The 57671-nt window shown below is 44.8% G+C and carries 50 protein-coding genes and 4 pseudogenes (1 of these 54 running past the window's edge); 45 read left to right on the top strand and 9 right to left on the bottom strand.

The window, feature by feature from the left end; translation table 11 throughout:
* The 10 genes from A8990_RS26060 to A8990_RS26015 form a co-directional block, all read left to right on the top strand.
* Nucleotides 1-236 carry part of the coding region annotated (locus tag A8990_RS26060; protein ID WP_181909787.1) for an S-layer homology domain-containing protein on the top strand (this coding region is incomplete at its 5' end). Its footprint begins 1240 nt before the window's first position, so 236 of the 1476 annotated nt are shown.
* A 447-nt stretch (nt 237-683) separates the two neighbouring features.
* A complete protein-coding gene (locus tag A8990_RS26055) occupies nt 684-1070 on the top strand; it encodes a MerR family transcriptional regulator (RefSeq protein WP_116191962.1) in 387 nt (128 codons plus the stop codon).
* 14 nt (nt 1071-1084) lie between these two features.
* A complete protein-coding gene (locus A8990_RS26050) occupies nt 1085-1462 on the top strand; it encodes a carboxymuconolactone decarboxylase family protein (RefSeq protein WP_116191961.1) in 378 nt (125 codons plus the stop codon).
* Between the two features lie 26 nt (nt 1463-1488).
* A complete protein-coding gene (locus A8990_RS26045) occupies nt 1489-2202 on the top strand; it encodes a metal-dependent hydrolase (RefSeq protein ID WP_116191960.1) in 714 nt (237 codons plus the stop codon).
* A gap of 139 nt (nt 2203-2341) precedes the next feature.
* Entirely contained in the window at nt 2342-2644 is a 303-nt protein-coding gene (locus A8990_RS26040) for a YciI family protein (RefSeq protein ID WP_116191959.1), read from the top strand.
* Between the two features lie 43 nt (nt 2645-2687).
* Nucleotides 2688-3428, top strand: coding sequence for an SDR family NAD(P)-dependent oxidoreductase (locus A8990_RS26035; RefSeq protein WP_245996227.1), 741 nt, complete (start codon nt 2688-2690; stop codon nt 3426-3428).
* A 143-nt stretch (nt 3429-3571) separates the two neighbouring features.
* Nucleotides 3572-3886 carry a DJ-1/PfpI family protein gene (locus A8990_RS32340; protein ID WP_342772947.1) on the top strand — a complete coding sequence of 105 codons (315 nt, stop codon included), beginning with the start codon at nt 3572-3574 and terminating at the stop codon, nt 3884-3886.
* 756 nt (nt 3887-4642) lie between these two features.
* The gene (locus tag A8990_RS26025) at nt 4643-5098 is read left to right on the top strand and encodes a DUF6790 family protein (protein WP_116191957.1); all 456 of its coding nucleotides are present in this window, start codon (nt 4643-4645) and stop codon (nt 5096-5098) included.
* A 281-nt stretch (nt 5099-5379) separates the two neighbouring features.
* Nucleotides 5380-5784, top strand: a complete 405-nt coding sequence (locus A8990_RS26020) for a RidA family protein (RefSeq protein WP_116191956.1) — start codon at nt 5380-5382, stop codon at nt 5782-5784.
* Nucleotides 5785-6324: 540 nt separating this feature from the next.
* Nucleotides 6325-6801 carry a DinB family protein gene (locus A8990_RS26015; protein WP_116191955.1) on the top strand — a complete coding sequence of 159 codons (477 nt, stop codon included), beginning with the start codon at nt 6325-6327 and terminating at the stop codon, nt 6799-6801.
* A gap of 602 nt (nt 6802-7403) precedes the next feature.
* Here A8990_RS26015 and A8990_RS26010 read toward each other — a convergent pair.
* Nucleotides 7404-8564 (bottom strand): MDR family MFS transporter, encoded by a 1161-nt coding sequence (locus A8990_RS26010; RefSeq protein ID WP_116191954.1) that lies wholly within the window; start codon nt 8562-8564, stop codon nt 7404-7406.
* A 116-nt stretch (nt 8565-8680) separates the two neighbouring features.
* Here A8990_RS26010 and A8990_RS26005 point away from each other — a divergent pair, with 116 nt between their 5' ends.
* From A8990_RS26005 to A8990_RS25925, 17 genes are all read left to right on the top strand, one after another.
* Nucleotides 8681-9235 carry a CGNR zinc finger domain-containing protein gene (locus A8990_RS26005; protein WP_116191953.1) on the top strand — a complete coding sequence of 185 codons (555 nt, stop codon included), beginning with the start codon at nt 8681-8683 and terminating at the stop codon, nt 9233-9235.
* 258 nt (nt 9236-9493) lie between these two features.
* The gene (locus A8990_RS26000; protein WP_116191952.1) at nt 9494-10024 is read left to right on the top strand and encodes a CcdC protein domain-containing protein; all 531 of its coding nucleotides are present in this window, start codon (nt 9494-9496) and stop codon (nt 10022-10024) included.
* A gap of 251 nt (nt 10025-10275) precedes the next feature.
* Entirely contained in the window at nt 10276-11250 is a 975-nt protein-coding gene (locus tag A8990_RS25995) for an alpha/beta hydrolase (protein ID WP_116191951.1), read from the top strand.
* A 620-nt stretch (nt 11251-11870) separates the two neighbouring features.
* Nucleotides 11871-13286: an NAD(P)/FAD-dependent oxidoreductase gene (locus A8990_RS25990; protein WP_116191950.1), complete on the top strand. Its 1416-nt coding sequence runs from the start codon at nt 11871-11873 to the stop codon at nt 13284-13286.
* On the top strand, nt 13273-14130 hold the full coding sequence (locus A8990_RS25985) for an FAD-dependent oxidoreductase (RefSeq protein ID WP_116191949.1): 858 nt from the start codon (nt 13273-13275) through the stop codon (nt 14128-14130). Before A8990_RS25990 ends, A8990_RS25985 begins: the two co-directional genes overlap by 14 nt.
* A gap of 15 nt (nt 14131-14145) precedes the next feature.
* Nucleotides 14146-14601, top strand: a complete 456-nt coding sequence (locus tag A8990_RS25980) for an SRPBCC family protein (protein ID WP_116191948.1) — start codon at nt 14146-14148, stop codon at nt 14599-14601.
* Between the two features lie 113 nt (nt 14602-14714).
* Nucleotides 14715-15581, top strand: a complete 867-nt coding sequence (locus A8990_RS25975) for a MurR/RpiR family transcriptional regulator (protein WP_245996229.1) — start codon at nt 14715-14717, stop codon at nt 15579-15581.
* Nucleotides 15582-15747: 166 nt separating this feature from the next.
* Nucleotides 15748-16446: an N-acetylmannosamine-6-phosphate 2-epimerase gene (locus A8990_RS25970; RefSeq protein ID WP_116191947.1), complete on the top strand. Its 699-nt coding sequence runs from the start codon at nt 15748-15750 to the stop codon at nt 16444-16446.
* A 131-nt stretch (nt 16447-16577) separates the two neighbouring features.
* On the top strand, nt 16578-17936 hold the full coding sequence (locus A8990_RS25965) for an FAD-dependent oxidoreductase (protein ID WP_181909786.1): 1359 nt from the start codon (nt 16578-16580) through the stop codon (nt 17934-17936).
* A 218-nt stretch (nt 17937-18154) separates the two neighbouring features.
* Nucleotides 18155-19996 (top strand): peptide ABC transporter substrate-binding protein, encoded by a 1842-nt coding sequence (locus A8990_RS25960; protein ID WP_116191945.1) that lies wholly within the window; start codon nt 18155-18157, stop codon nt 19994-19996.
* A 72-nt stretch (nt 19997-20068) separates the two neighbouring features.
* Entirely contained in the window at nt 20069-21031 is a 963-nt protein-coding gene (locus A8990_RS25955; RefSeq protein WP_116191944.1) for an ABC transporter permease, read from the top strand.
* Nucleotides 21032-21069: 38 nt separating this feature from the next.
* Nucleotides 21070-21969: an ABC transporter permease gene (locus tag A8990_RS25950; RefSeq protein ID WP_220376844.1), complete on the top strand. Its 900-nt coding sequence runs from the start codon at nt 21070-21072 to the stop codon at nt 21967-21969.
* A 50-nt stretch (nt 21970-22019) separates the two neighbouring features.
* On the top strand, nt 22020-23003 hold the full coding sequence (locus A8990_RS25945) for an ABC transporter ATP-binding protein (protein ID WP_116191943.1): 984 nt from the start codon (nt 22020-22022) through the stop codon (nt 23001-23003).
* A complete protein-coding gene (locus tag A8990_RS25940; protein ID WP_181909785.1) occupies nt 23000-23980 on the top strand; it encodes an ABC transporter ATP-binding protein in 981 nt (326 codons plus the stop codon). Before A8990_RS25945 ends, A8990_RS25940 begins: the two co-directional genes overlap by 4 nt.
* A gap of 29 nt (nt 23981-24009) precedes the next feature.
* On the top strand, nt 24010-25008 hold the full coding sequence (locus A8990_RS25935; protein ID WP_181909784.1) for an ROK family protein: 999 nt from the start codon (nt 24010-24012) through the stop codon (nt 25006-25008).
* 140 nt (nt 25009-25148) lie between these two features.
* Nucleotides 25149-25544 carry an MgtC/SapB family protein gene (locus A8990_RS32835; RefSeq protein ID WP_425463931.1) on the top strand — a complete coding sequence of 132 codons (396 nt, stop codon included), beginning with the start codon at nt 25149-25151 and terminating at the stop codon, nt 25542-25544.
* Between the two features lie 52 nt (nt 25545-25596).
* On the top strand, nt 25597-28470 hold the full coding sequence (locus A8990_RS25925; RefSeq protein WP_116191940.1) for a DUF4855 domain-containing protein: 2874 nt from the start codon (nt 25597-25599) through the stop codon (nt 28468-28470).
* 235 nt (nt 28471-28705) lie between these two features.
* Here A8990_RS25925 and A8990_RS25920 read toward each other — a convergent pair whose 3' ends face one another.
* Together A8990_RS25920 and A8990_RS25915 are read right to left on the bottom strand one after the other, a co-directional pair.
* Nucleotides 28706-29509, bottom strand: a complete 804-nt coding sequence (locus A8990_RS25920) for a metallophosphoesterase family protein (protein ID WP_116191939.1) — start codon at nt 29507-29509, stop codon at nt 28706-28708.
* Between the two features lie 21 nt (nt 29510-29530).
* Nucleotides 29531-29647 (bottom strand): annotated as a pseudogene (locus A8990_RS25915) (metallophosphoesterase family protein); the annotation flags it as partial.
* A 373-nt stretch (nt 29648-30020) separates the two neighbouring features.
* Here A8990_RS25915 and A8990_RS25910 point away from each other — a divergent pair.
* The 3 genes from A8990_RS25910 (at nt 30021) to A8990_RS25900 (ending at nt 32927) form a co-directional block, all read left to right on the top strand.
* Nucleotides 30021-30779, top strand: coding sequence for a DeoR/GlpR family DNA-binding transcription regulator (locus A8990_RS25910; RefSeq protein ID WP_116191938.1), 759 nt, complete (start codon nt 30021-30023; stop codon nt 30777-30779).
* Between the two features lie 210 nt (nt 30780-30989).
* Complete coding sequence (locus A8990_RS25905) at nt 30990-32063, top strand: Gfo/Idh/MocA family protein (protein ID WP_425463930.1); 1074 nt, start codon at nt 30990-30992, stop codon at nt 32061-32063.
* A gap of 24 nt (nt 32064-32087) precedes the next feature.
* A complete protein-coding gene (locus A8990_RS25900) occupies nt 32088-32927 on the top strand; it encodes a Gfo/Idh/MocA family oxidoreductase (protein WP_116191936.1) in 840 nt (279 codons plus the stop codon).
* Nucleotides 32928-33453: 526 nt separating this feature from the next.
* On the opposite strand, the gene A8990_RS25895 is transcribed toward A8990_RS25900, so the two are convergent.
* Together A8990_RS25895 and A8990_RS25885 are read right to left on the bottom strand one after the other, a co-directional pair.
* Entirely contained in the window at nt 33454-33882 is a 429-nt protein-coding gene (locus tag A8990_RS25895; RefSeq protein ID WP_116191935.1) for a hypothetical protein, read from the bottom strand.
* 714 nt (nt 33883-34596) lie between these two features.
* On the bottom strand, nt 34597-37293 hold the full coding sequence (locus tag A8990_RS25885) for an AfsR/SARP family transcriptional regulator (protein ID WP_116191933.1): 2697 nt from the start codon (nt 37291-37293) through the stop codon (nt 34597-34599).
* 225 nt (nt 37294-37518) lie between these two features.
* Here A8990_RS25885 and A8990_RS25880 point away from each other — a divergent pair, with 225 nt between their 5' ends.
* The 10 genes and pseudogenes from A8990_RS25880 to A8990_RS25830 all read left to right on the top strand — a co-directional run bounded on the left by A8990_RS25880 (nt 37519) and on the right by A8990_RS25830 (nt 51284).
* Complete coding sequence (locus A8990_RS25880) at nt 37519-38823, top strand: methyl-accepting chemotaxis protein (protein WP_116191932.1); 1305 nt, start codon at nt 37519-37521, stop codon at nt 38821-38823.
* Between the two features lie 200 nt (nt 38824-39023).
* A pseudogene (locus tag A8990_RS32830) lies at nt 39024-39756 on the top strand (transposase); the annotation flags it as partial.
* Between the two features lie 79 nt (nt 39757-39835).
* Entirely contained in the window at nt 39836-41422 is a 1587-nt protein-coding gene (locus tag A8990_RS25870) for a methyl-accepting chemotaxis protein (RefSeq protein ID WP_116191931.1), read from the top strand.
* Between the two features lie 265 nt (nt 41423-41687).
* Nucleotides 41688-43556: a methyl-accepting chemotaxis protein gene (locus tag A8990_RS25865; protein WP_116191930.1), complete on the top strand. Its 1869-nt coding sequence runs from the start codon at nt 41688-41690 to the stop codon at nt 43554-43556.
* An 894-nt stretch (nt 43557-44450) separates the two neighbouring features.
* On the top strand, nt 44451-45740 hold the full coding sequence (locus tag A8990_RS25860; protein ID WP_116191929.1) for an HD-GYP domain-containing protein: 1290 nt from the start codon (nt 44451-44453) through the stop codon (nt 45738-45740).
* Between the two features lie 775 nt (nt 45741-46515).
* Nucleotides 46516-46959 carry a hypothetical protein gene (locus tag A8990_RS25855; protein ID WP_116191928.1) on the top strand — a complete coding sequence of 148 codons (444 nt, stop codon included), beginning with the start codon at nt 46516-46518 and terminating at the stop codon, nt 46957-46959.
* Between the two features lie 59 nt (nt 46960-47018).
* Nucleotides 47019-48758: a methyl-accepting chemotaxis protein gene (locus A8990_RS25850; protein WP_147306870.1), complete on the top strand. Its 1740-nt coding sequence runs from the start codon at nt 47019-47021 to the stop codon at nt 48756-48758.
* A 117-nt stretch (nt 48759-48875) separates the two neighbouring features.
* Complete coding sequence (locus tag A8990_RS25845) at nt 48876-49328, top strand: hypothetical protein (RefSeq protein WP_116191926.1); 453 nt, start codon at nt 48876-48878, stop codon at nt 49326-49328.
* A gap of 1017 nt (nt 49329-50345) precedes the next feature.
* A pseudogene (locus A8990_RS25835) lies at nt 50346-50602 on the top strand (IS1595 family transposase); the annotation flags it as partial.
* 145 nt (nt 50603-50747) lie between these two features.
* Entirely contained in the window at nt 50748-51284 is a 537-nt protein-coding gene (locus tag A8990_RS25830; RefSeq protein ID WP_116191924.1) for an HXXEE domain-containing protein, read from the top strand.
* Nucleotides 51285-51444: 160 nt separating this feature from the next.
* Here A8990_RS25830 and A8990_RS25825 read toward each other — a convergent pair whose 3' ends face one another.
* Both A8990_RS25825 and A8990_RS32325 read right to left on the bottom strand, forming a co-directional pair.
* Complete coding sequence (locus tag A8990_RS25825) at nt 51445-51918, bottom strand: DinB family protein (protein ID WP_116191963.1); 474 nt, start codon at nt 51916-51918, stop codon at nt 51445-51447.
* Between the two features lie 20 nt (nt 51919-51938).
* Nucleotides 51939-52183: pseudogene (locus A8990_RS32325) on the bottom strand (IS1595 family transposase); the annotation flags it as partial.
* Between the two features lie 331 nt (nt 52184-52514).
* Between A8990_RS32325 and A8990_RS31715 the strand changes: the two are divergent.
* A complete protein-coding gene (locus A8990_RS31715) occupies nt 52515-52667 on the top strand; it encodes a hypothetical protein (RefSeq protein ID WP_181909783.1) in 153 nt (50 codons plus the stop codon).
* 968 nt (nt 52668-53635) lie between these two features.
* Here the strand turns inward: A8990_RS31715 and A8990_RS25815 are convergent.
* Nucleotides 53636-53935, bottom strand: coding sequence for a hypothetical protein (locus A8990_RS25815; RefSeq protein WP_116191922.1), 300 nt, complete (start codon nt 53933-53935; stop codon nt 53636-53638).
* A 118-nt stretch (nt 53936-54053) separates the two neighbouring features.
* The gene (locus A8990_RS25810; protein ID WP_116191921.1) at nt 54054-54254 is read right to left on the bottom strand and encodes a CopG family ribbon-helix-helix protein; all 201 of its coding nucleotides are present in this window, start codon (nt 54252-54254) and stop codon (nt 54054-54056) included.
* Between the two features lie 141 nt (nt 54255-54395).
* On the opposite strand from A8990_RS25810, the gene A8990_RS25805 reads away from it, so the two are divergent.
* From A8990_RS25805 to A8990_RS25790, 4 genes are all read left to right on the top strand, one after another.
* Nucleotides 54396-55001 carry a TetR/AcrR family transcriptional regulator gene (locus A8990_RS25805; RefSeq protein ID WP_116191920.1) on the top strand — a complete coding sequence of 202 codons (606 nt, stop codon included), beginning with the start codon at nt 54396-54398 and terminating at the stop codon, nt 54999-55001.
* A gap of 19 nt (nt 55002-55020) precedes the next feature.
* Nucleotides 55021-55284, top strand: coding sequence for a hypothetical protein (locus tag A8990_RS25800; RefSeq protein WP_116191919.1), 264 nt, complete (start codon nt 55021-55023; stop codon nt 55282-55284).
* A 129-nt stretch (nt 55285-55413) separates the two neighbouring features.
* Complete coding sequence (locus A8990_RS25795) at nt 55414-56226, top strand: hypothetical protein (RefSeq protein WP_116191918.1); 813 nt, start codon at nt 55414-55416, stop codon at nt 56224-56226.
* 109 nt (nt 56227-56335) lie between these two features.
* The gene (locus tag A8990_RS25790; protein WP_116191917.1) at nt 56336-57280 is read left to right on the top strand and encodes a TniB family NTP-binding protein; all 945 of its coding nucleotides are present in this window, start codon (nt 56336-56338) and stop codon (nt 57278-57280) included.
* Nucleotides 57281-57671 lie beyond the last annotated feature (391 nt).

Here is a 57671-nt window from a genome sequence, read left to right as displayed (position 1 = left end):
CGATGGCATATACCGGAAGAAAAGTGAAAGTCGTTGAAACGAGCGAGTCGCTTTCGGTATTTAGAGATAGTTCTGCCATTTCACCTTGGGCAGCAAATGGCGTCATCGACTGTTTGAACCAGGGAATCGTTAAGGGCAGAAGTGTACAGGAACTTGCACCACAGGGATATATTACGCGGGCAGAGGCAGCCACAATGATACAGCGGCTTTTGCAGCAAGCCGATTTAATCGATTGATGCGGTGAGGGCAGGGAAATATGGCTTATCCTACCGAGCAATGTTTCTTTAAGGGGATCGTGGTTACGAAACGACGTTATTGATGGGTATTTGGATATTTGAAAGATGAGAGCTAAGAATTAAAGCATGGATAACCAGCATGCAATAAAGCCCGTTGTGGTACAACGGGTTTTATTGTTAGTCGGGCTTGAGGGCTTTATGTGGGAATTCCAGGGTATCCATAGGCTGTTTGTTGTTCTAACTAAATATGCATACTTCTGGCTTATCTACTTCTCATGACAATCTAATGGATCTATAAGTGTGCATTGTTTAAAGGGGATGTGAGAATAATAAAACAGTCCCTTGTGGATTTATGATAATGATTTGAACTTGACTTAGAGTCAGCTCTAAATGATATATTGCAGGTATCAAGTCTGGACTTAATTTAGTGTAAGGAGGATGGGATTCTTGAAGATAAGTGATGTTGCGGAAAGAACCGGACTTTCCGTGCATACGATTCGTTTTTATGAGAAAAGCGGTTTATTTCCCAAGGTGAAACGATCCGAGAACGGCATCAGGGAGTTCGTGGAAGCAGACATTGAATTTCTCCAATTTATGGCGGTATTAAAGAAAACCGGCATGTCACTGGAGGATATAAGTGAGTTCATGAAGGAAGGATGCATTCTCGAAAGACTCGAATCTGGGGAAATGCCCAATGTGCCTGTCGAGAACCGACTGTCAATTCTCCTCCGCCATTTGGAGAATATTGAAGCCAAGAAGAGAGAACTCGAACTGGTTGAGGATTCGGTCAGACGAAAAATTTCATATTACGAAAAATATCTAACGAATTCGTAACGGAGGTCATATTTATGGTAAGTGAAAGATATGCAACAGGATTGCAAACGATGGACAAGGTCGTCGCTGAAGCAGGCGCTCATACACGAGAATATTTGAAACAAACAGTTCCTGACTTGGAGCGCTTACTGGTGGAATACCCTTTCGGAGATGTGTACAGTCGTCCTGGACTTGATTTGAAGTCTAGAGAAATTGCCACAGTGGCGGCGTTAACCGCTCTCGGCTACGCACTTCCGCAGCTGAAGGTTCACGTTTACGGTGCCCTGAATGTAGGATGTACCAAAGAGGAAATTATTGAAATCATGATTCAGATGAGTGTTTATGCTGGATTCCCAGCTGCTCTTAACGGATTGAAAGTAGCCATGGAAGTTTTCGAGGAAAAGTGCATTTAACGTATATTTCAGGAGGAGAGCTTTTTATGAAGAAGTATGGAACAACATTTACTTGGCTTGGATTTGGTGGGTTTCACATCGTAACCCCCGGTGGCAAAAACATTTTAATCGATCCGTTTATTCGGAATAATCCCGCATGTCCGAGCGAGTATAAAAGCATCGATCATGCCGATTATATTTTTCTGACACATGCACATCGAGATCATGCAGAGGACGCGGTATGGCTGGCGGAAAAAACAGGTGCAGTCATCTTGGCAGGCTGGGAATTGGCGCAAATTTTGATGAAAAAAGGGGTGAAGAACGTCGTAGCTACCAATAAGGGAGGCACACGACGATTCGGTGAAATCTCCGTAACTGCCGTACATGCCGATCATTCATCGGCTTATGTTGACGGGGATTTACTCTTGTACGGTGGAGAACCGATGGGATATGTCATCCAATTTGAAAATGGGTTTAAGGCTTATCATGCTGGAGATACGAATGTATTCGGCGATATGGCGCTGATTGCAGAACTTTATGAGCCGGAAGTAGCGCTGTTACCGATTGGAGATGCCTACACGATGTCACCGCGTGAAGCTGCAAAAGCGGTGAGGCTATTGCAGGTTAAACAGGTCATTCCGACACATTTTGGAATTCTCGATTTTTTGACGGGGCGCCCAGAGGAGCTTGACGCATTGCTTTCGGACATCGAGAAAATGACTGTATATGACATTAAGCCGGGAGATACTCTTCATTTATAATAGAAATTTCATGCTTATTGTGCTGCGCTTCAAAAAGGAGCAAGCAATCTGCTAAGCAATTCATATATTCAAAAGCGAAGCGACTAGGTAAGGGCAAGTGACATTATTATAAAAACACTAATTCAAGGAGGAGATAAAGGTGTTTGTTGTCTTACTTCGATATACAGGGGAACTTGAGCGCATTGATACTTTTGTTGAGGAACATCGCACTTTTCTACGAAAGTATTACGATGCAGGCAGATTCATTGCATCTGGACCGATGAATCCGCGTGAGGGAGGCGTCATCCTGGCACATGCGGAAAGTAAAGAACAACTGTCGGTAATTATAAGCGAAGATCCATTTTATCGTGAGCAAATCGCTACTTACGAAATAATTGCATTCGAACCGACGATGCATCGGCATGAATTTGAGCCGATAAAATGGTTTTTGCAGGAGAAATAAGGGCATCGAAAGTACACACATGTTGAAAGCGAGGAATATTGATATGGAACTTAAAAATAAAGTGGCTCTTGTTACTGGTGGCGGTACAGGAATAGGAAAAGCTACAAGTCTTATGCTGGCAGAACGAGGGGCTATTGTTATTGTGAATTACTCACGGTCTCAAAGCGATGCAGAACAAACCGCAGAACTGATTACTAAGGCTGGAGGGGAAGCTTTAGCAATTAAGGCTAATGTAGGCAATGATATTGAAGTCAGAGATATGGTTAGTACAATTGTTCAGAAATATGGAACAATAGATTTACTAGTTAATAATGCAAGCATTACCAAGCATATTCCTATGAATGATTTGGAGTCAGTAGAGGGACAAACATGGGATGAACTTTTTGAAGTGAATGTCAAAGGAATGTTCCATTGTGCAAGGGCCGTAGCCCCACATATGCAGGAAGCAGGTCAAGGTGCAATCGTCAATTTAGGCAGTATTGCGGGTCAAACCGGTTTGGGTTCATCATTGCCCTATGCAGTGTCCAAAGCTGCTGTTCACGGGCTTACAAAATCTTTAGCTCGTGCGCTTGCACCAAATATCAGAGTTAATTGTATTGTTCCAGGAGCCGTTGCGACAAGATGGTGGGCTGGCAAAGAAGAACAGATGAACCGTCTAGCTCCTAACTTATTGCTACAGAGGATCTCAACTCCAGAGGATATCGCAAGCATGATCTGTAGTGCTTTGGAACAAGAAGCGATGACAGGGCAAATAATAACTGTTGATAGTGGACAAACCTTGTAGGTGATCTTCATCCCAGGCGTTAAAATGAAATAATGTGGTGTTCTTACTAAAATGGGATATTCAGGGATCTTGTTGTAACGACTGTTCAGCGAATATGAACTTTCGGTTGCACTCTCAGTGTTGAAGCAAGGAGGGCAACCTCCATTGAAACAATCGGGATTTGGGATTGCCCTATAAAAGGGGAATCAGACTTTGTCTATTTACCCGACATAACCATAAAGAATGCTGACCCATCTCGCTACACTAGTCTTCTCTTACCCGGCTGTATGAATATTAAAACCTTGTACAACAATGAGGATATCATAGAATTTATTCGAAAATGTGCTGAAAATCCTGAATTGAAGATTGCTTCGATTTCCAGTTCACCTTATTTGTTGGCTAAGGCTGGTCTTCTTCCACAACAAAATGTACACGATCGGCATGGATTTGGAAACAAGGAAACAAACGGGGTTGTTTGATGAAGAGCGATACTCGGATGAGCTTGTCGTACAGGATGGTCTCATCTTGACGGCACGCGGGAGAGGATTCATAGAATTTGGCATCCGCTTTAGTCATATGCTTGATGCAAGCCCACTAATATCAACCCAATTCTCGACATACCAGAGTTACACTGAACGAGATTCTGTTTGTCGACCCAAATGAAATTCATATCAACGCCGTTCCGGCATGCCGGATTTGGATGTAGTTACCTTCGGACATGGTGGTAATCGGCATTCGGCAGAGTTGGTGTTGACGATATGGGCTGGTCGTAGTAGGCGATGAAGACGACCGCTTCCCCCCGATATGCCGATTTCCCGCGCAGAATTCACGTCGATCCTCGTGCGCGCGTTAGGTTTGCGGCTTGATTGCAATGATTCACCATTCAATGATGTTTCGGCAATGGCTTGGCTTAATGATATGATCTTTACCGCCAATCGTTATTATTGGCACAAGGATATTTGAGGGCACGTTCCGGCCTGAACAAGCTGCGAGCGAGTAGGTGATGATGCTCTGTTCAACACCTTTGCATATAGGGGAGAAGCGGCAACTTCGACGATCGCACAACCGGCGTTATTGCAAAGTTCCACGACAAGGGAGTTGATCTCTGGGCTTGCGATTGTAGGTGGAGCGAATAGCCGGCGTAACGAGGGGATAGCATGCCTTCGGATGTCGAGAGGAAACGACGCATTATTTATAAACCACAACAAATATGAAAATGAAAGGCAGATGGAAACATGAGGGCTTTAATCGGAAATGCGATTGTTATTATTGTGGCACTTCTCTTATTTCAATGGGGGGACAAGTCGTTCTTGGAGGCATTGCTTCTCGCTTTTCTTTTCGTTAAGGTCGGGCTTTATGGGTTGTTTTATGCCTCGGGCCATCTCTTTAACGCCGAGAAGGTAGCGCAGTATATCGGCTGGAAGTCCAATTTTTTTCAAAAGGAGGTCGGTTATGCGAACCTGGCTTTCGGTGTACTCGGAGTATTGAGCTTTTGGATGCAGGACTCTTTTTGGACGGCAACTATTATCGGCTATGCGGTTTTCTATATCGGCTGCGGGATTATACATATCGAAGATATGAAGAGCAATGGCAACCATAGCGGTGGAAATAACTGGACGCATGTGCTGCTGATCTGTTTTCTTCAGCCTGTGATCGGAATTGTACTGCTACTGGCAAAGTCATTAAGTTAGCTTAAAGCCAAAGAACCTTGTCGTTATATAAAATGAAAATTCTGAAAGCTGAATTTAAAAGTGAAATGAAAAAAAGATCGGACAGCCCTCAAAGGTAGCTTTTTCATTTGGTTGTATTATACATTTCACAATTAGTGTGCTGATATGTCCTTATCGTTCATGCTCAGGCTGACCTCATAATACGAACGGGCAGAAGACTTACGATGATTACATAAAATTATAGGGATGGTCTAGCAGCTCTCTGGCTGTTTATCCTTTCTTACTAAAAAGGAGTGAATTCTATGCATGATTATGAGCAATTAATTTTTAGGAATCCACAACCAATGCCGCCAGCAAATGGTTATACACATGTTGTGGAGGTACGAAACGGAAGAACGATATATGTTTCTGGGCAAATTGCAATAAACCAAAACGGAGAAGTGGTAGGACTAGGAGATTTAGCTGCGCAAACGAGGCAGGTATTCGAAAACATTAAAGTGGCGTTAGAAGCTTCCAACGTAAGCTTCGACGATGTTGTAAAATTAACTTTCTTTTTAACTGACATTTCCCAAATACAGGTTGTTCGTGACATTCGAGATATGTATATTAATACGAAGAATCCACCTGCCAGTTCGGCAGTTGAAGTGAGTAAGCTAGTAAATGATCAATTCTTGATTGAAATAGAAGCAATAGCCGTGGGTGAATAGTCTTTAATAGTTGTAATTATTCAGCAAGCGGGTACGAGAGCTCAACAACACAGCAACAATCTAACTTTATTTTCACGTCCATGACTGTTACTGTTCCGTTCCTAGGGGGCAGTCTAATACTCTTCGCACAGGACATTATCAGCGATGTGACGCAATCCTTCGCGGCGTTGCAATTGTGCAAGCGAAAACAGCTTCAGATAGGCTGTGGTTGTCGGTTTTTTCGTATACTATCTTGCTGGCAGTCGGCCACAGCATTAGTGAACGATTTTGAACAAGTAGGCGCAAGTCTTTTACCGAATGAAGAGAATCGAGTATAATAATTTCCCAAGCGATTTCCTTTTCAATGGATTAATGGACAGATCTACCTCTCCTATCTATTGTAAAGGATTTTTTTATGTTCGAATTCAAATACGACGGGAATTATGGAAATTCAGAGGCTATTATTGCAACGCTAGTGATAAAAAGGGGTTTGCATATGTTTGTCTGCTATAATTAATTCGGTATAATATACCTATTGGTGAATGAGAGGGATATAATTCAATGAATGTGAATGATTTAATAATTTTCAATTTCGAAGAAGTAAGGCGCAGGAGTATTGACGTTTGGAAATCTATTCCACAACAAATGTTGAATTGGAAACCTGACAAAGATGCTCTTACTTGTGCGGAAATGATTAGGCATTTATTGGAAGCTGAATTTCTTTATCACCAAATTCTTATCGGAAGAGGCAGTAAAGCATTATCAAATCTATCTAACCCATTTTCTGACAAGGAGTTCGTAACGGTAGATAACGAACTTACATTTGCACAGCCATATCGTGAGAGTTTCTTAAAATACATTAAGACAATTAGCATAAGCGATATAGAGAATATAGAAATAGACCGTTCTGACGTAGGGTATGTTAGAACACTTGGGGATATGTTATTGCGCATCGCTTACCACGAATCTGTTCACACAGGTCAGTTGTTAGACTATATGAGAACAATGAGAATTGACCGCCCTAAGATATGGGATTAATGATTTAGAACAAGACTTTAATGAAGTCTTGTCAAGTTGAAGAGAAACCCAACGTTTCTAAAAAACGTTGGGTTTTCACTATATCCTGCGGGTTTTTGTGTTTTAATAAGAAGCTGAGATCTGAAACGGGGATGTAGATTGTTATGAGAAATAGAAGAAAATTTAGTCAGAATGAAATTCAGTTTTTGGAAAGCAACCCCTACGTACATCACGTTACCGAGAAGAGTATTACGTGTGAACCTTCGTTTAAGGTTGAAGCCGTTCAAGCATATCATGCTGAAAGCTGTAGCGCTAACGATCGGCCTAGGAGAAGCGTCAACACAAGTGAACCGCCGATTACGTGTCGAAATAGCAGGGATGTCATCGAAACCGTCGCTACCCACCTTGCAGGAACTTTGTTGCAAGCACCAATACACAACCCAAATTCCCATTCTAATTTCGTCCCAATCCAATAAGCATGTACGGCTTTATACTTCTCTTTTTCAGTAAACTTATCTCAATATATGATGTCTGTGAGATGTAGTTCAACGGAATTGTTTTAGGTAGATCGCTTTATTAAGATTTTGGACCTTAATTTTTTTGTGGATCAAGTGTGTAATACATTATTGGTAACTTTCTAGTTTTGAACGAATGGTTTCCAATTTCAATAATGAGCTACCAATCAAACCAGCTAAACCAAAAATAAGCCACTGAATAATTGAGTTATTATCGTTGCTGAAGAACGCTGTGCCAACATAGTTGCCGAGAGTTGCTCCTACTGCAAACGATAACTCGAAGAAGCCATAGTACGAAGCATAATGCCTACCTTTCGAGAATTCTGATATGGCAGCATCCGAGGTGGGGAGGACAAGAGTCTCTCCTATAGTAAATAATATTAAACAGAATATGAGCCAAGATGGAGATGAGATTAAACCGATAAGTGTCATTGCGATTGTCATTATATGAAATCCAGACCGGAGAGCATCTTTAATATCTTTCTTGGCTAACCATTTTTGGCTTGCAAACATGAATAGTAGTCCTACTGATGCATTGATCGTGACGACCCAAAAAACAAGATCAGGTTTTCCTGTTAAATGAAACATGTGAAGTGGGAACGCTACAGTTAACTGGGTGAACATGAACCAGAAGAAGACCATGGCTAGGCAAAATAATAAATATGGTTTGTTATTTAAAATTGACTTTAGACCGGATGAAAAAGTTTGTTCTCTACTCTGAATATTTGGCTTCAATGCAGGCAAAAGTTTTCTTTGAAGAAGAAACAAACAAAAGAATAAGCTGGCGCTGATTAGGAATAGAAGTTTTGCGTCAGTGAATAAGATTCCTCCGAGTAGGGGACCAGTAATTGCACCTGCATTCAAGGCGAGATTAAGTTGAATGAAGGTCTTACGAGTTGCATTTGTACTACCCTCGCTAGAATTAGCAAAAAGCGCCAATGCAGATGGTTCATAGCAAGCTCCACCTGTTCCGATGAGAAGTGCGGCTATCGACACGGGGGTGAATGTATTGAAGAATGCAAGCATAGTAAAGCCGATTCCTCGTAAAATAAGACCGATACTCATCATACGTTTGAGACCGAAACGATCCCCCATTGCTCCTGTAAGAATAGGCAAAGCGCGTGAAGACAAAGTTAGAATTGATAAGACGGATCCGCATTCCCAAGCACTGAAATGTAGCTCATTGGACAGATACACCGTGAAAAAAGAGAACACCGCAAAGCCGGCAAAGTTGAGCAAGAAAGAAGATAACAGGGTGATTGGAACCATGGGAAATTAAGTTTCACTCCATTCTTAGGTGTAACCTTCAAAATAATTTGATGGTTACATTTAATATATGATAAACTAAACTCACTTTGCAACCTCTAATTTTGAAGGGTGGTTACATGGAACAAACGCTAAATACTCATACTCTGATTTCATTTTTGAATACATGGGATATTCCCAATGACGAAAGAGTACCCCAAGATAAATTTACTTGTCAGGCATCGCTAGAAAAGTATGTTGCAAATTATATGGTCATAACCAGGAACGATTTGCTGGAAGACGTGGTCAAATTTCGCTCGGATCTTAGGAGGCAAGTGGAATTTGGGGGTGTAGATAAATTAAATCATTGGATTAAACTTAGAAGAATTGGATGTTGGGCAATTTTGCATAATGGTATGCCGGAACTGAATTTTGGTCCTGACAGTGTTACTGAAAACGTCAATGAGGAAAGTTGGGACAGTATTATTGACATGATCTTAGTATTGGTACTTCGGCTCTTAAAGGAAGAGAGGTTCCATAGGGTCAAGATATGTCCCGATTGCAAATATGCATTTTACGATGAATCCCGTAGTAGTACAAAAAAATGGTGCAGCATGACGAAAAAAAGCCCTGAAGGTCGGGCTTGTGGAACAATTGCAAAGGTTAAGCGATTTAGGGAGAAGCAGAAGAATTGAGAGTATGTGCAGGCATATTGGATGCTCAAGTCATACAGTTTATTAATTCTTAGCGATTGGAAGGGAATTTCCTGTTAATAGATAAGTGTCAAATAGCCTATTTACTGCTCTCGCTGTTAGGTGGGGGGGAATTTGATGTTCACAGATAAAGTGAAGGTTGAAATGAAATACTGTATACAAACCGACGGTCGGTATGTATAATTAAGATTATTAACGTACCGACAGTCGGTATTGAAAATCGATAGGAGTGTGTAAAACATGACACAACAGCAATGGGATTGGATTGGATACGGCGTATGGGCTTTGATTATTTGGATGACGCTCAAGCAATATCGTATGACAAGGCAAGAATTTACCGGCAGAGGGTTGAAGCTGTTGCTAGGCGATTGGCTTCTGTTCGCTCCGCTTCCTTGGATCGTCGAATGCATGGTCCGCCGTGCGGATTCGACTCAAGTTCTATGGACAATCGGCCTTGGATTTGCAGTGGCAATTCCGTACATCCTGACCTCACGCTTCGAGCAGGTGCGCGCAGGGGCTGCCAGATTCAAATCGAATAAACTCTTCTTACTTATACTGGTAGCTTTCCCGTATATTCGCTACAAAGCGAGAAGTTATATTTTTCACAATCATCCAATTTTGACTTCGGCACACAGACCCGATATCGAGTTGATGCTAGCAGAATACATTGCGGTACTGGTTATCTTTACCTTCGTTTGGCGATTCTGGCTGTTCCTGTCGTACCGTAACGTATCTACCGCGTCAGCCGGCTCGCGGCGAATGAGCCTTTAAGACGAAAGGACACGAAGAAGCCATCACTAACCAGCGAATATGCCCGTTTATTCGTTTAGTATCTGCTGAGAACCGGTGGGAAGGTGAAAAGCGAAGATTACGACCAATTAAGCATTGATTAACAAACGGGACAAGTGGGGAATGCTATGGATAAGTTTACCCAAAATGGTATATCGCGATTTATTGGTGGGAGGGGTAAACTCGAAGGGGAATTTGATGGAACTTACGATGCTTGACAGAGGGGGGAAGACATGATTGAGAAGGTAACCATTGGAGGTATCTCACAATATATTCTGATTCAGACTGAAAAGCCTGGCAGCCCTATTCTGCTGTTTTTGCATGGCGGACCGAGCATGCCAATTCCAGGGGTCTCTTCGCGTAACCTGGACTATATCCTGTTTACCAACACCAAGCAATTGGTAAAGCACTATACTCTTGTCTACTGGGATCAGAGAGCCACCGGAAAGACTTATTCGAAAACAACGCCTGTAGAATCTGTCCGACTAGAACAATACATCGAGGACGCTCACGAGTTAACCGCTTATCTTCTAGAACGATACAATCAACCCCAATTGCATCTGATTGGTTATTCCTGGGGAACCGTGATCGGTCTTTCACTAATCCAACGATATTCGCAATTGTATTACTCCTATATAGCGTTCGCTCAAATAATCGATTGGGTAGAGAACGATAAACTTTGCTATGAGTGGCTTTTCCGGGAAAGCAACCAGAAGAAGGACAGGAAAACACTCAAGCAATTAAAACAAATATCCGAGCCTCCCTATCGGAATGGTCTAAAGGAGTGGGGCGCTCTAAGACGATTGCTTTTGAGATATAACTCAATGATTCACAAAGCAGACCGCAATTCACCTACTGCTTTTTGGGGAATCAAGATGATGTTTAAATCCAAGGATTACTCTATTCTGGATATCTATAATTCGCTTTATCGAGGTTTTCTTCTCTCCTTTAACGAGAACATGATTAAAGATATTAATACACTCAGCTTTTTTCGAATAGAACCGAAGGTGGATATCCCGATACTATTTATCCATGGCAGAGAGGACAAACATGTATGGCCTGCCCCCGTGCTCCACTACTTCGATCTATTGAATGCACCTCAAGGAAAAACCTTTCTGTGGTCTGAGAAATCGTCGCATATATTTCACCCCGATGATGCCCGTACGAACGAGCAGCGCATCTTGCAATTTTTAGATGAAATCCAATAGTATACCTGCACAACAAAGGGAAAGCCGGGATCATATCGCTCCGGCTTTTTGTGTTGCTCAAATCATAGACATTGTACATACATTGGGAGATGAGGACAACCGAGAATACAGAAGGTAGTTTGCACATGACCAGCGAAGTACCACCGTCAAGAATGGGCTGCTTAATTCGCACATTACAGAGCCGCAATAGAACTAGGGCTGGATGGTGCAGCACTAATGGGGCTGGTACTCAAACAACATAATTTCTGTATCCTAAGCTGACGAAGATTCTCACCGCACACTGTACCGTCCTCATCAGCTTCATGCGACTCTTCTCAAACGATACGCTGGTATTGTCATCTTCATCTCACATCGTTCACATAGGGTACCTCACACATTGAACTCCAAGCAGAAATCGACCGTGGCTTGCTTCATGGAATAACGAATCGAAGTGCCAACGACAAAAAAATTATGAAAATTCAGATAATATAAGTGCGATGTATGTGAGTGGTGGATGGATAAAAGCAAAATAAAAACAAGAAAAGCAATGTTATTTTGACATTTTGCAAAGTAATGGTAAAATAAAAGCAACACAGAATATGTTGCTTAATCAGATGTTTAGATTAATGTGGAGGTGTCCAATGGATTCTCATATTCATGACGTCGTTGTAATCGGCGGAGGCATTATAGGCGCATCTATACTTCGTGAATTATCCCAATACGACTTGCACATCGTATTGGTAGAAAAGCAGCCAGATGTATGCGAAGGCACAAGTAAAGCGAATAGCGGAATTGTCCATACCGGATTCGATGCACGGCCAGGATCGATCGAGGCTGAATGTTTACGCCGTTCAAGAGAGCGATGGCCCGAGTTAATCGAACAACTGCGGATTCCATATTTGCCCTGCGGCGCTGTCATGGTAGCTGCAAATGAAGAAGAACGGCAAATGATTCTGCATAAATATGTTCCAACTGCAGAAGCGAACGGAGTGGCTGTTCGCTGGATGGAAAGAGAAGAACTCTTGATGGCAAATCCAGCTGTCGCTCCGACAACAATAGGGGGACTGTTCATTGAAGGTGAAGGCATTATTGATCCGTTCTGGGCAACCCGCTCGTTTACCGAGCTTGCAGTTTTGAACGGAGCGCAGATACGACTTGGAAATGGCGTCGCTGGCTTGGAGAGGAATGCTGCAAATGGCGGTTTGACTGTCGTGTTGCAAAACGGAGAAATCATAGAGACGCGATTTGTCATCAATGCCGCTGGTTTGTGGTCGGATGAGATTGCTCGGCTTGTAGGTGACGAGAGCTTCAGCATAACGCCACGTAAAGGCCAATTTATTCTAACAGAGGAGCAAATCGAAATCTCGCAAATCATACTCCCTGTGCCTAGTCCGACTTCCAAAGGTATACTGGTCACGCCGGTTGTATTCGGGGGGTATATTCTCGGACCGACTGCAGAGGATCAGCAAGATAAATGGGACCGCTCGACAACCGAACAAGGACTCACACATATTATTTCTGAATCCCAGAAGCTGCTTCCCGATGCTAGCCGTTATGCATCCATCCGGCAATTCGCCGGCGTAAGAGCCGTTGGCAGCACAGGGGACTTTATTATCGGCCGATCGGTAAGCGAAGAACGGCTCATTCATGCTGCTGGGATACGTTCCACGGGTGTTTCCGCTTCGCCAGGAGTAGCGGAGCTCGTGGTGGATAAATTGATCGAGGCAGGACTGGAGCTAATTCCTAAGCAGGAAAGGAGTACTTCATTATCCGACCTGTTTGAGGATGACAGAGAAGCAGCCGGCGAGATCATATGCCTTTGCCGTTCAATAACGCAGAGTGAAGTGAAGCGGGCTGGGAATGGCTTGATCCCTTGCCGAACGCTCGATGGCGTAAAGAGGCGGACGGGAGCAACACTTGGCGAATGCCAAGGAAACTACTGCATTCCATCCATCCTGGATGTACTGTACAAACCGGAAGATGAAGACGGGCTGCAGCTAGTCAAAGGATTGACAGGCTCGGTCTTAGCACAAGGAGGGGAAGATGTTGAAGTATGATTGTATTATCATTGGAGCGGGACTGTCCGGACTAAGCGCAGCATGGACTGCACGAGAGCGAGGACTTGAGAACATCCTTCTTCTTGAACAGAACGACCAAATTGGCGGATTTACGTTGCCGTATCAGGAATCGCCGCTATTCAAAGCAGAGAAGGAGTTGGTACAGCATGGCCAGTCTTTAGAAGGGAGCGTTAGATTGCGCTCGACGGTGATCGGGCTTTATCCCGACCCGGATAAGGGACACACACTGTTTGTTCAATCTGCGAAGGGGACCGAACAGATGTTGGCAAACAGCATCTTAATGACCACGGGGGCAATGGAAAAGCCGCGTGAAGGCTGGCGAATTCCAGGTTCCCGTCCTTCCGGGGTGATGACGCCATACTTGGCGCTTGAGCTGCTTCAGCGCGGCTTTCGTCCAGGAAAGCGGACAGTGGTCTTTGAAACAGGCCGGATTGCTGAAAGTGCGGGAGACAGGCTAGATGATGCAGGATGCATGACGATCAGGTATGACAAACAAGATTTTCTGACGGAAATAATGGGGATAGCTCGTCTTGAAGCCATCCGAGTCGTAGCGTCGGGACACGGAAGAGAGAGAAAAGTTGCATGCGATACACTGATCTACAATCGGGGGCGTTATGCCGCTACGTATTTCACTAAAGGCACTCCGCTTCAGCGTGATGCCGATCTAGCTCTGCTAATCGATGACGATGGCTGTACGGGCATTCCAGGGGTTTATGCAGCTGGGACGTGCACAAGTGCCGGGGATGCCGATCATACACATTCCATAGAACAAGGTAAACAAGTGATGACAAAGCTATTATCACACTGCTTTGATAGGACTTGAGGGAGGGAAAGAGAGATGGAAGTGACAGGCTCGTTTATGATTGAAGCTTCAAGAGAGGAAGTCTGGAGTGTCCTAATGGATGCAGAGTCGTTGGCTGGGTGTGTACCGGGTGTCGAACGATTAGCTGTAATAGATGATAAGCATTATGAAGCGGAGATGTTCGTAAAAGTTCAATTCATGACGCTGCGATTTCAGGCAGCAGGCGAGCTGAAGGATGCTGTGGAGGCGGAGAGGATGACGGTCGAACTGAGAGGCAAAGCGCTTGCGCTCGCCGGGCTCTTTCGAAATCAGCTGGAGGTTCGGCTCGTTCATCTTGGAGATAAACAGACGGAGGTCTCTTATCATATGAGCCTGCAGATGAGTGGACGCTTGGCGTCTCTTGGATCCTTGCTCGTGAAGGGAACGGTCACCAAATCCGCTGCTGAGTTCGCTGAAAATGTGAAAAAACGATTTGAACGGATTTCCACGTAAGTACAAACCGGATTGTATAATCAGTTGCTTTCCTTTATTCTAATTATACATTTGTCCATCTGCTGTTTTCGCAGACCAGTGGAAGGAATAGAAGAGGAAAGAGGGTAAGCATGATGAAGCCATCGAGACCGATGAATAATCAGTCCAGTACACTGCTCATGATCTCAAGTATTTACACATCTTTGACTAAAGCGGAGAAGAAGGTTGCAGACGCTGTTCGGAATAACCCGGAAGAAGCGATGATGGCGACGGTTACCGACTTATCGGAACAGGCGAAAGTAGGGGAAACGTCTGTCATCCGTTTTTGTCGCAGATTAGGTTTCCGTGGTTATCATGAATTTAAGCTGGCCATCGCGCAGGATCTTGTAAACTTGCAGAGTTTTCCGGATTCCCAAATAGTGGAGTCTGATGACCATCAAGCCATTGCTTGCAAAGTGACGATGAAGAACGAGCAGATGCTGAAGCATACCCTCGATCTTATCAATATGCTGGAATTGAAGAAAGCGGTTTCGGCCATGCTTGCCGCTTCCAAGATCTATATCTATGGTGTCGGTTCCTCGGGGATTACAGCATTGGATCTGCATTATAGACTCATGCGTATCGGCATGAACGCTGAGGTTCATCGTGATGCGCACATAATAGCCATGTCAGCGTCACTGGCACGCAAGGACGACTTGGTATTCGGCATTACGACATCTGGCAGTACTCGCGACCTGGTCGACCCGTTGCGTCAAGCAAAGCAAAACGAGGCCACCGTTATAACACTAACCAGCCATATGCGCTCTCCAATTACGAATTATGCAGATACTGTCTTGCTGGTGCCTTCAAAGGAAATGCCGCTTGAAGGAGGGGCATTATCGACCAAAATTGCCCAAATCCACCTATTGGATATTCTGTGTACCATTCTAATGATGGAAAAAGACACAGCTAGGGAGTCGATCGAAAAGACTGCAAAAGCGGTAGCGGACAAACTCTACTAAACTCGATTATATCCGGTGATATAGTTCTTTTTTTTGCTCTGTTTCGGATAAAAAATCCTTCTAATCCTGTGTTGATGGTGATATAATCCAAATAGGGAAGTCTTAATCGACCTGATTACACGCCTTGCGGTGGACTAATCATCGTCACAGTCGAAGGAGCAGTCACATGAACCCTTTATTTAAAAGCAGAGGGATAATCGTATCTTGCCAGGCATATCCTGGAGATCCAATGTACGATGAATCCAGCATGCTGAATATGGCCCGTGCCGCTGAGCAAGGGGGAGCTATTGGAATCCGAGCAAATGGCGAAAGAGATATACGAAATATCGCGAGAAATGTCTCGATTCCCGTAATCGGGTTGATCAAACGCAACATCCCCGGATCAGAAATTTATATTACACCCGCCTGGGAAGATGCCGAGGCGATAATTGCTGCCGGAGCGAAGATTGTCGCAATGGATGTCACTATGCGTGAACATCGGAATGAAATCGTGAGGCATATGATTCATAATATCCATGCATGCGGCGCTCTTGTGATGGCAGATGTGTCAACGCTTGAAGAGGGCATTATGGCGGAAAGATTAGGCGCAGATTATGTTTCGACCACGCTTTCCGGCTACACGTCATATAGTCTGCAGCTTGAAGGGCCTGATATTGCTTTGGTGGCGAAGCTATGCAAGCGATTAGAAGTCCCGGTCATTGCCGAGGGGAGGATCTGGACGCCGGAAGATGCAGTAAAAGCGCTGGAGGCAGGGGCCGAATATGTCGTTGTTGGAAGCGCTATCACGCGCCCGGAACAAATCACGGCGCGTTTTGCTCAGCAAGCTTTGACGTATCTCATGCAGGGAAAGGCAGCGAGTCGCTAATCGCTAATCGCAGCTGTTTTTGAGGGCATATCTTTTTTTTAATTATTCACGGAGAAAATATTCATTATTTATTAATGAAAAGACGCATTATTCTTTTATTAGGTAGCATGTCGCGTGAGAGGAGAATATCAGTGGGTAACTTCGATGATTCGATTGATACGGATGTACTCGTCATCGGGGGAGGGACGGCCGGTGTCGTAGCGGCAATCGCTTCTGCCCGAATGGGAAAACGGACGATACTCGTGGAACAAAACGGGTTTCTTGGAGGAACGGCTACCGCTGCACTTGTTACTCCGATGATGGCAAACCACATTAACCGGCTACCGCTTAATACCGGCATTTGCGAAGAAATCAACCAGCGTCTGGAGCGTACTGGAGACGGAGCGCTGGCCTCAGACGGAAATAGCGGATGGTTTAACCCTGAGAAGCTGAAATTTGTTTTGGAGGATTTAGTTCTTGAAGCCGGCGTCGAATGTATCTATTACTCTTTCGTGCACGAGGTGCTCGTCGATCAGGGACGAGTCGCCGGAATCGTGTTGCACAATAAAAGCGGCAAGCTTCGAATAAACAGCCGGCTGACGATCGACGCTTCTGGAGATGCAGACGTAGCCTTCAAGGCCGGTGTCCCGTTCGAATCAGGCAACCCCTTTAATGAAGGGAAAAATCAGGCTATGTCCATGCGCTTCCATATGGGGCAGGTGGATCTGCCCCGTGTAGCGGCATTTATCCGGTCTATCGGCGGTTATTGCGGCGATTACCCGTTCATGCATGCCGCCTCTGTATGGGGACATAACCTGCCGCTGGAACCACTCTTACGCAAAGCTGTCGACGACGGCATTTTGGAAATGTCAGATGGAGACTATTTCCAATTCTTCTCGGTGCCCGGTCGCCCAGGGGAGTTGGCCTTCAATTGCCCGCGTATAACGGAACGGGTCGACGGCACGAATGTGTTTCATCTAACGGACGCTGCACAGAGAGGGAGACGAATTATCGCCCGTTTCGAGCGTTTCCTGAAAGCGTATATCCCCGGATTCGAGGAGTCCTATATCGTCATGACCTCACAGATGGTCGGCGTGCGCGAATCGCGGAGAATTGTAGGCAGCTATACGCTTTCGCAGAATGATGTGCGCCAAGGTGCTAAATTTGAGGATGCCATCGCACGCAGCTGTTACCCGATCGATGTTCATAGTCCGAATCGGGGAGATGAACAGAAGCTCGATTTCGGGAATTTGCCCGAAGGCCAGTACCATGAAATTCCGTACCGCTGCCTGGTACCGATGGTTATGGATTCACTGCTTGTCGCTGGCCGGTGCATTTCGGCAGATTTTCATGCCCAGTCTGCCATACGCATCGAATCCAACTGCAGGGCATTCGGCGAAGCAGCTGGTACAGCGGCGGCGTTATGTATCGATCACGGCCTTGAGCCTCGCAATCTATCTGGTATTCTATTACGAAAAATTCTTTATGAACGGGGTTGTAACCTTTTGTAATCGTATATCGTTATATATTTCGGGATGTTGGTAAAATACTCCAATAAATCGGATAGTTAGATAGAAAGGGGAGAGGCAATGGTGAGCTGCTGCTCGAGCGTAACGAGGAATCACGCGTGCAGAGCACCTTGCGGCTGAGAGAATCGATAAAGGGCGGGTCGGTCCATCGGTTTCTGATATGCGAGGGCTTGAAGCGAACATATTGAGAGGGTGAGGGTATGAAAAGGAACAAGTTTTTGACAACACTGGCTGCGATCTCCCTGGGAGCCGCGTTATTGGCGGGTTGCAGCGGTAACAACAATGCCGATTCTAAGGAAAATGGTAATGCGGCAGCCAGCAATACGGAAAGTGGAAACGCTGCAAGCGCGAACAACGCAAGCAGCGGAGATGCGACCAACAAAGAAGTTGAATCGAATGCAGGTACACTACCGGATAAGCCGACGGGAACATTCAGTTTCTTCATTAACTCAGGTGCAACGTGGGACCCTGCGATTTGGGATTGGGGCGGCCATCATAACGCAATCGGTATTTTCGAAGGCTTGGTCCATTATTCGCAGGGGAAAGTCGTTCCGGGTACTGCAACTTCCTGGAAGGAAGATGGTGCGAAATGGAAGTTTACGCTCCGTCAGGACGCTAAGTTTTCTAATGGCGATCCGGTTACGGCAGAAGCATTCGTACTGGGCATTCAACGTGCGGTTGACCCTAATACTGTTAAAGGAACGAGCAAAGCCTCCAGTTTCCTTGGCGATACGCACATTGTTAACTACCTTGACATTCAGAATGGTTTGAAGAAAGTAGATGAGCTGGGCGTTAAAGCCATTGATCCTTATACTCTCGAAATAGACCTCCAAGAACCTGACAAATCGTTCCTGGACAAACTAGCCATCTCCAATTGGCAAATGCCAGTGGACCCAAAAGTCGTCAAGCTTGGTGTATCTGACGACACTTGGACCGATCCTGCAAAAATTGTCAGCAACGGTCCTTATATGATCGACAAATTGAACGTGAAAACCGATATGTGGCTGAAGCCGAACCCGTATTATTACGGGAAAGTATCGCTTGAGAAGATTCATATGACATGGTCAACGCCGGAGATTAAGCAGTTGCTCGTCTTCCAGAACAACGAGTCCGACATGGCTACGCTTGCAGCTGAAGATGTGCCAGCTGTCAAAGGCGACTCCACGCTTACCAATGAACTGAACTGGTTTGATACCTCAATCTCTTATACGTTCCAGGTTCGCCATTCCGAGAACCCTGCACTTCAAAACGAGAAGGTACGGCAAGCGCTGACAATGGCTATCGATAAGCAGGCTATCGCGGATAAAGTGCTTGGTGGAACGGGAACGCCTTCATACGATGGCTCCATCACAACATGGATGGCGGATTGGATCAAAAACGTCGGTCCTCAATACGATGTTGCCAAGGCAAAGGAATTGATGAAGGAAGCAGGCTATCCGGACGGAAAAGGATTCCCGACGCTCGTGATGCTCGTGCCAGGTGCCGATGATAAAGTCGCGCAGGCTGTTCAACAATTGTGGCAGCAAAATCTTGGCATCAATGTGAAATATGACGGAGAAGAATGGGGCGCTTATGTCACGAAATTCGACGAGTCCGCTGATCCGGGAACCGTAAGCGTTGTTCAGAACGGAGTTGGGCCTGCCGTCGCCAACTGGAAAGAAACGATTGTCCAAACGGACCCGTTGCACATGGAACTGGCCAAAATTGCGTTGGATGGAAAGGCATGGGAAAACTATCGCAAAATATGGAATGATTCAAAACTAGAGCAGGGCGATAAAAACAAACAAGCCAGCGACCTCTTCGCTGCAAACTTTTCCAAGGATATTACCGACCGCTACGCCAAAGCTGCCGATGCTTACAAAAAGGACGACGAAGCTGGTTTGAAGGATTTCGTGTCATGGCGCATGAATACGGCATGGACGTTCCCGATTTATACCGTTCGCAACGGCATATTACTGAAGCCAAACGTTAAAGGCTACTTCCCGATGCGGATGTGGTTGTCTACACCGCCAGATTGGCTCAATGATATTACGGTTAGCTAACATTGCAACCCCGAAAGTCAGGTGGGCCGGTCCGTTCAGGATCGGTCTACCCAATTACAGGGAGGAATAAGCATGCTCGTCTACGTTATTCGCCGCGTTGGGTATATGATCGTTGCTTTGCTTGCACTGACACTCATCACGTTTTTTCTGATGAAGCAAGCTCCGGGCAGCTTTCTGACCATTAACATTATGCAGAGCGGCTTGCAAACCTCCGGACATAGCTCGTATAGCATGGATGTGCTGCAGGAATGGTCGGAACGTTACCACATTGGCGAGCCTTGGTACATGGAATATTGGGGGTACCTCAAAGGGATATTGACATGGGATTTCGGGACCTCGTTTCAATACCCGAACACGCCAATTATGAGTTTGCTAGTTAAAGCGTTCCCGATCTCGCTAGGCATTGCATTATCTTCTATTATTCTAGGTCTGCTCATCTCAATCCCGGTCGGTATCTTCGCGGCGATGCGCCGCAATACGTGGGCGGATTCCGGTGCCATGTTCTTCTCCATGCTTGGTACCAGCATACCTGCTTATATTCTGGCAGTGTTTCTCATCATGGTTTTCTCGCTGTATCTGCACTGGCTACCTTCTATGGGGTGGAGAGACTTGAAGAATTACGTAATTCCTGTCCTTGCCCTGGCACTGCCGATGACAGGTTCAATGTCACGGTACATGCGAACAAGCTTGGTGGAGAACTTGAACAAAGATTACGCAACAACCGTAATTGCCAAAGGAGGGAGCAAACGCGACGTTATTTATCGGCATGTCTTGCGCAACTCTCTCATCCCTCTTATCACCATCATTGGACCGCATTTGGCCGGGATGTTGATGGGGACAGTCATGATTGAGTTCATGTTCGGTATACCCGGCATGGGGCAGCTTTTCAACAATGCCGCAGGCTCCCGCGATTATCCCCTTATCATGGTCTCTACGTTTCTGTATACGCTTGTCATTATGGTTATGAACTTGCTGGTGGACATTATTTACGGACTGCTCGATCCCCGCATTCGTCGCTCCGGGATGAGCGATTAAGTCGTGGAAGCATCGAAGAAAGAAGGTGACATACAGAAATGAGTACTCCGGTCTCGCTTGATCTACACGGTACAGATCTCCCGGATATGAAGCTGCGAAAGAACTCGCTTTGGCGAATGCGCTTTCAAATTTTTTGCCGGAACAAGATCGCCGTTGTCGGGGCATGCTTCGTCTTGCTGCTTGTTATCTGCGCGTTATTTGCACCATGGATTACACCGTACAGTTATGAGAAGGGCAGTGTACTGGAGGCATTTGAAAAACCGAGCCTCGCACACTTGCTGGGGACGGACGCCATTGGCCGCGATGTCTTCAGCCGCCTGATCTACAGCTTGCGCAATGCCTGTATCGTAGGTTTTGGCGCTCAGCTTATCGAGCTTACGCTGGGTCTATTCATCGGGGCTATTGCCGGCTATGTGGGAGGACGCACCGACTCGATTCTGATGCGAGTGGTTGACATCGTTTACGGATTTCCGAGCTTTCTTCTAAGCATCATTCTCATTATATTGCTTGGCCACAACATCTGGGCGGTTCTTATTGCCGTGGCAGCTACGAGCTGGGTTGGAATGGCTCGGGTCGTGAGAGGCCAGGTGCTGACCGTGCGGCAATCCGAATACATCGATGCAGCGCGCGCCATGGGCGCGAATTGGTGGCAAATCCTAACCCGGTATGTGCTGCCTAATTCGATGGGACCGGTGCTGGTCGCAGCCGCGTTTGGCATTCCAGCTAACATGATGGTGGAATCCGGTTTAAGTCTGGTTGGCCTTGGGCTGCAACCGCCGACACCAAGCTGGGGCTCTATCATTGCCGACGGGCAAAAAGGGATTTTCTCCTATCCCTACCTGCTGGTGTATCCTTCCCTATTGTTTGCGATCACACTACTGTCCTTTACCTATTTAGGGGATGGACTCCGCGATGCATTTGATTCAAGAGAAGCATAGTCCGCACTCATACATAAGCAGCGGACGCAACGGTTGGAGGTGACCTCTTAGTGGCGGACTTGTTAACAGTTCAGGATTTATGGATCGAATTCACATCGAAGCGCGGCACCGTCAAGGCGGTGAACGGCGTCGATTTTTCGCTGCGTAAAGGCAAGACAACAGGCATTGTGGGTGAAAGCGGGAGCGGCAAGAGCGTGACTGTGAAGTCGATCGCTGGCTTGCTCGCGCGCAACGCGAAGGTTACGGGCGGTTCGATCGACTTTGAGGGGTGCAATCTGCTATCTTTAAAAGAGAAACAAATTCAAGCCATTCGCGGCAATAAGATCAGCATGGTTTTCCAGGACCCCAATTCTTTCATGAACCCGACGATTTCTGTCGGAAAACAGGTCATGGAACCGCTGCTGTTTCATTCCGTCTGTTCCCGTAAAGAAGCGAAGGAGCGGGCAATCGACATGCTGGCTCAGGTTGGCATTCCAAGCCCGGCGGTACGCTTCAATGAATATCCGTTTGAATACAGCGGCGGGATGCTGCAACGTGCTCTCATCGCGATGGCGCTCATTAATGACCCGACGCTGCTTATCGCAGACGAACCGACAACCGCTCTGGACGTGACCGTTCAGGCGCAAATCTTGTTTCTGCTCAAGAAAATGAAAGAGACGCGAGACATGTCGATGATATTAGTCACGCACGATCTGATTGTGGCTGCCCAGATATGTGATGAAATTGTCGTCATGTACGGAGGAATGGTCGTCGAGCGAGCTGAGACACAGACTTTCCTGAAGCGGCGTGCCCACCCGTACTCGATTGGGCTGCTTGCATCGACCCCGCGGGTAGATGCAAGCATCGAACGGCTAAAGCCGATTGAAGGATCGCCGCCGGATCTTCGGGGGGCTTTGCCGCAAGGGTGCCTCTTTGCTCCGCGTTGTCCGTACCGTACGGAAAGATGCACAGCCGAGCGCCCGCCGCTCCAACAGATCGGACCGAATCATCAGGTCGCTTGCTGGCAGGCGGAAAGCGAGGTAGCTGTCTCATGAGTGCAATCCCACAGCCATTAATCGAGCTGTCCCAGATCCGTAAAGTATTTCGAACATCTCACGGAGCTTTGACTGCGGTCGATAGTATTGATCTGATCGTTGAACGGGGCAGCACCATTGGTTTAGTCGGAGAGAGCGGGAGCGGCAAGTCCACTGTAGCGCGTATGTTGCTTCGGCTGCTGACGCCGACATCTGGATCGATTCGGATACTCGGCGAGGACGTGACGGGTTGGAGCGATAAGAAGCTCAAGCCGGTTCGATCGATGCTGCAATGGGTTTCCCAGCATCCTGCAGCTGCCTTGTTCCCGAATCTGACCGTTGGCCAGAATATTATGGAACCGATGCGCATTCATGGGATCGGTATGGCTCAAGAGCGCCAACGGAAAGCACGCGGGCTGCTTGCGAAGGTGGGCATTCCGCAGGAGGGCTTTCATGCCTTTCCGCATGAGCTCTCAGGCGGGCAACAGCAGCGAGTGGTCATCGCGAGGGCTCTCTCGGTAGATCCCGGCTGCGTCGTTCTCGATGAGGCGGTATCCAGTCTAGACGTATCGGTACAAGCGCAAATCTTGAATCTGCTGCAGGACCTGCAGGAAGAAATGAATTTATCGTATTTATTTATTTCACACAATCTCGCCGTCATCCGCCTTGTATGCGATGAAGTAGCGGTCATGTTCTTGGGACGCGTTGTCGAAAGCGGGAAAACGAGGGAAGTATTCGATCATCCGCTTCATCCGTACACCAAGAAGCTGCTGGCTGCAGTTCCGTCCTTCACTCCGGATGGAGGCGTCACTCAGTTGGATGAATCAAGCCTGCTGCAGGGTGATCCGCCATCGCCACTAAATATACCTTCCGGCTGTGCATTTCGTAGCCGCTGCCCGTATGCGCGCGAGCGCTGCGCACAAGAGCGTCCCTTGCTTCGAAGAGTAGGCACGCAAGACGTTGCCTGTCACTTTGCCGAGGAGATTGCGGCAGAATAGGAGGGCCTATGGGAGAAGGAGGTTTAATAATGCGGGAAAGCCGGCATGCGATTGGTGTGGACATTGGCGGCACGAAGATCAACATTGGATTGATCGATTTCCGAGGACATATTCTTCGCGATATAACCGTGCCGACGATGGCCAAAGAGCGGCGAGTGATGGCCCAGACTATTGATGGTATTCGGGCACTCTTGTCCGAAAGTGAAGCGGAAGCCGACAATGCAATTCCTTGCGGAATTGGTGTTGGAAGCGCGGGGCAGATCGATTTCGAAACGGGGACCGTAATCTCCGCTACAGACCTGCTACCTGAGTACGCGGGTACACCAATTCGGGCGATATTGGAGCAATGTTTTGGAATGCCCGTTTACGTAGACAACGATGTGAACGTGCTTGCGTTATCTGAGCTATATCTGAGCAAGGAAGAGAGATTGCGTGATTTTATTTGTGTTGCGCTTGGAACCGGTGTCGGAGGCGGCGTTGTGACGGATGGCCATCTGGTACGAGGTGTTCAGGGAATCGGCGGTGAAATCGGTCATATTTCGGTTGACTTCCGAGGGCCTGTTTGCATGTGCGGCGGCATTGGCTGCCTCGAACTATACACTTCCGGCACCAGCATCGCTAGACGGATGGGGGAGAAGCGAGGCCGCTTAGAAGCCTGTGTGGAATGGAGCTGTCGTGAAGTCGTCGAGCAATGGCTGAGAGGCGATACCGCCGCGACGGAAGTCATGGAAGAGACCATCGAGGCGCTTTCAGCCGGACTTGCGGGGCTCATTCATACATTCAATCCGGCTAAGATCGTGATCGGCGGCGGTGTAGCCGACGCAGGCGAGCCGCTCTTTACACGACTCCGCTTGGAGACTTACAAAAGAACGATGCCTGCTTATTGTGACGCAACTCGTATCGAACCACCGCTTTTCGGAACCCGCAGCGGCATGATTGGTGCCGCGATTCAAGTGTTCCGTTATGGGGGAGCGAAGCAAGCGGAAAACGAATTGCGTTTAAAGGGAAGGTTGATTCCATGGCACTGACGTATGGCTTACAGATTTTCGGAATTCGCCCAGGACCCGAACGTTCGGTTGGATCCTTCACGTTTGGCTGCACAGGTGATTAGCGGTGTCGGTTTTCTAGGGGCAGGAACGATTTTCGCACGGGCTTGGCTGTCTCGGGATTGACGACTGCTGCGTCTCTATGGGTTGTTGCCGCAATCGGCCTCACAGTCGGAGCCGGATTTTTTTACTGTGCAATCACGCTAACCGTTCTGACGGTGATCAGTTTGTTCCTACTGAATAAATGGGAGAAACGTTTCTCTGCTGCCAAGTTGATGCGAGAATTAAAACTGGAGATTAGACCAGGTTCCGCAGGCTTGCAGGATGTCATCTCGGAGCTCGATCGCTATGGCTTTCAGATCAGCCAATTAATCGTGGATAAGCAGGTTGCTTCTGTAAATGGCAGTCTTCTGTCCGTGAGCATATGCGTCAAATTGAAAAAAACAAAACGTTTTGTGGAGGTATTCTCTAAGCTGGCAGAAATTGAAGGCATATTCCGATTGGAGACACTCACTTAATGAGCTCGAATGGTTAACGTTAACTACATTTCTGTGGGAGGTTAGTCGAGGAATGAGCAAATCAATGAAATGGAGTCGTGTCATCGTGTCGGCTTGCATGGTGTTATCGCTGCTGGTACCGGGGATTGCAGCGGCGGATGGTGCAGCTGGTTCAGAGGGAGCAAGCGTAGATAAGAAGCAGGAGCGTGGACTTTATAATGTAGCGGCAGGCAAGCCGTACACCATTTCGCAGGGCGTTCAAGACAAGGACTTGCTGACTTACGAGCTTCGTACCGAAGCCGACAGCGGTTCCCCGTATGAACTTACGGACGGGCGCACAGCTGATCAACCTCCGGCAGGCCAGTCTTACTTCCAGAATACGAGTTGGATCGGCTTCAGTCGTCAAGTCAGTCGTAGCGTAACAATTGACCTTGGCCAGTCCACCTATATTCAGAACATATCCGGCGGCTATCTGCAGGAACGGGCGGCGGCCGTTGAATTGCCGCGCAACATTCACTATGCCGTATCGGAGGATGGTCTCAACTGGTTTGATGCCGGTGATCAGCATCCCAAGTATTCCAATTCCCAATCGGCTTCACGTAAAGTGCTCGTCTCAGGCGATATTAAGGTGACTGCCCGTTACGTGAAAGTCGAGTTCGAAGTCGGCATGTTCACCTTTGTAGATGAGCTTGAGGTATCGGGACGCCCCGCGCAGCGAGAAGACCGCTCGGCTGATAAGCTGCACAAGGAGAAGCCAGTAAAGGATGCTGCGCCTCCGACGCTTAAGGAAGCAGGTGGCGTTCGGAATATGTATATCGCCTATTATTATCCTGTCGGAAGCGCTAATGAAACGCTCGGTCGCTGGCATCAGGATGATTTTGGATCGATCATCGCGCATACGGACCGTAATGGAAATCGAACGGGATGGATGTATGATACGGTAATGTTCTCCAATGGGGGGAACGTATTCACCGACTACAACACGAAGGACAAATGGCAAACCTACCTGGATCAGCTATTCACGGATGGACAGCAGATCGGCGCATTGGATGCGGCGACGGCCGAAGCAAAGGTCGGCTTGAAAGATAAGAAACATAGGACGAAGGTCGTTATTTCCATTCCCTACCCGAACCCGAATCCGGATCAAGTCTGGGGCCAACTCGATGGGAAAACCGTCGATTTCAATATAACGAACGGCGAGGACGCTTCGCTTCAAGCACGGAAAAAGGCAGTAGGCTGGTACGTCGAAACTGCTGAAAAGCTGTTTAAAAACAAGCATTATGACAACCTTGAATTGGCAGGCTTTTACTGGCAGCATGAAGAGGTCGGATTTGCTACGATGAATGAGGAGAATCTGGTCAAACAGGTGTCGCGCATCGTGCATCAGGCTCAGGAGAAATTTTACTGGATTCCATTCTTTCAATCGAATGGTTCCACGATTTGGCGTGAACTTGGTTTTGACGCGGTCATGATGCAACCTAACTATTTCTTCAGCTCATCTTTCGGTCCGAATGTCGCGACAGGCGGAACCGTGGATATGAGCCGATTGAACGAATCCGTTCAAACGGCAAAACGATTCGGTATGGGTCTTGAGGTTGAAGGCGATTACCAGATCACATGGAACGGTTGGGGAACGGATTATGACGGGCAACTGTATAATGGCGATTACGCAGTCCGCAAATATTTTGCTTACCTGAACGCCATTCAAAGCGCCGGCTTGAACAACTCCATTCTTGGTTATTATATGGGCGCTCGATCCGTCTATCCGGATATTATGAATAGCGATAAGGAAAATGTCAGAAGCGTCTATGATGAAACCGCGAGCTTTATTGACGGCAGCTATCAAGTGAAGGCACTGGATAGCAGCACGATTCCATTGCCTGCAGGCGATTCCTGGAGCGATCCGATTGTCGTCAATGCCGTGGAAGGCGACGTCTACACATCTTACGTAGCCGTATCCTCATCCAAGTGGATTCAATTCCCGATTAAAGCTGGGGAGGATTGGATCGTGACGCTGACACCGCTGAACGGCGCGAAGTTCTCGATGGAAACCAGGCATTGGGGACCGACCCAAACAAGGCATAGCGGATTCTCATACGGTAAATCGTCGGAAGTGCAATCGATGCTGGTCAAAAATCCAGGTACCGAGGATACCTCCATCATGCTGCGTGTTTTCCCGGAAGACGGCACGAGCGGCAAATATAAAATTTCGCTTGCCCATCCGATCGAAGATGGCACGACCATGATGAACGCGATTGACCTGTTGAACAATAGCCAAGTTTCGGGAACGGTTGAAACTCCAGGGCAGGCGATATGGTACAAAATATTGGGTGAAGCGGCATATAAGCTGTCCTTGGTACCGGATGGCCAATCGGATATGGATATGCAGCTCTTTTATGATGCGAACAGCGGCAGCGTGCAAGCTTCCTCGATCAAAGGTACCGGACAGATGGAATCGTTCACCTATAATAATCCGTATGCACCGCAATTTCTATATTATCTCAAAATTACGGCCAAAACTGCCGGAAGCTATACCGTATACAACGGCATCGAGCCTCCGGAACAGCAGCCGGATAGAGGAACGTCCTACGATGATGCGATTGCGTTTGTAGCTGCAGATGGTGTTGTGTATGACGCTTCGGCTTTACAAGAAGGCGTAACGCCGGCACAGGCAAGATGGCTTAAATTCCTGGTGAAGCCAGGCGAGACCTGGGGAATTACGCTGACACCCGCATCCGGAGCGGAGGTCGCCATGGAAACCCGTTGGGTAGAAGGGGCAGCTCTAGGCTATACGTATAGCTATATGTCTCACGAAACGAGTCCGCAAACGCTGCCGGTAACGAATGAAGGAACTTCGGAACAATTCGCCTATATCCGGGTGCTTGCCCAACAAACCGGCGGAAATTTTACGATCTCGCTCACCAAGCAAGCAGCATCGGCAGGCTGAAACCTTTCGAGGATTGGAAGAGTGCATCTCTATCACAACTAGCGCGATTTGCCAATGGCGGATGTACACGCGTTAGCAGCATCCTAATGGAGAATCGTAAGCAGGTCCCATCAACAAGACAAGAAGACGATCGTATTTCGGCAGCTTACCGAACGCGGGCGTCTTCTTGTTACACCGGGAATGAAATGGAAAGAATCCTCACGATGGGGAGATCAAACCCAAGGTCCTAAACGGATTAGCGCCTAATCGGCAGGCTGGTCTTGAACGTATCTAGCCACTTGTGTTCCAGGTGGCAGTATATTCGCAAGATTATATGGTCCGGATACACGTCGACCCAGCGGGATTGGGGGAAATCTTCATATAAACATCCACCGCCGACGAATACCGCATCTTTACGTCTAACGATCTGGTCCTCGCGGTCCATCCGGCAATGGGTATGTCCGCTGAATAGAATGACGTTAGGGTAGCGCTCGAAGATCTCCAGAATCGGGGTAGACTCGCGACATGTATTCTCTGATGCGGCAACGGTTCCATTGACAGGGTGATGAAGAAACACGAGCGAAGTACATCCATTCGCTGTAGACAGCCGTTCCTCCAACCAGTCTAGCTGTCGTTTCGATAGCCAAGCTGCCTCATTGCTATCCGGTGCATAATGCTCCGTCGAAAGAAACAACATCGAAATTCCGCCGATCCTCTTCTCGAAATAGATCCATGGCATGCTGGTCCAATCCAGGAAACGATGGTGTGCCTTCTCGGATGTGAAATTTTCTTCCTCATAACAGCCGTAATATTCATGGTTGCCCATCGTGTAATAGACTGGCATCGAACATTGCGCAAAGGCGGTCATCGCAAGTCGGTAGTCTCGCTCCTTGCCGTTCGTTAAATCACCGTTGACGACGATGAAGCTGGGCTGCATCGCATTAAGGTGCGAGATTTCTTCACGGAGAAACGGAACCCAATCTACCGGACGTTCCGGCTCTTTGTACGCCATGAAATGAAGATCGGATAAAACGGCGAATGAAAATAATGGGCTGCTCAATGGCCATCGCTCCTTTGCTGGTTAAGGGATTGTGGGTTCAAGACGGATAATGCGTGCGCCTCGTAGGTAGCCTTCGCGGCCGAACGTATTGTAACCGCTCGCCCTGCCGTAACTTAATCGGATGCCATGCAGCTGCAAGCACTTCGCTGCGAAGTCCTCCGGTTCTCGATTTTTCCAATGTACGTCCGTGAATTGTACGATCGTAAGTGTACCATCGGGACGAAGCTTAGTGAGTCTCGCAAAATGTATCTCCTCCACACCTAATTCCCTTTATATCATACCAAATAAGCAACATATTGCAACAAAAATACAATAAAATGACAAACTAATTCCCTTGCACCAGTAGAGTATGCCAATCGTGTTTGAGACAAAATTTACTTATCGTCTTCAGATTTACAGGGAAATGTGGTTATAATAGTAATGAATGACCGGTATGTTGCAATCCATGCAATTGTTGCATTTTGCGTTAGGATAGACTGGTTACAGTTGCGAAGAATCGGGTGAGGTCGCTGTGCAAAATGATAGGCAGGACGAAATAATAAAACGGATCAAGGCTAAGAAATCCGTTCGTATCGGCGAATTAACAAAATCGCTTAATGTGACAAGAGAGACGATTCGCCGAGATCTGTACGAACTGGAGAAACTAGGCATCGTAAAAAAGGTACATGGCGGAGCGGTTCTGAATAGAACATGTGAAGAACCTCCTTATGCACAACGCAGCGTATCAAGAATTGAGGCTAAACGCGCAATAGCGGTATGTGCAGCTGATCTAGTGGAAGACGGAGATACGTTATTTATCGATCTGGGAACAACTGCTCTGCTCTTTGCCGGTGCCATCAAACATAAGCAAAATATTACGGTTATCACGAATTCGCTTCCAGCTGCGATCGAACTGGCGACAAGCGCCTCGGTTAAGATAATCTTGTGTGGAGGAGAACTCAGGCAAGGGGACTTGTCGCTTTCTGGACCGATTGCTGTGAAAACCTTGGACACGTTTCACGTCGATAAAACGTTTATCGGCGCTGGTGGAATAACGCTTGCACATGGCATTACCGATTATCACGTCGGGGAAGCTGACATCCGCCGTCAGATGATTGATCGTTCCAAGGAAACAATTGTGTTAGCCGATTATTCAAAGTTTAATGTGACGGTTTTTACCCAGGTATGCGAACTGGCAAATGTGCGAACGATTGTAACCGACGATTCCATGCCGGCGGAAGAAGTGAGGTTTTATTCAGAGCATGGTGTAAACATAATGATCGCGAAATAGGAAGAGTATGGTTGCTGAATAAACGACCGGCTTTGTAGTCGAACAAGCTGGCAGATGGGAGAGCGGTTGAACGGGGCAGACCTGTTTGACCGCCTCTTTTTTGAAGGATAGTAGGCTGCTTGCGTCAAATTAGGAGGAAATATCCGTTTTAATAAATTTTAATGGAAGATAATTTCGAATAGTGATATGCTGGAATTAAATTCGAATCTTATGGAGGGATTGGAGTTGGAAACGATTAAGGTTGCCATTATTGGCTGCGGTACGATCGCCAACAGCGCTCATATTAAGGCGTACATGGCGAACCCGAATGCAGAAATCAAGTACTTTTGCGATATTCGTAAAGAAAGAGCGGAGAAGGCGGTAAGCGATTATCAGTGCGGTGAAGCCATCGAGGATTACCATATTGCACTCGAGGACCCCGAAATCGAAGCCGTGTCCATTTGTACACCGAACAATGTCCACGCTTCGATTGCCATTGACTGCCTGAGCGCCGGTAAAAACGTACTGTGCGAGAAGCCCGCAGCGCGGACCTATGCCGAAGCGCTCGAGATGCAGAAGGCGCAGCGCCAAAGCCGCAAGGTGTTGAATATCGGCGTCGTCAACCGGTTTAATACTGGTGTCAATATCATTCGAAAGATGATCGAAAGCGGTGAGCTTGGCGAGTTGTATCATGTGTACGTCAGTTTCCGTTCGCACCGGTCCATCCCGGGCCTCGGGGGCGCGTTCACGACGAAGTCGATTGCTGGCGGCGGCGCTTTAATTGATTGGGGTGTTCATTTTCTGGATATCGTCATGTATTGCTCCGGTGATCCGCAACCGCTTACTGTTACCGGTCAAGCCTACTGCAAGCTTGGGAAGAATATGGCGAATTATGCCTATATGAACATGTGGGCGGGCCCGCCGAATTACGAGGGCACTTATGATGTAGACGATTTCGTCACCGCGATGATTCGAACCGAGGGACCGAGTATTACGTTGAACGGGGCGTGGGCGCAAAATATCGGTATTGATGAAATGTACATCGATTTTCTCGGCGATAAGGCTGGCATCCGGCTTCAGTATGGTGCCGACTTCAAGCTGTACAGCGCTCAGAACGGCGCATTGCTGGAGACGATTCCGAAATTTCGCATGGAGGATATGTTCCAAAATGAAATTGACGGTTTTCTAACCTGCATTCGTACAGGTGAGAAGCTGCCCTCCCATATTGATACCGTAATATTAAGCTCGAAAATCATCCAAGCGATTTATGATTCATCAGACAAGAGAGCCGAAGTATCCTTCTAAATGCATACGAGGAGAATGTGTACCATGAAAACGATAGGCCTAATCGATTTGTATTTAGATGAATGGCATGCTGAGATGTACCCAGGATGGATCGAACAAGCGACGAATGGAAAGATGAAAGTCGCTTACGGTTACGGGAAAATTGATAAGCCCGGCGGCGTTTCGAATGCTCAATTTTGTGTGGAGAAGAATATCCAACTGCTTGATTCGATTGAAGAAATCGTGGAGAAGAGCGATTATTTAATCGTTCTCGCCCCGGATCATCCGGAATATCATGAGGAGCTTTCACAGCTACCACTGCGTTCTGGAAAACCAACGTATGTGGATAAGACGTTCGCCCCTGACCGGCAAACGGCGTTTCGCATGTTTGAGCTTGCGCGGAAGCATGGAACGCCGCTGTGCTCTAGCTCCGCACTACGTTTTGCATCGGAATATGATGAAGCTGACCGAAGCGGCATTGCCTCGATAGCCGGCACCGGCCCAGGGCGATTCGATAACTATTCGATCCATCAGATCGAGCCGATCGTTTCGCTTATGGAAAGCCCTCCGACCCGTGTTATGTATATCGGGACACCGAATTTCCCGGCGCTTCTCATTGAATTTGCAGGAGGCAAACAAGCGACAATTCATCATTTTGGCGGTGACTGCCCTTTTGGAATGACCATTGGCTATACAGCTGGCAAAACAAAACAAATTCAGGTTAAATCAGATTTTTTCATTTCTTTCATCGAACGGCTTGTTGCCTTTTTCGGAACCGGCCAGCCAATCGCGCCTGAAGCGGAAACGATCGCGATTATCAGCATTATCGAATTTGGACTGAAAGCCGCAGATACACCATTCATGTGGGTGAAGCTTCCTTCTTAAGGTAAACACGAAATGATGGAAAGCAAGCCTTATCTTTAACTATAAAAGAGGAGTGCGTTGCACAAAATCTGGACTCAGTTTTTTAACACAAAAGATGCTAAATGTTATAGGTTTACTCAGGCTGTCGAGAATGTCTCCACAGCCCTTTTGAATCTTAATAATTTAATGCGTTGACTCGAAGGAGAATGGCTCTCGCAGAATTATCAATAAGATACTGATACTGATATCTGATACTGATATTGAAATGAGTCTGTTGTAAGGAAGTTAGTTTTATTCTTGGTTATGGAGGATTTATTGATGTTCGTGAAGATATGGTAGATCATCTTTCCATTATTATTAGATAACTCCAGGTTCTTCATTACAACCTCGATTGTTGCTTCATCGTTAACGTTTATTCCTTTTTTGTCACAGAAAATCCCCTCCCGATCAACAATGCAGAGTCCAAAAAAATCTTGAACTCCTTTCCACTGTCTACCATGAGGGGATGTAACATCACTGTTTCAACGCGCCATTGGAGGATTCTTAGTCATCTGATAAGAGCGTTATCGGTGATGCCCAAAAATTTGTAGGCGTCTTCAACGGCCTTAGTTTGGTTGGCACTCCAAAATGCTTTAAGTTTCTGTTCCAAACCAGCTTCCTTTGCCAGCCGGTTCATTTGGGATTGCATCATCATGGAGCCGCAGATAACTGCCACAAGTGAGCAGTTGGTAGTCAACCAACCCATTAATTTTACTGATTCCTGGCTTGCTTCTATGGCGAGTCGGGCTTGCTTCCCTTCCAGTTCAATGGGGCGGTGATCAGCAAGCACTTTTGCAGCCCCTTTAGGAAGCTGTAATACTAGTTTTGGTAATTCTTGGCCCGCTTCAAGAGCATCATGCTCCTCTAAATTTTCTTTGACAATCCAAGAGACGACATTGTTCTGTCGATCGACATGTGTAGCAAATTTTTCTAACAAGTGGCAACCTCCTATTATTTCAAAGCGTTATTGTTTTCGCCTCTAATTATAACCCCCCCCCCTTATCAAATCCTTACGGAATTGGAATGGTTTCTTACGCAGGAGAGTGGACGGAATAAGAAATGTGTAAGTCTGTTCTTCTAATATAAGGAAAATTCCCTAAGGGAGGTCAATCAGTACTAATGAAACATGCTATCAATTCATTAAATGGACAATGTGAGTTGGAAAAGAGGCTCATCCGAACCTATCCACTGAAGCTTGAATCGATTCGCTGTGAACCGGATGAAACACTAAGGAAGTTTAGCCTCTACTTGTATGTCATAACTGGCTACATCCGCATGACAGGTAAGAAGCCGACTATTAACAACGTGTTGAGACAGTTCCGCGAACATTTCTAGACAATGTAGGGGAGAGGGGGAGTGGGGGAGAGGGATATTTTGCTTACTCGGTATTTTTATACGCAGCGTTCTTTATGTTGGAACGTTGGGCCCGTTCTCGCATGGCTTATCGGGAGTGGAACACATTGATAATTTTTGCGGTACAGGCTATTGTTTTATATATCATAAAACTAGCAAGTTTATGGGCACCGGTAGTTAATGTGTTCATTCGGCTTCGGAGCAATGGAAACAATGGAATGAACGCATTAGCTGATACATTGGTTTCTCTTGAAGGTGCCCATATTTCATAAATTGGGAAAAGGGACGATGAGTTCACTCAATCAATATTTTCGTATTCATGATTCACTGCCTTCCATTTTTCGGAGACTGATTTTACATTTTTGGACAATCCAGCAGCGAGTAGCATTTCAATGTATTCATGGTAATACTGCTCGTTGTCTGGCTCGGAATCAATTAACTGGTTAAATACGTCCATGCCTCTTGCGTAATCCTCCTGCTTCCAATAGAGCTTTGCCATTTCCCGAAGGCACTGATGGAACGTTCGCTTTAGCCGTTCACGTTCGGCTTCGACAAAGGGTTCATAAGGATATTCTGACAGAAGGTCGCCTCGGTATAGCTGCACGGCACTTCGCAAGGTGGTGAGGCGTTCCTCGGTATCTTCCAGCTTATGGCCTGCCAAGCGGATAAATTCGGCGGTATCCAATTCAATTTCCTGAGTATTGAGATAGTAGGAATCACCGTTGTGCAGTACATATAATTTATTACCGCTAGAGTCGGTCTCTAAGCTCTTTCTCAACATCGAGATGGAAACATAAAGTCTATTCTTTCGGGAAGAGTAATCTCCATCCACGAAAAGTTCTTCCAACAAAACGTCTTTCGGTACTTTTCTTCCTAGATTGAGAAGGAGATACTGGAAGAGACGGAGGCTCGATTTTCGTGCTATAGTAATTTCCTTTCTATCATGGATGATTTCAAAAGGTCCGAGCAGGTTGACTTTCAATTTTCTTTGTACGCGTGGTGAATCTTCCGGTACTGCAACAAGTTGACTCACCTGATCGATGGAATTAGCAATTTCTTTCAAGATAGAAGTGACTAATGCGCGAAAATAAACGTTTTCCTCGAAGTCTTGTAAAGCATGGTACAGATGCTCTTTAGCAAGGGGGACATCATTTTGTTCCAAATAAGTAGAGCCAATTACATACCTTGCCCATGCCAAGTCAATTTTAATATTGGATTTTTCGGCCTCCGCTAAACCTCTCTTCATCCATTCCATAGCGCTAACATAGTCCCCTTGAACTTTGTAGAACTTCCCTATTGTGACCATAGGGTACATTCTTGCGCCTTCATCACCATAGGAATCCGAAACATTAATTACTTCCTCGAGTAACGGTGCAGCTCGTGAAGTATCCTTGAGCTCTAGCAGAATCTCCAACAGAATCCAGAACGTATGAATCAGGTTTTCCTTGGTATTGTGCGTCTCGGAATAGGATAAGGCTCTGCTCGCATATTGAATACCTTCATCAAACTGCCCCAGAAACCTACAACATTGGGAAACAAGAGAAAGGTTCAAAGTGGTCAAGGAATCATCGGATAGACTCTCGCTTGCCTCAAGGGATTGTAGAATCCGTTCCTTCGCTCCGGCAATATCACCACTGTAAAAGAGAGCCAGTCCTAAGCGATGCATGAGATAAGCAAGGCTTTGTGACGAAGAACTTATTCCTTTTATCGTCTTGATATTGTCCTCGAGCGGCTTAATGAGCAGTCTGAGCGTCGAAGCTTGAATGCATCTGAATAGGAATAGATTAAACGATACAACTGGGAAATTGGGAATAAGTGTTTCAATTGTCCCGTCAAGCAGGTAAAGAAAATGTTCAGGTTGGTACCAACTGAAGACTTTCTTTAACAATCTTGCCGCTTCCGCGAACTGGTTCGCTGCAATGTAGTGAGCGAATGCGTAAAGATATTGGTACTTGCTCTCGAAAATCTGAGCAACTTTCTCGTGCAGCCGGAATATGGCTTGTCCTTCCTGTTGCTTGCAGTTTTCATAGAGAAAATTGCGAAAGATAGGGGCGAACTGATAATACCCATTTCGGTTCCGATGGATGAACAAATAGTTTTTCTCTAGACATGCTAAGTATTCGTTGGAACTGTATCCCGGAAAATATTCAGACAGAATATCAGGTTGCAACTCGTGAAGTATGCTTGATTTGAGTAGAAATTGTTGCATCTCTTGTGATTGTGATCCGATGACTTCCGTGCCTAGATACTCGAAAATATCCTGTTCAACAGCCAGCCGATTCCGAAAGTTTTTTCTTACTTGAGCGTCTTTTCCCTTGACTGCTTCCACAAGAAGTGAGAGTGCGACTGCCCACCCGCTTGTCTTTTGATGAATCCACTCCACTTCATCGTTATCTATTGGCAGGCCATGGATCGTTCGGATAAATGTATCGGTTTCATGAATCGAGAAGGCCAACTGAGCCATATTGATTTCGCACAGTTGCCTTTCAATCTTCCACTTAATCAGGGGAAGCGAAGGACGGACCCTGCTACAGATGATTGTTGTTACCGAGGGGGAGGCGTTCTTAATAATTTGTAATACGATTTCAGTTATTTCATCGCTATTGTTGGTCATATGATAATCGTCGAACACGACAGCAAGAGGGGTTTTCCAATTGGATAAGACGGAAAGGAACGATGAAAACTGCTCTTTATAATTTGACGAGTTTACGGCTATATCGGCGGGTACATCATTGTAGTGTTGGGAGAACGAAGCCAGCAGGTAAGTAAGGAAAATATGGGGGTTATTGTCCCCTTGTCCCAACTGATACCACAATGCAGGAATTCTACGGGATTGAAGGTAACTGGAAGCTAGGGTAGTTTTACCGTATCCACCACTGCCAGTGATGCAGATGAGTCTCCGGGAGAAATTGATATCCAGAAGATTATAGAGTTCTACTCTTTCAACATATAGTCCAAAATTTGGGATGGTGATTTTTGAATGTATAACGTTCATAAGTAGTTCACGCCCCGTTGGTAATTTTCGTACTCGGTAATTATACTTAAGGGATTCGTCGTTGTAAATCGATTAAGTAGAGAAACGTGGTTAGCGAGAAGATGATCGTTCTCATATGCTTTAAGACATTAAGGAGAGTGAAGGGCACGTGGAGATATCGTAAGAATACGGTAAGTGTCCTATGATATGTTGAACTCATTCTGCTCAGAGTGAGGAGTACTAGGGATGAAACTTGCGTTATTGGGAAAATCGATTAGTAGGATTTCGAAGCTTTCCGTTACTGGAAAAATTATTGGTGGTTTCAGTACCGTGTTCGCCTTAGCCTTTATTGCGAATTCACTAGTGTACTGGAAGGTCTCTGACCATGTAGGCATTCAAACAAAAGAGTTTATTATCTTACTATGCTTAGTAACACTTGTCGTGACAATGGGTATCGCCTTGTTATTATCTCGTTCGTTATCTTACCCAATTAAGGCATTAACATTTGCGGCGGAGCAATTGGCAAAGGGAGATTTTACAGTTGGCGCCCTAACAGAAAATCGGGAAGATGAGCTCGGAGATTTGGCGAGATCATTCAACCACTTCGTTTCCCGTATGAGGCATCTCGTAACACAGACAAACCACACCGTAAATCTTGTTGCAACATCATCGGAAGAATTGAAGCTGAAGTTAAGAAGTTCTGGAGAATCGACGGAGCGAGCCGCGATGCAGATGCAGGAGCTGGCGATAGGTTCCGAGAGGCAGGTAGGCGATTTGGACACAAGTCGGACAACCATCACCGAAATGTCAGGCGGTATCCAGCAAATTGCCGCGAGCATACAGGAAGTTTCATATTCTGCGACAGAGGCGTCCGAGCTTTCCAGTGAAGGAACTAGGGCAATTGAATCAGCAGTTACACAAATGGAAGCAATCCATAGTACGGTTGAAGAGCTTTCTTCTGTAATTGAGGGACTAGGTCACCGGTCTTCAGAAATCGGAAATATAGTAAATGTAATCACAGATATTTCCACACGAACCAATCTCCTTTCCTTGAACGCAGCAATTGAAGCGGCTCGGGCCGGTGAGCAAGGAAGAGGGTTCGCAATCGTAGCTTCAGAGGTAAGGAAGCTGGCCGAACAGTCCGCTAATTCTGCAAAACAAATTGGGCTAATTATTAGCGGCATTCAGCATGAAACCGAGAGGGCTGCTTCAACAATGGAGCATAGTACCCGGGAGGTTAGAGAGGGAATGACTGTTATCCATGAAGCTGGACATTCATTCACGCGCATACACCAAGCTGTGACACTAGTTGCTGATTCGACACAGGAAGTGGCTGCGGCTGTCGAAGAGTTGTCGGCAGGATCTGAGCAGATCGTGAGTGCCATCAGTAGTATTGCCGATTTATCAGAAGCTTCGCTAACCCTTACGCAAGATGTAGTAGCGGCGTCAGATGAGCAATTGGCTGCTACGGATGAGATAAACAGGACTTCATATAATTTATTGGAGATAGCCACCAAAATGAAGGTGGAGTTCAATCAATATAAAGTATAAACAAAACTGAAGTTTCTGACTTTAAAATAGGCTTAAAACCGTAATCAGTGCTTGACGGAAGAAACGAAGGTTAGAAATGGAAAAACATCTGCTACTCCTTTATTGTTGTAAGTCTCACCAAACAACAAAGAGGAATAAGCAGATGCAGACTCAGTAAATCAACGAAATGCTTAATCTACCAGAGCTACAATCGTCATCCGTGCCCAATCTGCCTTTCCCCGAGAGACGGTATTCGCAAAGGGGCGAATGGGATGCGGGTTATTCGCCATCTTCCTGTGTTCAAGGAGAAATCCTATCTGTTTGTACCTGAGATTTGGTTGTACTGTACGTCTTGCCAAGCCGGTTTCGCATAGGCTTACGCGTTTGTTGGTCCAAAACAGCGTTACAGCACGTCGTTTTGTTCCCTTGCCGTCGAGTAAGCACTCGGCTCAACAGCGACGCATAGCGCTCGCATGCAACAAGCACCGACGAGTACGGTACAACGCTTACAACTCGAAGCCATTCCTGCGTTGAGCAGGCACATCCAAACCAAAAATTGGGCAGCAGCCAAATCCATGATCAAGTTGGCGCTTGACGTGGATGATTTCGCTATTAAGAAGGGACACACGTACAATACGGGTATTCACAATCACCGCGGAGAGACGATGCTGGATCTGTTGAAAGCAACTCAGTCTGTTGTTGAGTTGCTCGCCGCTCCTGCGTAGTGTTTGGGAATGGAAAGAAGCCTTCATGGCTTGGTATGACCCTCAAAACGATGCGAAATTGGAATGAGGAAATCGTCAATTATCATCGGTGCCTATGAACGCATGCAACGGTCGAGGGTCGACACAATGGGATCAAAGCATTCCAGCGCCGCCATTATTTCACACGGAATCGCAATTGCTACAAGGATGGCATCTTATTGTATGCAATCGACATCGTATGCTCAACTGATCGTCAAGCACTGATTATTAGGTTGAGTCATTAATCTAACACCTAATTTTATTAAATAATAGACATGGAGGTATAAATTATGAGTTGGATAAAGAATATGAGACTAAGTGTCAAGCTGATCGTATTAATTTCGGTGTCAGTCGTATCGCTGCTAATTATAGGCGGCATGAGCCTAAGCAAAATGGAACAAATGAATAACAAATCGATTTCCATGTTTGATGATAGATTAATACCGATAAGGCTAGTTAATAAGGTTCGTGCGAGTACCACACTCACCACCACTTCTTTACTAGAACTGATGATTACGACAGACCAAGCAAAACACACGAAGTTAGATAAGGATATACAAGCTGCAATGGAGACAGCGGATAAAGCAATCAAGGATTACGAAAAAACCAAAATGGATCCCTTCGAAGTAGAGAATATGAAAAAGCTAAAAAATGTATTAGAACAGATTAGAACAAATACTCAGAAATCCGAAGCCTTAGCCGTACAAAATAAAAATGAGGAAGCCTATGAGGTGTATTTAAAATCGGTAGCTCCCTTATCCGAGCAAAGAAACAATATCATTACAAGCCTGGTGGATTACAATCAGCAAACGGCGAATCAACTGAACCAGGACATTGGTAAATCTTACTCGAATTCTCGCACCATCATACTTATCCTTCTTATTGCAACGATATTATTAAGTATTGGTATTGGAATTTTTATCGTTCAATCCATCGTTCGTCCGTTGAATCGCGTGATGCGGATGGTAAGCAGAATGGCGAATGGCGATTTGAGGGAGACCACAGATATCCGAACGAAGGATGAAATTGGCCAACTGGCGGGAACCATCAATACGATGGTGCTAAATCTAAGAGAAACAGTAACCAAAGTATTGATTTCAGCCGAAAATGTGGCTGCAGCATCTCAGCAAATATCGGCAAGCACAGAAGAAACGGCAGCAAGCAGTAACAGTCAGGCTGAGTCGACGCAAACGATAAATGAATTGTTCAAGGAAATGTCCGCCGCCGTTCATTCCGTAGCCATGAGTGCGGAGCGAGCCTCCGAATTATCCAAGGAAATGATGGGGGTCGCAGAAAGCGGAGGCGAAGTCGTGCGTACCTCGACAGAGGGGATGAGTCTAGTTAATGAGCAGATGAGCAGGATGGAAAATGATTCCAGTAAAATTGAGGAAATTATTGAGGTCATCGATAATATCGCAGAGCAAACGAATCTACTTGCATTGAATGCGGCAATAGAAGCGGCGCGGGCCGGAGAACAAGGACGCGGCTTTGCCGTGGTTGCCGATGAAGTACGCAAGCTGGCCGAGCGTAGCGTGGAGGCTACTAAGCAAATTACAGCGATTATTAAAGGCATGCAAGAGAACACCAAGGAAAGCGTTAATACGGTGGGAAATGCTGCCTACTTGACTCAAAGAACCGGGGAAGCATTCGATAGCATTGTTCGCATGGTTAACAAATCCTCCGTTAAAGTGATGGAAATTGCTTCAGCGAGTGAAGAACAGTCTGCTCAGACTACTGAGGTGATGATTTCCGTCGAAAATATTGCTGCAACAGCTCGACAAGCTGCTGCCATTACCGAGGAAACTGCATCGACTGCTCAATCACTCGCACAATCAGCCGAAGAATTGAATACGACTGTAAGCCTATTTAAGGTTTAAGAAAACTGTTTCGGCAGCCTCAATCATTAGCGCGGAAACTTAAAACAAATAATGTAAGGAGAAAAGACGCTCTATGCCTTTAAGCTCAAGCGAACAACTAATGTGCTGAGTTTAAACTGGGAATTAACTAGGAATCATTCGATTAAGTAATTGTGATTGTGCTCAAGGCTTGTATTTATGGGAATAAATGGTATTTCATTATTAACGATGAAACAACAAACGTACTCCAAAGTATTCATAAATATTGTCTTTAAGGGGTGTCAGGATGTCGTTGCAAAATAAAGTATTACTCCCTGTTTTGCTGATATTAATCATCGTAGCTTCTGTTTTAGGTGGGATAGGATACAATAATCAACGTAACCTTTTGATTGGCCTTATGAAACAGGAGGTTCAATCCAATGTGTCTGAATTTAAGCAGGGAATTCATCGAAACGAACAAACACTAGAAGATATGCGGAAGTCGTTAAAGGTTAACTATATAAAATTGGCACGAAGCGTAGCATTTGAAGTTGCATTAAATCCTAGCCTAATGACATCAGACGGCTTAAAAAGGTTATCTGAATCTATCGGGGTAGATGAGATTCACATCGTTGGTGAGAATGGCAAAATTTCGATGAGTTCAGTAGCTGAAAACATAGGCTTTGATTTTAATTCCTCCGAGCAGACGAGACCCTTCTTAAGAATGGGAGATGAGGGCTTATCGCAGGATCCTTCCCAAAGAGGTTCGGATAAGAAGTTATTTATGTATACGGGTGTTAAACGAATGGATGCACCAGGTATTGTGCAAATCGGGCTCGAACCAAAAGATTACATTGATACTTTAGAAAAGCTTGATATTGAAAACATAGTGAAAAATAAAAAACTTGGGAAAACGGGTTACTACTTAATACTAAGCAATCAAACAGTAATCGCCTGCTCAAATCAAGAATTTGTAGGTAAGAAAATTGTTGATTCAGAACTTGCAGAGTTAATTAAAGTGGGAGAAAAAGAATGGGAAGCAACGGATCAAGGAAAAAAGGCATATTTCTATTCAGATTCGGTTGGTAGCTTCCAGATTATTGGTGTCGCGCATGTGCAAGACTTTTTAGCTCCACTAAATCAATTCAAGCTCCTAATAACTTCTATAGGTGTATGTGCATTGACTCTAGCTGTTTTTATTATATGGTACCTAATTCGAACACAGGTTATGATTCCGCTCCGTCAGCTAGCTATGATCATGCAGCAAGTCGGTAATGGTGAATTGAAGATTTTTCAATTGGATTCAAAAAGGAAAGATATCATCGGGGAAGTGTATCGCGATTTCGAAGATTTGTGCGATAACTTGCGAAATATCATTAGCGTAGTTGTAGGTTCATCACATAACGTGGCGTCGGCAAGCCAACAAATTTCTGCAACTACTAAGCAAATCGCAATTGGAAATACTAATCAAGCGGAGGCTTCCCAGAAGATGTCGGACCTCTTTGCTGAACTCTCTGCGGCAGTTGTCACCGTGGCACAAAGTGCTGAAGAGGCAGCTCAATTATCTGATTTGACTGTGGAAATCGCCCAAAAAGGAAGTCTAGCTGTACACAGGTCAATTGAAGGAATGAACAGGATTAATGACCAAATGGCGTTGCTCGAAAGCGATTCAAGCAAAGTTGGGGAAATTATAGATGTTATCGACGAAATAGCAGGACAAACGAATTTGCTAGCGTTAAATGCTGCCATTGAAGCTGCACGTGCAGGTGAGAGTGGCAGAGGATTTGCAGTTGTTGCACAGGAAGTTCGGAAGCTTGCAGAGCGTAGTGGAGAGGCTACGAAACAAATCGCAACCATTGTTCATGCAATGCAAAAGAGTACAAAAATTAGCGTTGAAGCGGTTTTCGAAGGGGTAGATAGATCGAAACTCACTTATGAGGCATTGGAAAATATTGTATCTAAAGTGAAAGAAACGTCTCAATGGGTGACTGAGATTGCTTCGGCGAGTGAGGAACAGTCAATGCAAACATCTGAAGTAAACCACTATATTCAATTGATTGCCTCGAATAGCCAAGAAGTAGCCGCGGCATCACAAGAAAGTGCTGCTACTTCTCAATCCCTTGCAAGTCTTGCCGAACAAATGCATGAGTCAGCCTCTGTATTCAAGTTGTCTTAAGAAACAGGCGGCAACAAGAGACAAGAAACCTTAAAGAAGCGTCTAATCTTGAGTGTAGTAAAATAGGCAATAAGGATTAGAGCTATAGAAATGTCCAAAATTTCAATCCGTTACCAATGTAATACTCCAATGGCTCAATTCACTCTGTTGAGAAACCACATCTGATTAATAAGTTTAAATAAGTTAGACTCTTAGAATTGCATTTAAGTATTATCGGTAATTATATTAATGGGACACTGAATCAACCAAAGGAGAGATGATTACGCGGACAATTGATATGCGATGCTCATTTCTCTCATTTGGAGCTTAAATTGCTCGCGAAGTCGTCGGGGCGAAAGATATTCTTGTGATCGGTAGGGTATTGTCGAATCGGCATGGTTTCAATAATATTGACTTGCGGTTGGCATCTACGCAAGGAGGTATTGACATGTTACAAAAGTTTGATAAAAACGATCGAGGGCTAAGTCAGGAATCTTTTTTGGCAAATGAAGTTTAGTATAATATCATTCATCGTACATGTGAGTCTAAGGGATCCTGTTGTCTTAAAACGATAGATGATTCATTGATCTTTGCTCATTCACAAGGTCTTTAACGCTGGGTTATGGATTTCACAGGAACATGTTGATGATAAAATAAATAGCCTTTTTCAACAACTCCGTCATAACTGGTTTGTCTGGATTGCCTTCCACGAAAAGACATTGCAAGCATTTCAGATGAGCGGCTCCTACACGTCACGTTTTCCATTACATGCCATCTAGTAAGTACTCTTTTGCACATCAGCCAACTCCCCCCACTACACTTTGCCCAGGCAAGACTTGCAACAAGTAAGTATGTGGTAAGTTCCGTTTGTTAGGATGGGATATATTACTATTCAATTCAAGCGAGGGGTCATTCGTGTCTTGGACAATCCTGTCTGTCTATCTTTCATTTGCTCCGATGATTTTCTTGGCTTATCGGACACATATCTTCTTCAGGCTGGGCAGAACGGTGGATTATCGGGTGGATGGACGCAGGTTCGTTTGGTTGGCAGGCATGTGGATCGGAAACCTGTCACTGACCCTTTATTTATTTGCTCTTTATTGGCTTATATATCTATTGTCCCAGCGAAAGATGCTCAAGCTTAAGGTAGTATTCAAGCCTTCATTGTTGTTTGCTTCAGAGGCTTTCATTATGCTCATATTCTTTAAATTGACAGCATGGATGTCCAGTTATGCCGGTTTGCTTGGTACGTACGGGAGTATTCTGGTTACGCTGCATATCGTAAATGTTACTTCTATGATCGTCTACAGAAGGCTTCATTCGGGGCAACAAACTTTTTTGGGATATAAAAGAAAACTTATTGAGCTCACTTGGATGGATACATTTACATTGAGTTTTTTAATTGATGTTCGTCAGGCATTGCCGATTGGCCAATCTGAGGAATGGTCACAGATCCTCACGCAGATTTTTCTCTGGCTTTCTGCCATGGGTTGGATCAGGTTTAGAAGAAAATCCATCTCTCAAAAGCTGATACATGATTCAACGCTGATGAAGTTGAATAATACTAGCGAACAACTGAATGTGGCCAATGAGCAAATATTGACAGCATTTGCTCGATCACTGGAAACCAGAGATGCTTACACGGCCGGCCACAGCGAGCGTGTTGCGAAGTACGGCGTACTCATTGCCAGTGAAATGGGATTTAAATTATCAGATCTTCGTTTAATAAAACTAGGAGGTTTGCTTCATGATGTCGGGAAAATTGGCATTCCCGACTCTATTCTTTACAAAGAAGGGAAGCTGACAGAGAGCGAATATCACATCATGAAGCAGCATCCCCAAATTGGGGAAAAATTACTGCGCGGGGTTTATCATTACTTGTCAAGCATATCCGAGGATGAAAAGGACTTGATCTACGGCATTGTGCTTTTCCATCATGAACGTATGGACGGAAGAGGTTATCCATATGGATTGAAAGAAAGACAAATTCCTGTTTTTGCTCGTATTATGGCGGTTGCAGATGCCTACGACGCTATGACAAGCAATCGTTCTTATCGAAAGGCAATGTACCCGGAGCATGCATTGCAGCAACTTAAGGAAGGCGCCGGCACTCAATTTTGGCCCCCTGCAGTCGAAGCGATGCTCCGGATTAATAGACAAACAAGTTCACTCGATGACATTTGGATAGCCATGCGCAATAAATAAGTTGCGCATATGAAACCGCTTGAGCAAAGACACGGAAAAGCAGCGAAACAGAATCAGTTCGGTTAAAATGGATGAAAACTCGGGAACCATCTGCTGTTATGTGCCATCCATCAAGAATAACAGGGGTCAGCAGTATACAGGTCGAGCATTTTCTGAATCAAGTTTGCTGCTTAAATGAAGTGCCTAGCGGCGATGAAATGGGCAAGTGCACACAGGTAATTATGTCGTTTCTGATACAAATTTGCCGTATTTAAATGAAGGCGTTCTAGTTCAAGGCTTCCTGCATGCTTTGACAGGCGATCATACCGAAAGCTTCTGAAAGCAGGTGTCAACTCCAAATAACCATGATGAGTGCGGACAGCAAGCAGAAAGTGATTACCCAAGTATTCTGTTGCAGGGTTGGCAATGCTGAGGTCATGACTGACATGGTGATAATCGTCAAGCACGATAGCCAGTGGGGTAGAACGAAGAGATAAGTACTTGATCAGGCAATGAAGCTTCTCATGGAAGCTGGAGTCATGATCCAAAATCAGCGGTTCCGCACTTTCCCTGTGAACAGACAAGGAAGCAGTAAGAAAAGTATGAGGATTGGCATCCTCCAGTTGGACCTTAAACCAGGATACAGATATAGAATATAGAATTAATCGAGCTCAATGACAATATAAGTCGAGGTTTGTAAGTGATTGTCGAAATATGCGTAAGTTTTCGGAAAGAATGTACGACTAAACTGGTGGAGGAGGACACTCTGAAAACAATTAAACTAGGAGGTTTGAAAATGATGTTACCAAAACAATTTACATTCGATGTTGACAAGACCAATCAAGTAATATCATGGATTATGCACGAGCAATTCATTAACAAGGATGAAGCAGAGCAGGCACGCGAAGCGATTGAAGCCTTGATTTCTTCAACCTTTGTCAAGGGAGCGTGTAAAGTATTCGCAGATCACCGCCAGCTGGAAGAGACGGGGAAGCAAGCCAGGCTCCCCATGGAAACAAGTCAGGAATCAGGAAAGCTAATGGCATGGCTATCTGAATATTGCTCTAGCGTAGCGGTCATTTGTGGATCAATGATGATGCAATCCCAGATGAACCGGCTGGCCACAAGCAATGGGCTGGACTCCAAACTGAAGGCGTTCTGGGCTTCAACCCCCGGCAAGGCTGTAGCCGACGCTCAAGCATTCTTGAATATCACGGATAACAAATTAATCAAAGGTTAAACACCTGTCAGATTGCAAAGTGTTGCTCCTGATGGAAGGAAGGATGTAATGTGGTGCGTATGGAAGCAATTCGCAAAGCCTTGTCGGTGTTCGAAATTCGAAATTATACGATTCTACGGAGACTTAACATCGGTTTCATTACGGTCTTAGTCCTGATGAGTATGGTATTAGTAACAGGGATTTGGAAGATGCATGAGATGGAACGCCAGAACGTCAAAGTACGTACGAACTGGTTGCCTGAACTTGAGCAGTTGGGGCAAATAAAAAGTGGGCTTTACGAAATGCAATTAGACATCATGAAGTTTCATATGGAGAAAGACGAATCGAAGAAAGTCGAGAGTGTCAAATCGATTCAGTCCCAGATTAAGACTCTGGCAAGTGTACAGCGTTCATTGCAAGAAAATGCTCCGAATCGGGATGTGCAGTCGCTTCTGGTTATTCTCCAACAGGAATATCAGGCGTACGCCGACATTACGGCAAACTTTCTGAAAAAAGGGCCTGACGCAGCTTCAACAAACACGGAGATGTTCAACAAGCTGACGCAGGAATTTTACCGATCGGTGGGCCAATTAGCTAAAGTAATCAGCTATAGTCTTCAAGCGGCATCGAGTGATTCAGCATCAGCCAAACAATCCTACCATAGCGGACTTGTTGTGATGTTGGCAATCGGCCTGCTGGCGATTGCCATCGGCCTTATAATTGCCTACCTCATTGCGATTAGCATAGTCAGACCAATGCGCATGATCGTATCAAGGACGCAGTTGATCGCCGAAGGAGATTTCTCCGGTGAGCCGCTTCAGTGCGATGATAGAGGCGAGTTCGCACTGCTAACGCGTGTGTTCAATCAGATGAACAGCACCTTGTCTGAATTATTCACTCACTTTCGAGGCAACACACAGCAAGTTGCGTCATCTTCGCTAACATTATCAGGAAAAATCTCCCATACCGGACAGCTGACTGAGCAAGCCGCCGTACGAATGCAGGATGTTGTCTCAAATTCAGAGCGCCAGGTTGTAAGCTTGGGTGAATGCGGCGCGACCATTAGTGAAATGTCTGAAGGTATGCAGTTGATTGCAGACAGCGTTGAGAAAGCTGCGAATTCTTCCGCGAGCGCATCAGAACTGACCGCTGAAGGAAGTCTTAAGATTCAAGAGGCCATCCGGCAGATGAATGCGATTCAAGAGAAGGTTCAGATGCTTTCAATTTCAGTAGGAGCACTCGGAACCAAAACCGATGAGATTGGTACGATCATCCAGACAATTACGGAAATTTCATCACAAACGAACCTGCTTGCCTTAAATGCGGCAATTGAAGCAGCAAGAGCAGGTGAGCAGGGCAGAGGCTTCGCGGTTGTGGCCGGGGAGGTGCGCAAGCTTGCTGAGCAATCTGCGTCTTCCGCCAGACAAATTGCAGATATTGTTGGCTCCATCCGTCATGAAGCGCTAGAAACAGAACAAGCAATGGCGGCCAGTTCACAGGAGGTAGCAAGCGGGGTGACCGTGATTCAGGAGGCTGAAGGTGCATTTGGCAAAATTCAGAGTGCCATTGGCGTTGTGGCAGGTCAGACGCAGGAGATCTCTGCCGCAGTTGAAGAGGTGACTGCGGGAAGCGAGCAGATCGTCGTCGCAATTACGGACCTGAAGCATTTTTCTGAAACCTCGTTTGAGCTTACAGTGGGGGCATTCTCAGATTCCGAAGAGCAGCTTAGCAGCATGGATGAGATTCAGTATGCAATTGGTCAATTAAGTGATATGGCTGAATCAATGCGTGCAAACCTGGACAAGTTCAGAGTTCGCTAAGTAGTGCAATAACTATTGCACAAGAATAATGACTTGGAATCGTCACGGTTCGGTTATTTGAAGCTGTACAACTGTAACTCATGGGAGATCCCTTTCAACAAATGCGGGAGTGGTATTATGTCGAATTTTCAAATTCAAATTACAGGGAATGTTGTTAGCTGGGTGATTCTCAACCAGTTAAATATAAGTGAAGTTGCTGAGTCCATTGATTCCATTAAAACTGCAGTATCTGAAGTGAAAAAAACAAGAGGAACCGTTAAAATTCTTGTAGACAACTCCTTTATGGCTGAAGACGGAGCTGTCGTATTTACTCCTGAAATCGCCGAAAAATGGAGTGAGCTTCAATCTTGGTTCGTAAAGCATCTGGGCGATTATGATAAAATTGGTGTTATACAAGGGAAGATTCTGTTGAAAATGCAAATGACCCGCTTGGGAAAAGAAATTGGGCTCAATAAAATAGAGAGGCATTTTTGCGAGAAGACCTATGGCGAGACAAAATCCATGGTCTATGAGTATCTAGGCATCTCTTCTAATCAGTTGATTGACCAATTGGCGTTAGCCCGCAGCTAGAAACGTTCCCTGGTCCTCTGGCAGTTTGAGAAATTTAACAGCCATTGTGTTTAACGCAGGAAAACTCCATTTTCTATTAAAAGAGCTTAAGCAGAAGCATATAGCCTATCTGTTCAAGCTCTCTTTCCTTCTTTCCAACATCGAATTGTCGAGACAAGGGGATTGGCATATCTGCACCCGAAGCTGATTTTTCTGCTCCTTCTCTTCCTCCAACTGCTGCCGATTGAACTCTTTCCGCCTTTTTTATCCGGCATTCCATCTGGAGTTTTATGGCTTCCTAGGCCAGCGTTGAGCCCCCTCACTGAGGAAGTTCCTTCGTTGCCTGGCGCGCCAATCTCTTCGGATTAACCCCGATTCAACCGACAATCCCCGCTTTCCGAAGTTTGAGTAACTCGTTCGATTAAGGGCATCATAGTCTGCTGAATGAAATACATAACCTCGGCATCCTTTGATTCACTGCTCAATATGTGGCCAATACACCTTGAGCCGACCATTCTCCTCCTGTTCCAGTAGACTAACCCAGAACGTTATACTTTCATCAATAAATACGTAAGCTTCATACTCGCTCCCCCTCTTATGATACTAGAAGTGAGGGACATCCCAAGGGGGGGGGGACGGTTACTGGCACAAGGAATGACCTGCACATCATAAACTTGCCTTTATTTTGGGTAAGGTTCAACGTAAATAATCAGCAATCTATCGAGCTAAAAGCAACTCAGCGTTACTATTCTCTCTCCTTGGAATAAAGCTGAGCAAATGAAGAAGTTCGTCGCTATTGTCGAGAGCGAATGCATCCTAACGCACGTGGAAGAAACGGGGGAGCAGCGGTGGCGATCAATTTTTTATGTCCGGATCGGCGAATGCATGAAAATTCAGAAAATATTAATGCAACACTAGTGATGTTGCTTACAGTCAAAACGACTCATGCTCTAGGCTGCATTCGAATAACCCGTTTAATGATGAAAAGGTTAATTTCAAAGCAGTCATTTTGCGGAGGAGAGAAAAAAAGTAGAATGTAAGTGGAGGGCATTTAATTCATATGCTAATTCGAAAGGTCGGACCCTTTATCGCTTCAAAGTGGATGGAAAACAGCGAGTAAAAGGCATTTACCACATTCGAATAATATGTAGATTATTACCAAATTTGATTAAAGCGTTGGATTGACCGCTTTTAATGAAAAGTAGCAACCAAGTATTTGCAATATTATCTGGCTTGGATACGTTACTTAGACAGCAAGGAATAAGAGAACACAACGTCGAATAAGAAAAATATGTTGATTGTCTCTTGCCTTTTTACACTGAATGTGACAAACAGCAAGCTTCGAAGAACAATTTTTTTACTTAACGGGGGCCCATTTGCCCTAAAAAGATCATTGAATAAATTAGTTTTCTTGATAAACGATAGTCACAGGAGGAATATATGAATTGGTTAAACACTCATATAAGTCTGAATTCGCTCATTTGGTTGTTTATTGCCACATTTATGATTCATGATTTCGAAGAAATTATCTTCGTAGAGAGATGGATGGGAAGAAACTATCTGTCAGCACGTTCTGCACTTCCAAAGCCCCTCAGACGGTGGTTTGATTCCTTTCAAAATATTAAGTCCTCACAATTTGCCGTGGCAGTTGCTTTGGAGTTTATTATTTTCATTCCGACAACAATAATGGCGGCTGACTTTCATCATTTTTTACTTTTTATTGGTTTTAATGCCATTCTCTTTATCCATGTTTTCACCCATATATCTCAAAGTTTGTTCTTACGAATGTACACACCTGGAGTGATAACAGCAGTTTTTGTCACCCTGCCTTATTCTATTTATTTATTCTATCGCTTATCCGATTTGGGAATTTTAAATTGGGTAATGTTTTCAAATAGTTTGAATGTTGGTGTAATTCTTCTTCCATTAGTTTTTTTCGGACATATTATTGGTAGAAAAATTATTCCTGAACGATAAGATTGATAAGCGATGAATATATATATGAAATACGGAGCATGAAACTTTTATAGACCGCCTTCCTTGCAAAGGCGGTCCATAAAAGTTTCGTGCCGTGTTAAATGTAACTAAGTAAAGAGTCCTTTACCAATATGTTGTACCATAGACACCCAAATATCGATTAAGAATGAACTTCAGTTTTTAAAAAAGAGAGTATTTGTTCTTTATGTTTTAAATCATGATGTACCATTCTAACAAAATATTCAATTAAAGTCATAGGCTCTTTTCCCGGGAACGGTTGGTCGAATTTCTTGGCTGGGATAGCATCTATAAATGACACTAACTCTTTGCGGACAGAAATAAATTTATTGATCAGCTCTTCTTTGGTTATACCTGATCTTGCATAGTTAATTGCTCCTTTGTTAATCGACTCAACATCTACACTTATTTTTGGAAAACTCTTACCTTTCAGTATGTATGGTATCCGATTTTTAATCATAAATTGGTCCCAGGATATAAAATGGGATATGACGTCAGCAGTGCCCCATGATCCAGCAAGAAATGACTTGAACCACAGTTCATTAGATATGCTTCTTAAAGAAATTGACCATTCAATTAAACTTAATTTCTCATTAATAATAGATTCTTTATTCATCTGTTTGCTCCTTAATTTTTTCTCATATTTCTTGCTGCCTAAGTAAACGAAACCATTCCAAGTAATTCTGCAAATACTTTGTTGCAACAAGTTGAAACGATTCATCCATTTCTTCAAGCGACTGGTGTAGCTCTTTGCTTATATGGTACATGCCCTTCAAACGTTGTTTTCCGTTGGACTTGAAGCGGTAAGGAGCCGAGCCATTCGCATAGGAGCTAAATGCCATCCATGAATCAGTTCGTAGCACATTTGAGTCAGATAGATGATCACTCAATCTCTTCCCTAATAATAAATGATTGAGGTCTCTTCTCTGAGAAATTGTGCAGAGCAGTTAAATGATGAAGTCACACAAGCCACCTTAACTGGCAACATAATCTTCTCTCTAAAACAGATTTTTAACCGAAGCATTTCAAGATATTGTTGAGACAGTGATATCACCTTATATAATATAGAGTGCTCTTTCGTAATTATCAAATATGTAAAACAAAGTATTCAAAAATGTAGAAGTACGAAATACCATCGTACAGTTGAATTGCACCTCTTAGAATAGACATTGGGATTAAACCTGGTCAAATGAGCGGCTGCTCAAGGATGTAATGAAGATTGTGGATTTCGGCTTTACAGTAGTAAAAATCGAAGTGGGTAAGCCTGAACACAAGAAGACTATGCATAATTTTTCAGCTTTAGCTGTAAATGTTTCAACAAAAGCTGTAATTGATGTTTCACAAAACTCAGCAGCATTCAATTAGGTGTATATTTTTGCATAGGTGTATATTTCTGGAGTCCATGTCGTTGGGATTTGAATTCGTATACAGGGGTATTAAATTGGGAATAATTAGGATGTGAGAACTCAATAGGAGAGAACTGACCTTCAGATAAGGCGATAGCAACACAGCAGGATATAAACGTAGATATGCTATCGACAGCAGTGAAGTAAACAGACTCAATTTTTGGGTCTGTTTTTATTTTTTCGTCTTGTTATAATTATTAATATTTCTTAGGATGAGTTTGCCTTACGCTGTTAATTAGCTCCTCTTATTTCCGAAATCCAAAAGGAATTGCAGCGGCGCATCCATATTAATCAAAGCCGGTACATAGAAGAAAGACTTATTAATTCGATTATACGCGTTTAAGTCCATAGTGACCCACCTCTCAACTAAAGTGTTCTTTATAGTTAAATTCATTTGCCAATCAGACCATGTATTGAACTTCGGTTCAACAAAATAATTTGAGCAGGAGCATTGAAATCCATTTTTGCTCTTGTGATTGTGTTTATCACAGGAGAACATCCCACCACAATATTTGCAGCTATTACTTAAAGGGCTCAGGTGGAAAGGACATTTATTTAAGAATATGAACTGGTGAAATAAGCTGTGGTAACCCATAGATAGACAGTCATCACAAAAAGAAAACTCTTTCCTTAATAAACGATCTGTCTTCACCCACGAGAACATACCAGTCATTTTATTTAAATAATATTCCGTGTGCCTGCTAAGGTCTGTGCTGATGGATTCAAACAGAAGGTTATGATCAATACCAATGAAGTGAAATAATCCTTTATGCTGATTCCGTAGCTTTCCTTTGAAATTTCTTGTTCCATACAAACGTACAAAGTCTAGGGATGTAATAGCATTAGCATATTTTATTTTCTCAATGATGGACCAATGTGACTCAAAAGGATTCATCCATGCTGGATCCCAGGTAAGCTTCAACATACTCAGCCCTTTTCATTTTTGAGTAGTTTCTTTACTAACTTTAGTTCATTAAGCTTTGTGAAATAGCTGTCCAATTCACGCTGAGAGTGCGTATTTAATATAGGAATCCTGTGTACAGCGATTGCTTCTCCCGAATCTAACATGATTAATAATAAATCATTTTCACTATGCACCTGAATTTCTAGCATGTAATAAGGGCTACCGTGATCGAACCATTGTTCCGAGATTGCTCTTGAACAAGTAAAGAACTTGTTTTGATACATGATCCCCTTCGAAGTAATTAATGCTGTCGTGTTCTCCATTCCGGCTTCACCTCAATTAGCTTATTTACATGTCTGTATGTCCGAATAATACAATTTGTATTCATTTATGATTACAATCTCGGAAATAAAAAAGATGACTCCTATTCAAATAGAGGAGTCATCTTTTTTCGTTTGTTTGCTTTATAAACTTAGCATTCTTCATTGCATATTCGAGTGCTAAATTAATTAATTCGTTTCTGGAACGGTTACTGATCTTTGATAAGTGATCGAACTTCTCTTGTAGTGCTTTATCTACTCGTATAGTAATCGTGACCGATTTATCTTCTTTTGGTGTAATTATGAAATCATCATCATCCATATGCTCATCACCTCTACAACTTAGTATAGAAGTAAATGACTGCACAAAAACATAACACAAAATGTATTCAAAAGTGATTACAATTCACGGTTGTGGATATCATGTTAATAAAGTTGTGGATTAAGTAAAGAGGTGGTATGGATGGGGCAGGCAATAGACGAAGTGAGTATGAAAATCCTATTTGCTGCTAAGAAGCTTTTCGCTAGAAAAGGATTCTATGATACCACTATTCGCGACATATGTAGGGAGGCAGGCGTTCATGTCATGATGCACTCCTATAATTTCAGACGCAAAGAAAATGTATTAATTGCTTTGTTCCAAGTGTTTTTGCCATTAACCAATATTGTAAACAGTAATGGCGATACTCCAGTTGATCCTGTCGAGGGATTGAAACGCATTATCCGTGAAATTGTTACTGTCCGTATGACTGATCCAGAAATCATTTTAATATTGCAGCATGAAATTACGTTGCCAAGCCCTCGTGATGAAATTGTTCAATACTTGGTTAAACCATTGTGGATAGAGTTGAAAAAGGTCCTTATCGAAGGTAAAAGCATGGGTCTATTCAGGTTTGATTCACTGGATATAACTATGACTTTCATTATTAGTTCGGTACTTTTGTCAAGGCAATGGGAATTTTTCGAGAAAGCTAATCATGATTCCGAACTTACTATTGATTTTGTAACTGAAGGAATGAGTTCACTTATTCTTAGCGCTCTAAGTCCTCAAGTAGAGATTGTGTCATGAAAAGCGGGGGGAGGGATTGATGTACAGATCAGTCATTAGAGGTAGCAAGTTCCTCGTACTCGTAGTAGATGGAGTCGTTCAAGCAACGCTAATGGAGTTACCAACTGAAGAACTGGCAGATAGGGTTGCATTTGAGCTCCAGACTGCATGGGACGAAGGAATAGAATGGGGGATTAATCAAAAGAAACGGGAGCTGCTTGGTTACAAAATTGATCCAGAGCTCAGAGATTATTTTCAGAAGATGAGAAGTATGACTCCTGAGGAGAGAGAGGCTCATCAATAGAGTATAAGAAGGCAACGAAATGAAACCCAAATAGTTGCTCAGAGAATGAGATGGGAAATGGTTTTAAGCGGGAAAAGCTATGAGTCAAAATGAATTTATATTGGGATAACGTCCTCGAGGAGTTAAATTATGAGCAGCTTAATGCATTTCCTCTCAAGTGGTAAATACATAAGGTTACATACAACAGAGAAGTACCTCGAAATTTTGAAAGAAAGGATTCGCCATTATCAAGAAACACTTGGACATCAAAGAGTAGAGTGGCCGGAGCAAGGCGTTGTGGGGAAGTTTGCGCATTTCCGTAAATACGATTACGACGAGGCTGGCCTGAAAGAGTTTATGGATGAGAGAGGGTTATTACCGGTTATATCGACTGTTAAATGGAAGGATTTATCTGTTGATGAACACAAAAGCTTAGGAGAAAACGGCTCAACTATTAGAGAAGTCCTCTTGAAGTTCATTCCAAACGCTGAAGTGAGGATGAAGAAAGAAGAGATTGAGTGCTATAAACGGAAAATTAGCGACTTAGTTATAGATGATTTAGTTTGGCAGTGGAAAGAAACAAAGGCTGAATATAAATCTCTATCGAAGAAATGGGAATGGATTCGATATAATTCGCCAGCGGCCCTTTCTAATCCTGAACGGTACAATAAATACGGTATTGTAATTTCTATAAAGCCAGATCCAATTATTGACGCAGTCCATGCGTTCAAATGTTTAGGAAGAAATACATTTATGAAGCTTTGCAAAGTGCAAGATGACTTAGTGGTTCAATATGGCTTAAAGGGATATTATTCATTAAAAGAAACAAGAAAGTTTAGGCATTTGACAGGTATTCAGACAAGGTATTATTTAATGAAACTTCATGAGGAGACGCGTGTTCGTGAGATGCTGCAAAATCGAATGAGGGAATATTCAATAGTATCTCAGTTTGAAACGAATTGAGAGTCCTTATCTATTGTTGTGATTTTTTTGTCATGCTAATGTATATGAATTTTTAGGTTGGTAAAAATAGAGATAAGAAATAATAAGAGAATAGGAAGGGGACTTTTAAATGGAAAATGAATTTTCAGAGATGAAAGGTGTCAGACCAAGCAATGAGGAACTGAGGAGACGAGTGGAACATGTCAAAAGTATCATAGTACATCACCCAATCTATATGACTGTTCTAGAAGAGCTGGAAATGCGCTTCGCCCTCGGAAATGACTCTCTTACATCTGAATGCCTCTATCTGTATGGCCCGACAGGCGCAGGCAAGAGCACTGTCATTAGAGAATTTGTAAGTCGCTATCCACCCTTTTCCAAGACAAGTGAATATTCTAGTGTACCAGTGCTTCACGTGAAGGTTCCACTGAAAGCGACTGCTAGTTCACTAGCCTCCAAAGTTTTACTTGATTTAGGTTATCCTTTTCCAACTCGAAGGACGGAGTTAAATCACGTTCGCTCTCTGATTATGGAACGCGAAGTAAAGATGCTCATTCTAGAGGGTGCTGAGCACCTAAATAGCAAAACTATCAATTGGGTTAAAACATTAATCGGCGAAGTTAATATTCCAGTTGTCCTTTGCGGGATCTCGGAATCGATGTGGATGTTTGTTAATGATCCTCAGTTAAATCGTTTATTTACGAACAAGCTTGAGCTGGCACCATTCCGTTATGGCAACAAAAAAGAGACTAGTGCTTTCCTAGGATTCCTCCATGTCATGGAGAGACAGCTTCCTTTCGCAAAGCCAACTAATCTCACGGAGAAGACTATTGCAGAACGGCTCTATTACGCTTCACTAGGTGTGGCGTCTTACTTAATGCAACTCATGATAGAAGCGACAATTTGTGCAGTGAATGACGGAGATGATTCGATCGAACTAGAGCATCTAAACCAGGCTTTCGAGAGAATCAAGCTAATTTCTAGACCTTTTATAGTCAATCCTTTCGCGTTAGATGATTTCGAATTGGAAGCTGAATTGAAGAGAGAAAAGGGCAACAATTTCAGGGCTTCATAGCAAGCTTTGGAAAAAGAAAGGACCAGTCCATTGGACTGGTCTCAGGCTGTTGACAAAGCCCCAATTTTGGGCTTTGTCTTTTGTGCGCTTGGCAGCGCAATCGACTAAGGAGTGAAAGTCTCTAGCACACCGCGAGGTGGCGGAAGTGCATAGCTGACGCATAGTGCTTTGTCCGCGAGGAGAGGTGCGGAGGATGCGAAGGCAAAACCCGGAACAGGCGGCATACCAAGTTGGCTGACAGAGCCGGATAACCCTGCAAAAGAAGGGGAGGTCCAATACCACCAGTGGCTCTGGAAGTTAGGAGGACTGGTTTCGGGGGAAAGTCGGTTGACGTGACCCAAGGAGATCTCATCGTCTCCGCTAAGAAGCGGTAACCCTTGTTCGAAACCGT

The organism is Paenibacillus taihuensis, assembly GCF_003386535.1.
GTDB classification, from domain to species: domain Bacteria; phylum Bacillota; class Bacilli; order Paenibacillales; family Paenibacillaceae; genus Paenibacillus_Z; species Paenibacillus_Z taihuensis.
This window is presented reverse-complemented; position numbering and strand designations above follow the sequence as displayed.

What these genes read in the sequence shown, in the direction of transcription:
- A8990_RS26005 (WP_116191953.1), top strand. Translation starts at nt 8,681, where the DNA reads ATGGAACAAACGCTAAATACTCATACTCTGATTTCATTTTTGAATACA.
- A8990_RS25955 (WP_116191944.1), top strand. Translation starts at nt 20,069, where the DNA reads ATGCTCGTCTACGTTATTCGCCGCGTTGGGTATATGATCGTTGCTTTG.
- A8990_RS26035 (WP_245996227.1), top strand. Translation starts at nt 2,688, where the DNA reads ATGGAACTTAAAAATAAAGTGGCTCTTGTTACTGGTGGCGGTACAGGA.
- A8990_RS26045 (WP_116191960.1), top strand. Translation starts at nt 1,489, where the DNA reads ATGAAGAAGTATGGAACAACATTTACTTGGCTTGGATTTGGTGGGTTT.
- A8990_RS26015 (WP_116191955.1), top strand. Translation starts at nt 6,325, where the DNA reads ATGAATGTGAATGATTTAATAATTTTCAATTTCGAAGAAGTAAGGCGC.
- A8990_RS26000 (WP_116191952.1), top strand. Translation starts at nt 9,494, where the DNA reads ATGACACAACAGCAATGGGATTGGATTGGATACGGCGTATGGGCTTTG.
- A8990_RS25900 (WP_116191936.1), top strand. Translation starts at nt 32,088, where the DNA reads ATGAAAACGATAGGCCTAATCGATTTGTATTTAGATGAATGGCATGCT.
- A8990_RS25885 (WP_116191933.1), bottom strand. Translation starts at nt 37,293, where the DNA reads ATGAACGTTATACATTCAAAAATCACCATCCCAAATTTTGGACTATAT.
- A8990_RS25935 (WP_181909784.1), top strand. Translation starts at nt 24,010, where the DNA reads ATGCGGGAAAGCCGGCATGCGATTGGTGTGGACATTGGCGGCACGAAG.
- A8990_RS25865 (WP_116191930.1), top strand. Translation starts at nt 41,688, where the DNA reads ATGTCGTTGCAAAATAAAGTATTACTCCCTGTTTTGCTGATATTAATC.
- A8990_RS25795 (WP_116191918.1), top strand. Translation starts at nt 55,414, where the DNA reads ATGAGCAGCTTAATGCATTTCCTCTCAAGTGGTAAATACATAAGGTTA.
- A8990_RS25950 (WP_220376844.1), top strand. Translation starts at nt 21,070, where the DNA reads ATGAGTACTCCGGTCTCGCTTGATCTACACGGTACAGATCTCCCGGAT.
- A8990_RS25790 (WP_116191917.1), top strand. Translation starts at nt 56,336, where the DNA reads ATGGAAAATGAATTTTCAGAGATGAAAGGTGTCAGACCAAGCAATGAG.
- A8990_RS25925 (WP_116191940.1), top strand. Translation starts at nt 25,597, where the DNA reads ATGAGCAAATCAATGAAATGGAGTCGTGTCATCGTGTCGGCTTGCATG.
- A8990_RS26050 (WP_116191961.1), top strand. Translation starts at nt 1,085, where the DNA reads ATGGTAAGTGAAAGATATGCAACAGGATTGCAAACGATGGACAAGGTC.
- A8990_RS25805 (WP_116191920.1), top strand. Translation starts at nt 54,396, where the DNA reads ATGGGGCAGGCAATAGACGAAGTGAGTATGAAAATCCTATTTGCTGCT.
- A8990_RS25800 (WP_116191919.1), top strand. Translation starts at nt 55,021, where the DNA reads ATGTACAGATCAGTCATTAGAGGTAGCAAGTTCCTCGTACTCGTAGTA.
- A8990_RS25990 (WP_116191950.1), top strand. Translation starts at nt 11,871, where the DNA reads ATGGATTCTCATATTCATGACGTCGTTGTAATCGGCGGAGGCATTATA.
- A8990_RS25845 (WP_116191926.1), top strand. Translation starts at nt 48,876, where the DNA reads ATGTCGAATTTTCAAATTCAAATTACAGGGAATGTTGTTAGCTGGGTG.
- A8990_RS25810 (WP_116191921.1), bottom strand. Translation starts at nt 54,254, where the DNA reads ATGGATGATGATGATTTCATAATTACACCAAAAGAAGATAAATCGGTC.
- A8990_RS25940 (WP_181909785.1), top strand. Translation starts at nt 23,000, where the DNA reads ATGAGTGCAATCCCACAGCCATTAATCGAGCTGTCCCAGATCCGTAAA.
- A8990_RS25825 (WP_116191963.1), bottom strand. Translation starts at nt 51,918, where the DNA reads ATGAATAAAGAATCTATTATTAATGAGAAATTAAGTTTAATTGAATGG.
- A8990_RS25830 (WP_116191924.1), top strand. Translation starts at nt 50,748, where the DNA reads ATGAATTGGTTAAACACTCATATAAGTCTGAATTCGCTCATTTGGTTG.
- A8990_RS25870 (WP_116191931.1), top strand. Translation starts at nt 39,836, where the DNA reads ATGAGTTGGATAAAGAATATGAGACTAAGTGTCAAGCTGATCGTATTA.
- A8990_RS25905 (WP_425463930.1), top strand. Translation starts at nt 30,990, where the DNA reads ATGGAGGGATTGGAGTTGGAAACGATTAAGGTTGCCATTATTGGCTGC.
- A8990_RS25850 (WP_147306870.1), top strand. Translation starts at nt 47,019, where the DNA reads ATGGAAGCAATTCGCAAAGCCTTGTCGGTGTTCGAAATTCGAAATTAT.
- A8990_RS25960 (WP_116191945.1), top strand. Translation starts at nt 18,155, where the DNA reads ATGAAAAGGAACAAGTTTTTGACAACACTGGCTGCGATCTCCCTGGGA.
- A8990_RS25985 (WP_116191949.1), top strand. Translation starts at nt 13,273, where the DNA reads ATGTTGAAGTATGATTGTATTATCATTGGAGCGGGACTGTCCGGACTA.
- A8990_RS25980 (WP_116191948.1), top strand. Translation starts at nt 14,146, where the DNA reads ATGGAAGTGACAGGCTCGTTTATGATTGAAGCTTCAAGAGAGGAAGTC.
- A8990_RS31715 (WP_181909783.1), top strand. Translation starts at nt 52,515, where the DNA reads ATGAAGATTGTGGATTTCGGCTTTACAGTAGTAAAAATCGAAGTGGGT.
- A8990_RS26020 (WP_116191956.1), top strand. Translation starts at nt 5,380, where the DNA reads ATGCATGATTATGAGCAATTAATTTTTAGGAATCCACAACCAATGCCG.
- A8990_RS25995 (WP_116191951.1), top strand. Translation starts at nt 10,276, where the DNA reads ATGATTGAGAAGGTAACCATTGGAGGTATCTCACAATATATTCTGATT.
- A8990_RS25815 (WP_116191922.1), bottom strand. Translation starts at nt 53,935, where the DNA reads ATGGAGAACACGACAGCATTAATTACTTCGAAGGGGATCATGTATCAA.
- A8990_RS25975 (WP_245996229.1), top strand. Translation starts at nt 14,715, where the DNA reads ATGAAGCCATCGAGACCGATGAATAATCAGTCCAGTACACTGCTCATG.
- A8990_RS25855 (WP_116191928.1), top strand. Translation starts at nt 46,516, where the DNA reads ATGATGTTACCAAAACAATTTACATTCGATGTTGACAAGACCAATCAA.
- A8990_RS25880 (WP_116191932.1), top strand. Translation starts at nt 37,519, where the DNA reads ATGAAACTTGCGTTATTGGGAAAATCGATTAGTAGGATTTCGAAGCTT.
- A8990_RS25970 (WP_116191947.1), top strand. Translation starts at nt 15,748, where the DNA reads ATGAACCCTTTATTTAAAAGCAGAGGGATAATCGTATCTTGCCAGGCA.
- A8990_RS26025 (WP_116191957.1), top strand. Translation starts at nt 4,643, where the DNA reads ATGAGGGCTTTAATCGGAAATGCGATTGTTATTATTGTGGCACTTCTC.
- A8990_RS26010 (WP_116191954.1), bottom strand. Translation starts at nt 8,564, where the DNA reads ATGGTTCCAATCACCCTGTTATCTTCTTTCTTGCTCAACTTTGCCGGC.